This is a genomic window from Ruegeria sp. HKCCD7559, from assembly GCF_013110575.1.
Lineage (GTDB): Bacteria > Pseudomonadota > Alphaproteobacteria > Rhodobacterales > Rhodobacteraceae > Ruegeria.
On sequence record NZ_WVQU01000001.1, the window covers coordinates 56,310 to 111,810 of the forward strand.

At 59.3% G+C, this 55,501-nt stretch carries 60 protein-coding genes (2 of these 60 only partly in view); 32 read left to right on the forward strand and 28 right to left on the reverse strand.

Features of this window, described 5'->3' with window-relative positions:
• Positions 1-972, forward strand: the 3' portion of a protein-coding gene (locus tag GS605_RS00290; protein ID WP_171722732.1) for a peptidoglycan -binding protein. 771 nt of this gene lie to the left of the window's left edge; 972 of the gene's 1,743 nt are visible here — the last part of the coding sequence; its start codon lies off the left edge, out of view; it ends in the stop codon at positions 970-972.
• A gap of 48 nt (positions 973-1,020) precedes the next feature.
• Here GS605_RS00290 and GS605_RS20975 read toward each other — a convergent pair whose 3' ends face one another.
• The 3 genes from GS605_RS20975 to gloB form a co-directional block, all read right to left on the reverse strand.
• Complete coding sequence (locus GS605_RS20975; protein ID WP_171722733.1) at positions 1,021-1,908, reverse strand: YHYH protein; 888 nt, start codon at positions 1,906-1,908, stop codon at positions 1,021-1,023.
• Between the two features lie 138 nt (positions 1,909-2,046).
• Positions 2,047-4,371, reverse strand: coding sequence for an ATP-dependent Clp protease ATP-binding subunit ClpA (gene clpA / locus GS605_RS00300; protein ID WP_171168952.1), 2,325 nt, complete (start codon positions 4,369-4,371; stop codon positions 2,047-2,049).
• 174 nt (positions 4,372-4,545) lie between these two features.
• Positions 4,546-5,313: a hydroxyacylglutathione hydrolase gene (gloB, locus tag GS605_RS00305; protein ID WP_171722734.1), complete on the reverse strand. Its 768-nt coding sequence runs from the start codon at positions 5,311-5,313 to the stop codon at positions 4,546-4,548.
• 61 nt (positions 5,314-5,374) lie between these two features.
• Between gloB and GS605_RS00310 the strand changes: the two genes are divergently transcribed.
• From GS605_RS00310 to GS605_RS00340, 7 genes are all read left to right on the forward strand, one after another.
• On the forward strand, positions 5,375-6,109 hold the full coding sequence (locus GS605_RS00310) for a class I SAM-dependent methyltransferase (RefSeq protein ID WP_171722735.1): 735 nt from the start codon (positions 5,375-5,377) through the stop codon (positions 6,107-6,109).
• A gap of 300 nt (positions 6,110-6,409) precedes the next feature.
• A complete protein-coding gene (locus GS605_RS00315; RefSeq protein WP_171722736.1) occupies positions 6,410-6,970 on the forward strand; it encodes a F0F1 ATP synthase subunit delta in 561 nt (186 codons plus the stop codon).
• Positions 6,971-8,509 carry a F0F1 ATP synthase subunit alpha gene (gene atpA, locus GS605_RS00320; protein WP_152459013.1) on the forward strand — a complete coding sequence of 513 codons (1,539 nt, stop codon included), beginning with the start codon at positions 6,971-6,973 and terminating at the stop codon, positions 8,507-8,509. It abuts the gene before it with no gap.
• Positions 8,510-8,524: 15 nt separating this feature from the next.
• Positions 8,525-9,403 carry a F0F1 ATP synthase subunit gamma gene (locus GS605_RS00325; protein WP_171634503.1) on the forward strand — a complete coding sequence of 293 codons (879 nt, stop codon included), beginning with the start codon at positions 8,525-8,527 and terminating at the stop codon, positions 9,401-9,403.
• Positions 9,404-9,421: 18 nt separating this feature from the next.
• A complete protein-coding gene (gene atpD / locus GS605_RS00330) occupies positions 9,422-10,846 on the forward strand; it encodes a F0F1 ATP synthase subunit beta (RefSeq protein ID WP_152459011.1) in 1,425 nt (474 codons plus the stop codon).
• 12 nt (positions 10,847-10,858) lie between these two features.
• Positions 10,859-11,269 carry a F0F1 ATP synthase subunit epsilon gene (locus GS605_RS00335; RefSeq protein ID WP_171168948.1) on the forward strand — a complete coding sequence of 137 codons (411 nt, stop codon included), beginning with the start codon at positions 10,859-10,861 and terminating at the stop codon, positions 11,267-11,269.
• Between the two features lie 114 nt (positions 11,270-11,383).
• On the forward strand, positions 11,384-11,734 hold the full coding sequence (locus GS605_RS00340) for an H-type lectin domain-containing protein (protein ID WP_171634501.1): 351 nt from the start codon (positions 11,384-11,386) through the stop codon (positions 11,732-11,734).
• Between the two features lie 44 nt (positions 11,735-11,778).
• On the opposite strand, the gene rpiB is transcribed toward GS605_RS00340, so the two are convergent.
• Together rpiB and GS605_RS00350 are read right to left on the reverse strand one after the other, a co-directional pair.
• Positions 11,779-12,228, reverse strand: coding sequence for a ribose 5-phosphate isomerase B (gene rpiB / locus GS605_RS00345; protein WP_171634498.1), 450 nt, complete (start codon positions 12,226-12,228; stop codon positions 11,779-11,781).
• 103 nt (positions 12,229-12,331) lie between these two features.
• Positions 12,332-13,351 (reverse strand): ribose-phosphate pyrophosphokinase, encoded by a 1,020-nt coding sequence (locus GS605_RS00350; protein WP_117872500.1) that lies wholly within the window; start codon positions 13,349-13,351, stop codon positions 12,332-12,334.
• A 107-nt stretch (positions 13,352-13,458) separates the two neighbouring features.
• Between GS605_RS00350 and GS605_RS00355 the strand changes: the two genes are divergently transcribed.
• Positions 13,459-14,061, forward strand: coding sequence for a 2-hydroxychromene-2-carboxylate isomerase (locus tag GS605_RS00355; RefSeq protein WP_171722737.1), 603 nt, complete (start codon positions 13,459-13,461; stop codon positions 14,059-14,061).
• Positions 14,058-14,891, forward strand: coding sequence for an alpha/beta fold hydrolase (locus tag GS605_RS00360; RefSeq protein WP_171722738.1), 834 nt, complete (start codon positions 14,058-14,060; stop codon positions 14,889-14,891). Before GS605_RS00355 ends, GS605_RS00360 begins: the two co-directional genes overlap by 4 nt.
• On the opposite strand, the gene GS605_RS00365 is transcribed toward GS605_RS00360, so the two are convergent.
• The 3 genes from GS605_RS00365 to GS605_RS00375 are packed head-to-tail and all read right to left on the reverse strand — an operon-like array spanning position 14,878 to position 17,314.
• Positions 14,878-15,912 (reverse strand): low specificity L-threonine aldolase, encoded by a 1,035-nt coding sequence (locus tag GS605_RS00365; RefSeq protein ID WP_171722739.1) that lies wholly within the window; start codon positions 15,910-15,912, stop codon positions 14,878-14,880. The two genes, GS605_RS00360 and GS605_RS00365, sit on opposite strands and share 14 nt — an antisense overlap.
• Positions 15,912-16,385, reverse strand: a complete 474-nt coding sequence (locus GS605_RS00370) for a YcgN family cysteine cluster protein (protein WP_171206268.1) — start codon at positions 16,383-16,385, stop codon at positions 15,912-15,914. The genes GS605_RS00365 and GS605_RS00370 overlap by 1 nt, the downstream gene beginning before the upstream one ends.
• Positions 16,382-17,314, reverse strand: a complete 933-nt coding sequence (locus GS605_RS00375) for a bifunctional riboflavin kinase/FAD synthetase (protein ID WP_171722740.1) — start codon at positions 17,312-17,314, stop codon at positions 16,382-16,384. The genes GS605_RS00370 and GS605_RS00375 overlap by 4 nt, the downstream gene beginning before the upstream one ends.
• Before the next feature lie 260 nt (positions 17,315-17,574).
• Between GS605_RS00375 and GS605_RS00380 the strand changes: the two genes are divergently transcribed.
• Positions 17,575-18,156: a methylenetetrahydrofolate reductase C-terminal domain-containing protein gene (locus GS605_RS00380; RefSeq protein ID WP_171634484.1), complete on the forward strand. Its 582-nt coding sequence runs from the start codon at positions 17,575-17,577 to the stop codon at positions 18,154-18,156.
• The gene (locus GS605_RS00385; RefSeq protein WP_152459000.1) at positions 18,153-19,142 is read left to right on the forward strand and encodes a methylenetetrahydrofolate reductase; all 990 of its coding nucleotides are present in this window, start codon (positions 18,153-18,155) and stop codon (positions 19,140-19,142) included. Before GS605_RS00380 ends, GS605_RS00385 begins: the two co-directional genes overlap by 4 nt.
• A 75-nt stretch (positions 19,143-19,217) precedes the next feature.
• Here the strand turns inward: GS605_RS00385 and GS605_RS00390 are convergent, their stop codons facing one another.
• From GS605_RS00390 to GS605_RS00410, 5 genes are all read right to left on the reverse strand, one after another.
• Complete coding sequence (locus GS605_RS00390; protein ID WP_117872517.1) at positions 19,218-19,661, reverse strand: MaoC family dehydratase; 444 nt, start codon at positions 19,659-19,661, stop codon at positions 19,218-19,220.
• 101 nt (positions 19,662-19,762) lie between these two features.
• On the reverse strand, positions 19,763-20,638 hold the full coding sequence (locus GS605_RS00395; RefSeq protein WP_171722741.1) for a TIGR01459 family HAD-type hydrolase: 876 nt from the start codon (positions 20,636-20,638) through the stop codon (positions 19,763-19,765).
• A 102-nt stretch (positions 20,639-20,740) separates the two neighbouring features.
• Positions 20,741-21,817: a DUF389 domain-containing protein gene (locus tag GS605_RS00400; protein ID WP_171634479.1), complete on the reverse strand. Its 1,077-nt coding sequence runs from the start codon at positions 21,815-21,817 to the stop codon at positions 20,741-20,743.
• A 132-nt stretch (positions 21,818-21,949) separates the two neighbouring features.
• Positions 21,950-22,870: a manganese-dependent inorganic pyrophosphatase gene (locus GS605_RS00405; RefSeq protein ID WP_171722742.1), complete on the reverse strand. Its 921-nt coding sequence runs from the start codon at positions 22,868-22,870 to the stop codon at positions 21,950-21,952.
• Positions 22,871-22,980: 110 nt separating this feature from the next.
• Positions 22,981-23,961, reverse strand: a complete 981-nt coding sequence (locus tag GS605_RS00410; RefSeq protein ID WP_171722743.1) for a TraB/GumN family protein — start codon at positions 23,959-23,961, stop codon at positions 22,981-22,983.
• Between the two features lie 110 nt (positions 23,962-24,071).
• Between GS605_RS00410 and GS605_RS00415 the strand changes: the two genes are divergently transcribed.
• The 6 genes from GS605_RS00415 (at position 24,072) to GS605_RS00440 (ending at position 29,929) form a co-directional block, all read left to right on the forward strand.
• Positions 24,072-24,746 carry a DUF2161 domain-containing phosphodiesterase gene (locus GS605_RS00415; RefSeq protein ID WP_171722744.1) on the forward strand — a complete coding sequence of 225 codons (675 nt, stop codon included), beginning with the start codon at positions 24,072-24,074 and terminating at the stop codon, positions 24,744-24,746.
• Positions 24,747-24,898: 152 nt separating this feature from the next.
• Entirely contained in the window at positions 24,899-25,186 is a 288-nt protein-coding gene (gene groES, locus GS605_RS00420) for a co-chaperone GroES (protein ID WP_010441779.1), read from the forward strand.
• 53 nt (positions 25,187-25,239) lie between these two features.
• The gene (gene groL / locus GS605_RS00425) at positions 25,240-26,883 is read left to right on the forward strand and encodes a chaperonin GroEL (protein WP_171634470.1); all 1,644 of its coding nucleotides are present in this window, start codon (positions 25,240-25,242) and stop codon (positions 26,881-26,883) included.
• A 243-nt stretch (positions 26,884-27,126) separates the two neighbouring features.
• The gene (locus GS605_RS00430) at positions 27,127-27,969 is read left to right on the forward strand and encodes a DMT family transporter (protein WP_171722745.1); all 843 of its coding nucleotides are present in this window, start codon (positions 27,127-27,129) and stop codon (positions 27,967-27,969) included.
• Between the two features lie 38 nt (positions 27,970-28,007).
• Entirely contained in the window at positions 28,008-28,781 is a 774-nt protein-coding gene (locus tag GS605_RS00435) for an alpha/beta fold hydrolase (RefSeq protein ID WP_171722746.1), read from the forward strand.
• Complete coding sequence (locus GS605_RS00440) at positions 28,778-29,929, forward strand: alpha-D-ribose 1-methylphosphonate 5-triphosphate diphosphatase (protein ID WP_171722747.1); 1,152 nt, start codon at positions 28,778-28,780, stop codon at positions 29,927-29,929. Before GS605_RS00435 ends, GS605_RS00440 begins: the two co-directional genes overlap by 4 nt.
• 67 nt (positions 29,930-29,996) lie before the next feature.
• Here the strand turns inward: GS605_RS00440 and GS605_RS00445 are convergent, their stop codons facing one another.
• The 4 genes from GS605_RS00445 to GS605_RS00460 form a co-directional block, all read right to left on the reverse strand.
• Positions 29,997-31,064, reverse strand: coding sequence for a 5-(carboxyamino)imidazole ribonucleotide synthase (locus GS605_RS00445; RefSeq protein WP_171722748.1), 1,068 nt, complete (start codon positions 31,062-31,064; stop codon positions 29,997-29,999).
• Between the two features lie 2 nt (positions 31,065-31,066).
• Positions 31,067-31,822 carry an NAD(P)-binding domain-containing protein gene (locus GS605_RS00450; RefSeq protein ID WP_171722749.1) on the reverse strand — a complete coding sequence of 252 codons (756 nt, stop codon included), beginning with the start codon at positions 31,820-31,822 and terminating at the stop codon, positions 31,067-31,069.
• The gene (gene purE, locus GS605_RS00455) at positions 31,819-32,304 is read right to left on the reverse strand and encodes a 5-(carboxyamino)imidazole ribonucleotide mutase (RefSeq protein ID WP_152458987.1); all 486 of its coding nucleotides are present in this window, start codon (positions 32,302-32,304) and stop codon (positions 31,819-31,821) included. The genes GS605_RS00450 and purE overlap by 4 nt, the downstream gene beginning before the upstream one ends.
• A gap of 76 nt (positions 32,305-32,380) precedes the next feature.
• Positions 32,381-32,605: a YdcH family protein gene (locus GS605_RS00460; protein ID WP_152458986.1), complete on the reverse strand. Its 225-nt coding sequence runs from the start codon at positions 32,603-32,605 to the stop codon at positions 32,381-32,383.
• A gap of 163 nt (positions 32,606-32,768) precedes the next feature.
• On the opposite strand from GS605_RS00460, the gene GS605_RS00465 reads away from it, so the two are divergent.
• From GS605_RS00465 to GS605_RS00475, 3 genes are all read left to right on the forward strand, one after another.
• On the forward strand, positions 32,769-33,182 hold the full coding sequence (locus GS605_RS00465; RefSeq protein ID WP_058275530.1) for an Hsp20 family protein: 414 nt from the start codon (positions 32,769-32,771) through the stop codon (positions 33,180-33,182).
• 5 nt (positions 33,183-33,187) lie between these two features.
• Positions 33,188-33,412, forward strand: a complete 225-nt coding sequence (locus GS605_RS00470) for a DUF1150 family protein (protein ID WP_171168916.1) — start codon at positions 33,188-33,190, stop codon at positions 33,410-33,412.
• Between the two features lie 84 nt (positions 33,413-33,496).
• Entirely contained in the window at positions 33,497-34,387 is an 891-nt protein-coding gene (locus GS605_RS00475) for a PhzF family phenazine biosynthesis protein (RefSeq protein WP_171634449.1), read from the forward strand.
• Positions 34,388-34,438: 51 nt separating this feature from the next.
• On the opposite strand, the gene GS605_RS00480 is transcribed toward GS605_RS00475, so the two are convergent.
• The 4 genes from GS605_RS00480 to trxB all read right to left on the reverse strand — a co-directional run bounded on the left by GS605_RS00480 (position 34,439) and on the right by trxB (position 40,170).
• Positions 34,439-35,275: a hypothetical protein gene (locus GS605_RS00480; protein ID WP_171722750.1), complete on the reverse strand. Its 837-nt coding sequence runs from the start codon at positions 35,273-35,275 to the stop codon at positions 34,439-34,441.
• 127 nt (positions 35,276-35,402) lie between these two features.
• Positions 35,403-37,124 (reverse strand): bifunctional sulfate adenylyltransferase/adenylylsulfate kinase, encoded by a 1,722-nt coding sequence (locus tag GS605_RS00485; protein ID WP_171634444.1) that lies wholly within the window; start codon positions 37,122-37,124, stop codon positions 35,403-35,405.
• A gap of 196 nt (positions 37,125-37,320) precedes the next feature.
• Positions 37,321-39,012, reverse strand: a complete 1,692-nt coding sequence (locus GS605_RS00490) for an adenylate/guanylate cyclase domain-containing protein (RefSeq protein ID WP_171722751.1) — start codon at positions 39,010-39,012, stop codon at positions 37,321-37,323.
• A gap of 216 nt (positions 39,013-39,228) precedes the next feature.
• On the reverse strand, positions 39,229-40,170 hold the full coding sequence (gene trxB / locus GS605_RS00495) for a thioredoxin-disulfide reductase (RefSeq protein WP_171634439.1): 942 nt from the start codon (positions 40,168-40,170) through the stop codon (positions 39,229-39,231).
• 227 nt (positions 40,171-40,397) lie between these two features.
• Between trxB and GS605_RS00500 the strand changes: the two genes are divergently transcribed.
• Complete coding sequence (locus GS605_RS00500; RefSeq protein WP_152458979.1) at positions 40,398-40,898, forward strand: Lrp/AsnC family transcriptional regulator; 501 nt, start codon at positions 40,398-40,400, stop codon at positions 40,896-40,898.
• Between the two features lie 119 nt (positions 40,899-41,017).
• On the opposite strand, the gene GS605_RS00505 is transcribed toward GS605_RS00500, so the two are convergent.
• The 5 genes from GS605_RS00505 to lgt form a co-directional block, all read right to left on the reverse strand.
• Positions 41,018-41,800 (reverse strand): Hint domain-containing protein, encoded by a 783-nt coding sequence (locus GS605_RS00505; protein ID WP_171722752.1) that lies wholly within the window; start codon positions 41,798-41,800, stop codon positions 41,018-41,020.
• Between the two features lie 334 nt (positions 41,801-42,134).
• Complete coding sequence (locus tag GS605_RS21160) at positions 42,135-42,263, reverse strand: hypothetical protein (protein WP_256367481.1); 129 nt, start codon at positions 42,261-42,263, stop codon at positions 42,135-42,137.
• A 267-nt stretch (positions 42,264-42,530) separates the two neighbouring features.
• Positions 42,531-43,289, reverse strand: a complete 759-nt coding sequence (pgeF, locus tag GS605_RS00510; protein WP_171722753.1) for a peptidoglycan editing factor PgeF — start codon at positions 43,287-43,289, stop codon at positions 42,531-42,533.
• Positions 43,286-44,353: a class I SAM-dependent methyltransferase gene (locus GS605_RS00515; protein ID WP_171722754.1), complete on the reverse strand. Its 1,068-nt coding sequence runs from the start codon at positions 44,351-44,353 to the stop codon at positions 43,286-43,288. Before GS605_RS00515 ends, pgeF begins: the two co-directional genes overlap by 4 nt.
• Positions 44,350-45,237, reverse strand: coding sequence for a prolipoprotein diacylglyceryl transferase (gene lgt, locus GS605_RS00520; protein WP_171722755.1), 888 nt, complete (start codon positions 45,235-45,237; stop codon positions 44,350-44,352). Before lgt ends, GS605_RS00515 begins: the two co-directional genes overlap by 4 nt.
• A gap of 97 nt (positions 45,238-45,334) precedes the next feature.
• Between lgt and GS605_RS00525 the strand changes: the two genes are divergently transcribed.
• The 5 genes from GS605_RS00525 to GS605_RS00545 all read left to right on the forward strand — a co-directional run bounded on the left by GS605_RS00525 (position 45,335) and on the right by GS605_RS00545 (position 48,541).
• Entirely contained in the window at positions 45,335-45,583 is a 249-nt protein-coding gene (locus GS605_RS00525) for an accessory factor UbiK family protein (RefSeq protein ID WP_152458974.1), read from the forward strand.
• Between the two features lie 321 nt (positions 45,584-45,904).
• Positions 45,905-46,405, forward strand: a complete 501-nt coding sequence (locus GS605_RS00530; protein WP_152458973.1) for a YbjN domain-containing protein — start codon at positions 45,905-45,907, stop codon at positions 46,403-46,405.
• 39 nt (positions 46,406-46,444) lie between these two features.
• On the forward strand, positions 46,445-47,260 hold the full coding sequence (gene proC / locus GS605_RS00535; protein WP_171722756.1) for a pyrroline-5-carboxylate reductase: 816 nt from the start codon (positions 46,445-46,447) through the stop codon (positions 47,258-47,260).
• Positions 47,253-47,591 carry a tRNA-binding protein gene (locus GS605_RS00540; RefSeq protein WP_171634415.1) on the forward strand — a complete coding sequence of 113 codons (339 nt, stop codon included), beginning with the start codon at positions 47,253-47,255 and terminating at the stop codon, positions 47,589-47,591. Before proC ends, GS605_RS00540 begins: the two co-directional genes overlap by 8 nt.
• Positions 47,591-48,541: a D-glycerate dehydrogenase gene (locus tag GS605_RS00545; RefSeq protein ID WP_171722757.1), complete on the forward strand. Its 951-nt coding sequence runs from the start codon at positions 47,591-47,593 to the stop codon at positions 48,539-48,541. Before GS605_RS00540 ends, GS605_RS00545 begins: the two co-directional genes overlap by 1 nt.
• Here GS605_RS00545 and GS605_RS00550 read toward each other — a convergent pair.
• Positions 48,538-49,116 carry a thymidine kinase gene (locus tag GS605_RS00550; protein ID WP_171722758.1) on the reverse strand — a complete coding sequence of 193 codons (579 nt, stop codon included), beginning with the start codon at positions 49,114-49,116 and terminating at the stop codon, positions 48,538-48,540. The two genes, GS605_RS00545 and GS605_RS00550, sit on opposite strands and share 4 nt — an antisense overlap.
• A gap of 354 nt (positions 49,117-49,470) precedes the next feature.
• Here GS605_RS00550 and GS605_RS00555 point away from each other — a divergent pair, with 354 nt between their 5' ends.
• Both GS605_RS00555 and GS605_RS00560 read left to right on the forward strand, forming a co-directional pair.
• A complete protein-coding gene (locus GS605_RS00555) occupies positions 49,471-49,932 on the forward strand; it encodes a hypothetical protein (protein WP_152458969.1) in 462 nt (153 codons plus the stop codon).
• Positions 49,933-50,098: 166 nt separating this feature from the next.
• The gene (locus tag GS605_RS00560; RefSeq protein WP_171722759.1) at positions 50,099-51,901 is read left to right on the forward strand and encodes a hypothetical protein; all 1,803 of its coding nucleotides are present in this window, start codon (positions 50,099-50,101) and stop codon (positions 51,899-51,901) included.
• Positions 51,902-51,919: 18 nt separating this feature from the next.
• Here the strand turns inward: GS605_RS00560 and GS605_RS00565 are convergent, their stop codons facing one another.
• Positions 51,920-53,044 carry a beta-ketoacyl-ACP synthase III gene (locus GS605_RS00565; RefSeq protein ID WP_171722760.1) on the reverse strand — a complete coding sequence of 375 codons (1,125 nt, stop codon included), beginning with the start codon at positions 53,042-53,044 and terminating at the stop codon, positions 51,920-51,922.
• Between the two features lie 159 nt (positions 53,045-53,203).
• On the opposite strand from GS605_RS00565, the gene GS605_RS00570 reads away from it, so the two are divergent.
• The 3 genes in view from GS605_RS00570 to GS605_RS00580 are tightly spaced (at most 11 nt apart) and all read left to right on the forward strand, a layout consistent with a single transcriptional unit that may run on beyond the window.
• Positions 53,204-53,671, forward strand: a complete 468-nt coding sequence (locus tag GS605_RS00570) for a MarR family winged helix-turn-helix transcriptional regulator (protein ID WP_171634400.1) — start codon at positions 53,204-53,206, stop codon at positions 53,669-53,671.
• Complete coding sequence (locus GS605_RS00575) at positions 53,668-54,705, forward strand: efflux RND transporter periplasmic adaptor subunit (protein ID WP_171722761.1); 1,038 nt, start codon at positions 53,668-53,670, stop codon at positions 54,703-54,705. Before GS605_RS00570 ends, GS605_RS00575 begins: the two co-directional genes overlap by 4 nt.
• Positions 54,706-54,716: 11 nt before the next feature.
• On the forward strand, positions 54,717-55,501 hold the start of the coding sequence (locus GS605_RS00580) for an efflux RND transporter permease subunit (RefSeq protein ID WP_171722762.1). Its footprint extends 2,257 nt past the window's final position; the window shows 785 of its 3,042 coding nt (coding positions 1-785); it begins with the start codon at positions 54,717-54,719; its stop codon lies off the right edge, out of view.

Genomic DNA, 55,501 nt, shown 5'->3' on the forward strand with positions numbered 1-55,501 from the left:
GCCGAAGATACGCTGACCCTTCTGGCCGCCGCGCAAGCCGCGCGGGCCGAGCTTGAGCGACAATTCGGCGACGTGAATCCTGATGAATTGCGCGCCGAACTTGAAGCCGCCCTGGAGGCGCAAACGCAAGCGCAGGCGGATGCTGATGAACAACGCACCCTGGCCGAACAAAGGCAGGCTTTGCTGGCTCTGGCAGAATCGACATTGTCGGAAGAGAAAGAAATCTCAGCCGAGGCCCAGCGTGAGGCGGCTCTTCTCAACCAGCAGATTGCCGCGCTGCGCGGGCAGTTGGGGTCCTTGCAGGCCCTGCTGGACGATTTCGAAGAGCGCAACGAGGCCGCCGAGATCCAAATCCAGACTTTGGGTCAGGACCTGAATGCCGCGCTGGCCCGTGCCGCTTCGGAAGAACGCCGCCGCCGCCTGCTGGAAGAAGCCGAGCGCCTGCGTCTCGAGGCCGAGGCCGAAGCACTGGCCGGTCAAAATGAGGAACTGGCAGCGCAGGCGGAAGATCTGCAACGCTATCGTTCGGAATTTTTTGGACGTCTCCGGGATGTCCTTGGCGATCAGGAAGGTGTGCGGATTGAAGGTGACCGCTTTGTCTTTTCATCCGAGGTTTTGTTTCCGACAGGATCAGCCGTGCTGTCCGCGGAAGGGCAGCAGGAGGTTGCGAAAGTTGCGAACATCCTGCGCAGTGTCGCCGCTGAAATTCCGCCCGGTCTGAACTGGGTGATCCGGGTCGACGGCCATACCGACAACGTTCCGCTGGCCGGTTCGGGCCGATACCGGGACAACTGGGAACTCAGCCAGGGTCGCGCGTTGTCTGTTGTGCGCTATATGGTCGACGCGCTGGGCATCCCACCCAATCGTCTGGCGGCAAACGGGTTTGGTGAATTCCAGCCGGTCAATCCGGCTGACACGCCCGAGGCGCGGGCACAGAACCGCCGGATCGAGCTGAAACTCACGGAAAGATAGCAAACCTTGCCTCTTGCCTCGGTAATCTGCGTGATGGGGTCAAACCGATTACCGTCTGCCAAAGCGAAAGCTTTGATCCGGAGTGCCCATGAAGCAGCGGGGTACCACGGGGTAATCTTCGGTCAGAAAATACGCATAGGTTCCTGAAGGGTATTCTGCTGAAACGGTGAAGGCGCCGTTGCATTGGTCCAAATTGCCGTGACCCTGAACAAAAACGTAGTCCTCGTTGAAGGTGCCGTCATGCCGCCCGCCCGGCGCAGCGCCACCCGGCCGGTTGCCGGGTTTCAGACGATAGGACGACGTCATTTCGGTCACTTTGCCCCCTACGACGCCAGTGACGGCATATATCGGGAAACCATCTGCGGCATAGCCGATCAAGGGTGAATGCTCGGACGGTGACCATCCCAGCAGCTTGACCAACCCTGTCGGTACACCGTGATAGTGATACTTTCCACTCGGCTGTACATGGGCATAATTGGCGTCCAACCCCAAGGAAACAGCGCCACCCAAGGCATTGTAGGACCACCCGGACCTGGGGTCGCCATGCCAGAACTCGGCCGCCTGCGGGTCGAACACAACCCCGTTGAGTGACACGCCAAAGTTCCACCCCATTTGCAGCGGCGTGATTGCACCTTTGGTCGTTGGATTTGCAGGCAATTTCAACTTGACCTTCTGCTGTTCGATCTGGTGCGGATTGCCTTGGTTTGGAAACCGGCCAACCAGATGATCAGGAATGCCGTTGCCCGTCACTTTGATTTTTCCGCCTTTTTCTTTCACCGAGGCGCTGCTTTTCCCGGGGTTTTCGGTTGCGGGCACCAACCTCAGCGTTTCTGCGGTCGTTTCGTCGTGATAGCGAAACCTGTGCTGTGCAGTTGCCACAGCGGCAACGGCGGATAGGGCAAAGGCGGCGCCCCAGAGAATTGAAATTTTGCTCACGTGTCGATCCCTGTCTTGCGTTCATCATTGAAGATGACACGCGGCAGAAGTCTTTTTCCGTCGCACTTTATGCTGCCAGCAGAGAAAAAGCCCGGCGATGGGGATCGTCGGGCTTTGAAGGAGTTGTCTGTTTTCCGGTCAGTCTGCCGTCAACAGAGGTGGTTTGTCTCCTGAAATGCGCCGTTGGTCCGGGCCAAGAATTTCAAGATCCAGTTCGCCCTTCTTGACCGAGACACGAACCACGCCGCCCTTGGCCAGCTTGCCGAACAACAGCTCTTCGGCCAGCGGCTTCTTGATGTGCTCCTGAATGACACGACCCAGCGGGCGTGCACCCATCTTGTCGTCATATCCCTTGTCGGCCAGCCACTCGGCAGCTTTTGGGGTCAGGTCGATGGTCACGCCACGATCCAGCAGTTGTGCCTCAAGCTGTAGGACGAATTTCTCGACCACCTGCAAAATGACCTCTTTCGGCAGCGGTGCGAAGGAGATCACGGCATCCAGACGGTTGCGGAATTCCGGTGTGAACATGCGTTCGATCGCGGCCGTGTCTTCGCCTTCGCGCCGATCGCGACCGAAGCCGATGGCGGCTTTGGCCTGTTCCTGCGCGCCCGCGTTCGAGGTCATGATCAGCACCACGTTGCGGAAATTCACCGTGCGGCCGTTGTGATCGGTCAACTCGCCATGGTCCATCACCTGCAGCAGGATGTTGAACACGTCCGGGTGGGCCTTTTCGATCTCATCCAGCAGCAACACGCAGTGCGGATGCTGGTCAACACCGTCGGTCAGCAAACCACCCTGATCAAACCCGACATAGCCCGGAGGGGCACCGATCAGGCGGCTGACGGCATGTTTCTCCATGTATTCCGACATGTCGAAACGCAGCAGTTCCACACCCAGGGTATCTGCAAGCTGTTTCGCCACCTCGGTCTTGCCAACCCCCGTCGGACCGGCAAACAGATAGTTGCCGATGGGTTTTTCAGGTTCGCGCAGACCGGCGCGGGCCAGTTTGATCGCGCTGGACAGCGCCTCGATTGCCAGATCCTGACCAAACACCACCCGTTTCAGCGATGCTTCGAGGTCTTTCAGCACCAACGCATCATCCTTGGTGACGTTCTTGGGCGGAATGCGCGCGATCTTGGCGACAACCGCCTCGATCTCTTTGACGCCAATGGTCTTGCGCCGCTTGCTTTCCGCGACCAGATGCTGCGCCGCGCCGGCCTCGTCGATCACATCGATGGCCTTGTCGGGCAGCTTGCGGTCGTTGATGTAACGCGCCGACAGTTCGACCGCCGTCTTGATCGCATCGGCGGTGTATTTGATGTCATGATGCTCTTCGAAATAAGGCTTCAGCCCGCGCAAGATCTTTACGCTGTCTTCTACCGAAGGCTCGTTCACGTCGATCTTCTGGAACCGGCGGCTCAGCGCACGGTCCTTCTCGAAGTGCTGACGGAACTCTTTGTAGGTGGTCGAGCCCATGGTGCGCAGTTTGCCGCCCTGAAGCGCAGGCTTCAGCAGGTTCGAGGCATCCATAGCCCCACCCGAGGTCGCCCCGGCACCGATCACGGTATGGATTTCGTCGATGAACAACACCGCGTCCGGGTGATCCTCCAGTTCGGTCACAACCGCTTTCAGACGTTCTTCGAAATCACCGCGATAGCGGGTTCCGGCCAGCAGCGCGCCCATGTCCAAGGAATAGATCGTGGTATTGGCCAGCACATCGGGGGCCTCGCCACCGACGATCTTGTGCGCAAGGCCTTCTGCGATGGCGGTCTTGCCCACACCTGGATCCCCCACCAGCAGCGGGTTGTTCTTGCGGCGGCGGCACAGCACCTGGATGCAGCGTTCCACCTCATCCGAGCGTCCGATCAGCGGATCGACATCGCCAGCTCGAGCCTTGGCGTTCAGATCCACGCAGTATTTTCCCAGCGCGCTTTCTTTCTGTTCGGCTTCGCCGGATGTGGTCTGGGCGTCTTCTTCCACCTGATCCGCACCGGATACCGAGCGGCTTTCGCCATAGGCAGGATCCTTGGCGACGCCATGCGCGATGAAATTGACCGCGTCGTAACGGGTCATGTCCTGCTCTTGCAGGAAATAGGCGGCATTGCTTTCGCGTTCGGCGAATATGGCGACCAGAACGTTGGCGCCGGTCACTTCGGTCCGGCCCGAGCTTTGAACGTGGATCGCGGCGCGCTGAATGACGCGCTGGAATGCTGCGGTGGGTACGGCTTCGGATCCGTCGATATCCGTGACCAGATTCGAAAGATCCTCGTCGATGAACTCCACCAAAGTGCTGCGCAGCTCGTCCAGATCGACACTGCACGCTTTCATGACGCGCACGGCATCGGGTTCTTCCAGAAGGGCCAGCAGCAAATGCTCCAGCGTTGCGAATTCATGGCGCCGTTCATTCGCAGCCGCCAGGGCCGCGTGTATGGCTTGTTCCAGTGTGCTCGAGAATGAAGGCACGCGGGTGCTCCTCTGTCTTGGGTCAGAAGGGGGCGGTTTCTTGGCCGGAACCCCATCCCAACCATGTCCTCATACTATTAGAGTTTGGTTGATCGTGGCCCGGCTTCAAGGGTTTTCTTTCACTTGACAGTCACATTTGTTGTGACCGTGGCCCTGAAGAGGAGCAAATAGGCATCAGAACCGGTCTTTTCTAGCCCGAATTTCGGCAAAAACGGCCTCGGGGTCAGCGCCCACCATACCCAATTTCGCCTGAATCGCCGGATCGGTGGCCCTCAGGAACGGATTTGTGGCCTTTTCAAGGGCCAGAGTCGAAGGAACAGTGGCTTTCCCGGCCGCACGCGCGCGGTCGATATCCGCAATGCGATCTTTCAAGGCTTGGTTTTCGGGATCGACTGTAATCGCGAATTTGGCGTTGGATTGTGTGTATTCATGCCCTGAACAGACCAAAGTGTCGTCCGGCAGGGCGGCCAGCTTGTTCAAAGAGGCCCACATTTGCGCGGGTGTGCCCTCGAACAGGCGCCCACAACCCAGCGCCATCAGGCTGTCGGCGGTGAACACGGCGGAACTCTGCGGCATGTAAAACGCGATATGGCCATCCGTATGCCCGGAAACGTCCAGAACCTGCGCCGGTTCGCCGCCTATCTCGAAACTGTCGCCCTCTTTGACCTGCTGATCCATCGGTGGCAGGCGGTTTGCGTCAGCGGCGGCTCCGATGACCTTTGCCGGTTGTTTGGCCAATATCCCCGCAAGCCCGTCCACGTGATCCCAGTGATGATGGGTCAACAGCACATGTGACAGCGTCCACCCCCGGTCATCCAACGCCTTCAGGACCGGTGCGGTCTCGGGCGCGTCGATCAGGGCGGTCTGGCCAGTGACGGCGTCATGCGTCAGAAAGGCGTAATTGTCGCTCAGGCACGGGATTGTAACGATTTCAAGAGGCATGGCCTTTTGCCCTTTCATTGCTAGACTGCGCCCAGCTAAGCCGATTGACCGGATGTCCGCAATGCATCTTGATGTACAGGATCTGAGGAACTTCTATTACCGCAGCACGTTGGGGCGTGCGGCGCAGGCGGCTATTCGCGGGCGTCTGATCGAGCTTTGGCCGGAAGCAAAAGGCCAGACAGTGGCGGGATTCGGTTTCGCGGTGCCTTTGCTGCGCCCTTACCTGTCGGATGCGCGCCGGGTCATCGGGTTGATGCCGGGACCACAGGGCGTGATGCCATGGCCGGCAGGCATGCCCAACGTTTCGGTCCTGACCGAAGAAACCCTCTGGCCGATCGAGACCGGCCATGTGGACAAGCTTGTGGTGATGCATGGGCTGGAAACGTCGGAACGGCCAAACCAGTTGCTTGACGAATGTTGGCGCGTGCTGGGCCCCGGTGGCCGGGCCGTCTTCATCGTTCCAAACCGGGCGGGTCTGTGGTCACGGTCGGACAAGACCCCGTTCGGGTACGGGCGCCCGTACTCTGCAACTCAGCTGGAAAACCAGCTTAAGGCGCATCACTTCCTGCCCGAGGTGCATTGCTCGGCCTTGTATATGCCTCCGTCGTTCCGGCGATTCTGGTTGAAATCCGGCAACCTGATCGAAAAGACCGGCCAGCGGATTCCGACGGTGATGGCGGGTGGGGTGCTGATGGTGGAAGTCAGCAAACATATCCGCCCGCCAAGCGGCAGCGTGACCAAAGACGCGGTCAAAAGACCGATCAAAGCGCTGGACGGCTTGCTGAAGCCCGCCTGAGACCCCGGGCAATTCCACGCGAAAAATTGAGGAAAAAAAGTCACAGGAATCGCAAAAACCTGCATATTCGTAACATTTTTCAACTGGGCCAATGTGTTCAAACCGTCGCACTTGCCGTAAGTTAATGAAAAATAACAATTTGTGGATAAATCCGTTACCGCTATAGCGTATTGCTTGGTTGGTTCGGCTCTGCTACATCCCCGGTGATTTTGATCCCCGACCGTCTGGCCGGGGTTTCTTCACGCCCCCGGGGTAGCTGCCGCACGCGAATTCGGGGCCCAAAATATCGGAAGGGTGGACGTGTCCGAACCAGCTTCGATTTCCACTGGCATCGCCGAGCGCTATGCCACCGCGGTCTTCGAGATCGCAAAAGAGAACAACGACCTTGCAGGTCTGGAATCCGGCATCAATGATCTGGCAGCCGCGCTGGACGACAGTGCAGAGCTGCGCGACCTGATCGCATCGCCGCTGGTTTCCCGCGCTGAACAGGAAGGCGCGATCACTGCGATCGCAGACAAGATGGGTCTGAACGCCATCCTGCGCAACACGCTGGGTCTGATGGCGCAGAAGCGTCGCCTGTTCGTCGTGCCGCAACTGCTGAAGGTTCTGCGCGACATGCTGGCTGATGAGCGTGGCGAAGTGACCGCGGATGTCGCCTCGGCCAAGGCGCTGACCAAGACGCAAATGGAAAAACTGTCCAAGACGCTGTCCGAGCGTGTGGGCAAGACCGTAACTATCAATGCGACCGTGGATGAAAGCCTCATCGGCGGTCTTGTCGTTAAAGTGGGCTCGAAAATGATCGACAGTTCGATCCGTTCGAAGCTGAACTCCCTACAGAATGCAATGAAAGAGGTCGGATAAATGGGAATCCAAGCTGCAGAGATTTCTGCAATCCTGAAGGACCAGATCAAGAATTTTGGTCAGGAAGCCGAAGTGGCCGAGATCGGTCGCGTGCTGAGCGTCGGTGACGGGATTGCCCGTGTATACGGTCTGGACAATGTGCAAGCCGGTGAGATGGTCGAATTCCCCGGCGGCATCATGGGCATGGCGCTGAACCTGGAAAGCGACAATGTCGGTGTCGTTATCTTCGGTTCCGACCGTGACATCAAAGAAGGTGACACCGTCAAGCGTACCAACTCGATCGTGGACGTTCCGATCGGTGACGAGCTGCTGGGCCGCGTTGTGGACGGTCTGGGCAACCCGCTGGACGGCAAAGGCCCGATCAACGCAACCAAGCGTGGCGTTGCAGACGTAAAAGCGCCCGGCATCATCCCGCGTAAATCGGTTCACGAGCCGATGGCAACCGGCCTGAAATCGGTTGACGCGATGATCCCGATCGGCCGTGGCCAGCGTGAGCTGATCATTGGTGACCGTCAGACCGGCAAAACCGCCGTTGCTCTGGACGCCATCCTGAACCAGAAAACCTACAACGACGCAGCAGGCGACGACGAGTCGAAGAAACTGTACTGCGTTTACGTAGCGATCGGTCAAAAGCGTTCGACCGTTGCGCAGCTGGTGAAGAAACTGGAAGAGTCCGGTGCGATTGAATACTCGATCGTTGTGGCCGCAACCGCTTCGGACCCGGCACCGATGCAGTTCCTGGCACCCTACGCCGCAACTGCGATGGCTGAATACTTCCGCGACAACGGCCGCCATGCGCTGATCATCTATGATGACCTGTCGAAACAGGCTGTGTCTTATCGTCAGATGTCGCTGCTGCTGCGTCGTCCGCCCGGACGTGAAGCCTATCCTGGCGACGTTTTCTACCTCCACTCCCGTCTGCTGGAACGTTCGGCGAAGCTGAACGAAGACTTCGGCGCGGGTTCGCTGACCGCTCTGCCGGTTATCGAAACTCAGGGTGGTGACGTTTCGGCGTTTATTCCAACCAACGTGATCTCGATCACCGACGGCCAGATCTTCCTGGAAACCGAACTGTTCTATCAGGGCATCCGTCCTGCCGTGAACACCGGTCTGTCGGTTTCGCGTGTGGGCTCTTCGGCCCAGACCAACTCGATGAAGTCGGTTGCGGGTCCGGTTAAACTGGAACTGGCTCAGTACCGCGAAATGGCGGCCTTTGCGCAGTTCGGTTCAGACCTCGACGCCGCAACCCAGCAGCTGCTGAACCGTGGTGCGCGTCTGACCGAGCTGATGAAACAGCCGCAGTACTCGCCGCTGACCAACGCTGAAATCGTCTGCGTCATCTTCGCAGGTACCAATGGTTACCTCGACAAGATCGATGTGTCCGACGTTGGCCGTTACGAAGCTGGCCTGCTGGCGCACCTGCGTGGCAAGCACGCGGATCTGCTTCAGTGGATCACGGACGAAGACCCCAAGATCAAGGGTGACGCTTCCGACAAGATCAAGGCTGCGCTGGACGAATACGCCGCAACCTTCGCTTAAGGGAGAGGCGGGCATATGCCAAATCTTAAGGACCTTAAAAACAGGATCGAGTCGGTCAAATCGACCCGCAAGATCACCAAGGCCATGCAGATGGTCGCGGCTGCAAAACTGCGCCGCGCCCAGGAATCTGCCGAAGCGTCGCGCCCCTATGCCGAGCGGTTCAATGCCGTGATGGCAGGGCTGGCGGCTTCGGTCGGGGGCAGCGACAGCGCCCCCAAGCTGCTCCGTGGTACGGGCAGTGACGATGTCCATCTGCTGGTTGTCATGACAGCTGAACGCGGCCTCTGCGGCGGCTTCAACTCGAACATCGCCAAGCTGGCCCGCCAAAAGGCGGAAGAGCTGCGCCTGAAAGGCAAGACGGTCAAGGTTCTGACTGTCGGCAAGAAGGGCCGCGACGCGCTCAAGCGTGATTTTGGCGATCTGTTCGTTGGACATATCGACCTGAGCGAGGTCAAGCGCATTGGGTACAACAACGCGCAAGACATCGCCAAGGACGTCCTGTCTCGCTTTGACGCGGGTGAGTTCGACGTTGCCACGATCTTCTACTCGAAGTTCGTCAACGTCGTGACCCAGATCCCGACGGCGCAGCAGGTCATCCCCGCCTCGTTCGAGGGCGAAGCGGCGGGTGACGACAGCGGTGCCATCTTCGATTACGAGCCCAGCGAAGAAGCCATTCTGGCCGACCTGCTGCCCAAGGGGGTTGCGACTGCGATCTTCTCGGCTCTGCTCGAAAACGGAGCGTCTGAACAGGGTGCACGGATGTCCGCGATGGACAACGCGACACGCAACGCGGGTGAGATGATCGACAAGCTGACGATCCAGTTCAACCGCTCGCGTCAGGCCGTGATCACCAACGAGCTGATTGAAATTATTTCCGGCGCCGAAGCGCTGTAAGAAAACCGGAGACGAAACATGGCGAATGCAAAAGGCAAAGTCACACAGATCATCGGGGCCGTCGTCGACGTGCACTTCGAAGATCAGCTGCCTGAAATTCTGAACGCGCTGGAAACCACCAACAACGGCAAGCGCCTGGTGTTGGAAGTTGCTCAGCACCTGGGTGAAAACACTGTCCGCACCATTGCGATGGACGCGACCGAAGGTCTGGTCCGCGGCGAGGCCGTGACCGACACCGGCGCACCGATCTCGGTTCCGGTCGGCAACGCCACCCTGGGCCGCATCCTGAACGTGGTCGGCGAACCGATCGACGAAAAGGGCCCGGTCGAAGCCACCGAAACCCGCGCCATCCACCAGCCCGCGCCCGAGTTCGACGAACAGTCGACCGAGTCGGAAATTTTGGTGACAGGCATCAAGGTCGTTGACCTGCTGGCCCCCTACGCCAAAGGCGGTAAGATCGGCCTGTTCGGCGGTGCCGGCGTTGGTAAAACCGTTCTGATCATGGAACTGATCAACAACATCGCAAAAGTGCACTCGGGCTTCTCGGTGTTCGCGGGTGTTGGTGAACGGACCCGTGAAGGGAACGACCTGTACCACGAGATGATCGAATCGAACGTGATCAAGCCCGACAACCTGTCGGAAAGCCAAGTGGCCCTGGTGTACGGTCAGATGAACGAGCCTCCGGGTGCGCGTGCACGTGTCGCTCTGACCGGTCTGACCCTGGCGGAACAGTTCCGTGACCAGTCCGGTACCGACGTTCTGTTCTTCGTCGACAACATCTTCCGCTTTACGCAGGCGGGTTCCGAGGTGTCGGCTCTGCTAGGTCGTATTCCTTCGGCCGTGGGCTACCAGCCAACACTGGCCACCGACATGGGCGCTCTGCAGGAACGCATCACCTCGACCAAGTCGGGCTCGATCACGTCTGTTCAGGCGATCTACGTGCCCGCGGACGACCTGACCGACCCTGCGCCGGCAACCTCGTTTGCCCACCTTGACGCGACCACCGTTCTCAACCGTGCGATCTCGGAAAAGGGTATCTACCCGGCGGTTGACCCGCTCGACTCGACCTCGCGTCTGCTTGACCCGGCCATCGTTGGTGAAGAGCACTACAAGGTTGCGACGGACGTTCAGCAGATCCTCCAGCGCTACAAGTCGCTACAGGACATCATCGCCATCCTTGGCATGGACGAACTGTCGGAAGAGGACAAACTGACCGTGGCCCGTGCCCGTAAGATCGAACGCTTCCTGTCGCAGCCGTTCGACGTGGCCGAAGTCTTCACCGGTTCGCCCGGCGTTCAGGTTCCTCTGGATGTGACCATCGCGTCGTTCAAGGCCGTTGTGGCCGGCGAATACGATCACCTGCCCGAAGCGGCCTTCCTGATGGTTGGTGGCATCGACGAAGTGATCGCCAAAGCGGAGAAGATGGCCGCAGAAGCCGCCTAAGGAGTATCCCTGATGGCAAACACGATGCAATTCGACCTCGTCAGCCCCGAGCGGAGCCTTGCTTCGCTTCAGGCGAGCGCGGTCCAGATTCCCGGCGCGGACGGGGACATGACGGCGATGCCCGATCATGCCCCCACCATCACCACGCTGCGCCCCGGTCTGCTCAAGGTCGAGGCACCCGAAGGGTCCAGCGAATACCTGGTCACCGGCGGGTTTGCCCAGATCAACGGCGACAGCCTGTCAGTTCTGGCCGAAAAGGCCATCCCGGTGGCGGAAGTAACCCGCGCGCATCTGGACGAGCTGATCGCCGAGGCACGCGCCTCGCACGAGGTGGCGAAGGAAAACGGCGAACAGACCATTGTCGACGATGCAGCCAAGCTGCTGGCCGACATGGAAGCGCTTGGAACGCATATGAGCCTGTAACGGGCCCACTAGTGAAAAATTTGAGCGGCCTCGCAATTGCGGGGCCGTTTTTTTGTCGTGCTTTTGCCGAAATGCCGGGGTAAGTTGCGGGAATTCAAGAATAATGATGATAAGATGAAAAAGTTTCTAACCCATCCCATTGGAATTGAGCAGGGTGAAAATGTCCTGTTCTCGGAGTTTGCCGAAGGCGGCGATATGTGGACCGGGCAGGGGCCGCGTGAACGCCGCGCAAACATTCGGTTCAAAGAAGCATTTCGGACCCCGCCTATGGTGCAGATCGGGATCTCGCTGTGGGATGTCGACACGTCCTCGGCGCTGCGCGCAGAGGTTCAGGCCGAACATATCACTGCCGAGGGTTTTGACGCAGTATTCCGGACCTGGTCCGACACTCGGATTGCTCGCATCCGGGCAAGCTGGACCGCGATAGGAGAGGTGGCACACCCGGACGACTGGAATATATCCTGATCCGGGTTCGCCATGTTTTCAGGCGTTTGAACGACTGATTGGGTTCAGTCGTCCTGCGCTTCGATCATGTCCACGCGTGTGGCGTGGCGGCCGCCTTCGAATTCGGCATTCAGAAACGCGTCAACGATGTCCAGCGCCAGACCCTCACCGACAACCCGCGCGCCAATCGACAGCATGTTGGCGTTGTTGTGCTGGCGGATCATGCGGGCCGAGAATGCGTCGGAACAAACGCCACAGCGAATGCCGGGCACTTTGTTCGCAGCCATCATGATACCCTGCCCAGTGCCGCAGAGGACGATACCCAAGCTGCAATCGCCCGAGGCAACGGCCTGCGCTGCGGCCTTGCCGTGCTTGGGGTAATGGGTGCTTTCCGGGGTTGTCGGGCCGATATCAACCACGTCCCAACCTTGCTGTGCGATGTGGTTGGCCACGGACTGGCGCAGCTCGATCGCCGCGTGATCGCTGGAAAGAACAATACGTTTGTTGGCAGTCATGGAGGTGATTCCACTTGTGTCGCCGATCGCGCCCCATGGTCAGATATCCGCGCAATCGGTATTTCAGATATCAGGGGGCGACATGTTTGGCCGCCCCTGTTGCTCAATCCATCTGATACATGGATTCGTAGATTGGGGTCAGCGTCTTGTCTTCGAACAGCGAAGACACACTGGTTCCGTTCCAGATGTTCAGGATCGCCTGGGTGAAGATCGGCGCAGTCGGAACGATGCGGATGTTCTTTGCCTTCAAAATCTCTTTGGTCGGCTGGATCGTGTCGGTCAACACCAGCGACTTCATAACCGAGTTCGTCACCCGCTCGACCGCGGGGCCGCTCATGACACCATGCGTGATGTACGAATGAACTTCCTTGGCGCCATTGTCCAACAGGACCTGCGCGGCCTTGCAAAGTGTTCCGGCGGTGTCACACATATCGTCGACGATCAGGCAGATCTTGTCCTTCACATCTCCGATAACGGTCATTTCAGCGACTTCGCCTGCTTTCTCGCGCCGCTTGTCAACGATCGACAAGGGGGCGTTGATGCGCTTGGCCAGTTCACGCGCGCGCGCCACGCCGCCCACGTCGGGTGAAACCACCATGATCTCATCCAGATTGTCCTTGAACTGGTTTTTGACATCCAGCGCAAAGATCGGCGAGGCGTACAGATTGTCGACGGGCATATCGAAAAACCCCTGAATCTGCGCGGCATGAAGATCCATCGTCAGAATCCGCTCGATCCCTGCGCCGGTCAGCATATTGGCCACCAGCTTGGCGCTGATGGGCGTGCGGGCCTTGGTGCGGCGATCCTGGCGGGCATAGCCGAAATAGGGGATCACGGCCGTGATCCGTTGCGCCGACGAGCGGCGCAGTGCGTCGGCGATGATCAGCAGCTCCATCAGGTTGTCGTTGGCCGGGTTCGAGGTCGGCTGGATAATGAACATATCCTCGCCGCGTACGTTCTCGAACACTTCGACGAAGATCTCGCCATCGTTGAACCGTTCGACGCGTGCATCGACCAATCCCTGGTCGACACCGCGATACAGGCTCATGCGACGGGCGATGGTTTTGGCAAGTGGAAGGTTGGCGTTCCCAGCGATAAGCTTGGGTTCGTGAAGTGTCGGCATCGGCTGAGGTCCCCGGGCAGCAATGGCAATGTGACAGATTCGTGATGTTGACACCGCTTAGCATGGCCTTACCGTCCCGCAAAGGTAACGCAGCGGAGAAAGTGAACATGACCCGGATTGACTACTTTTTTGCGACAATTTCGCCCTACAGCTATCTTGCGGGGAACCGGCTGGAAGAGATTGCGGCGAAACACGACGCAACGATTAACTACAAGCCGCTGGACATCATGGCCCTGTTCGCACGTACCGGGGGCACGCCGCCGAAAGACCGTCATGTATCGCGCATCGAATACCGCGCTCAAGAGTTGCTGCGCCAATCGAAGAATCTGGGGATGGAGTTCAACCTGCAACCGGCGCACTGGCCGACCAACATGGCGCCGTCCTCCTATGCGATCATCGCCGCGATCAAGGATGGTTCGGGCGACGTGGGCAAGTTGTGCCAGTTGATACTGCGCGCCTGCTGGGCCGAAGAAAAGGACGTCGCTCAGGATGATGTGATCCGGGACTGCCTGGCAAATGCCGGGTTTGACCCGGAACTGGCCAACAGCGGTCTGCTGGTCGGGGCCGAAACCTATGCCGCCAATCTGGAAGAAGCCGTGGATCGCGGCGTGTTCGGCGCGCCGTTCTACATCACGCCGGATGGTCAACGCTTCTGGGGGCAGGATCGCCTGGATGATCTGGATCGGCATCTGTCCGAGATCGATGGATGACAGCCCCGACGGCGATGCAATCCGGTTTCGTGAGACGATTGGGTGACGGAGGGCGCAATTTGCTTGCCCTTCATTGCACCATTGCACATTCCGGCGCGTGGTCCGGCCTGGCCAAGGCATTGGATGGCAGCGTGTGTCTTGTTGCACCGGACATGCTGTCTCATGGGCGCAGTCCGGATTGGGACGGTCAAAGCGATTTCTTTGACGCTGTGACAGGGCTGGCGGCGGTCGAATTGACCGAGCCCACGGATCTGGTCGGCCATTCCTTTGGGGCGATCGTTGCGCTCAGACTGGCCATCGAGCACCCGGACCGTATTCGAAGTTTGACCCTGATTGAGCCTGTGTTCTTTGCGGTGGCAAAACAGGACGCGCCCGGTTTCTACGATCAGCACCTGCGAGAGTCCCAGCCGATTGAAGCAGCGTTCCAAGCAGGCGACGAAGCGCTGGCCGCGCGGTTGTTCAACCGGATGTGGAGCTCTGGCATCAGCCCCAAATGGCCTGACCTGCCAGAGCGGACGCGCGCCAGCATGGTACGTGGGATTCATGTTGTTCCCGCGTCTTATCCCGTTCTGTACGATGACCGGGAAGGGTTGCTTGACCCCGACAGATGTAAGCGCGTATCGATGCCAACCCTGTTGCTGAGCGGATCAAAGACCCACCCGACGATCCCCGCAATCTGTAAAGGATTGCAGCGCCGTCTGCCGAACGCACGCCATGAAGTCGTTCAAGGTGCGGGGCATATGCTGCCCATTTCGCACCCCCTTGAAACCGCCGTGCTGCTTCAGGAGTTCTGGAAAGCTGGCCACGGGGCGGGTGTTACAACAGGCTGAGAAACTGATCGATCTCGGCTGTTCCGATCGACCAGTCGCAGACCAGTCTGCACGCAAGGCTTTCATCGTCATCGTCACCTTCCAGCTCGGCCCCCCAAAGGTGGTAGATTGCCCCGGCCTCATGCAGCTGTTTGTGCTTCGCGCGTGAAAAAGCGGCAAAGACCATATTGGCCTGCGGTTCGTGCAGGAACTCGGCCCCTTTTGCACGCAAGCCATCGGCCAGCCGGGCACAGTTTGCATTGGCCTGACGCGCCAGCTTCAGCCACAGATCATCATCAAGATAGGCCGCCATCTGAGCGGACAGGTAGCGATGCTTGGAAAACAGATGCGCCCCGCGTTTGCGCCGCAGCTCGAATTCCCAGGCCTTGCTCTCGTCAAAGAACACCACGGCCTCGACGCCCATCAGGCCGTTTTTGGTACCACCGAAGCTGACTGCATCCACCCCGGCTTTCCATGTCATGTCAGCCGGAGAGCAATTCAGGGCCACCAGGGCATTGCTGAACCGGGCCCCATCCAGATGGACGGGCAAGCCATATTCCTTTGCGACCCCGCACAGCGCCTGCAACTCCTCCAGCGAATAGACCGATCCGCGCTCGGTGACCTGGGTGATCGACACCGGCCCGCGCTGCGGCCCGTGAACACCACGGGTTTCTTCGCCCAAGATGGACCCGCGCAGCGCGTCCGGCGCCATCTTGTCACCGCCGGGAACAAGGGTCAGCTTGGCCCCGGTGTAAAACTCGGGCGCGTTGCACTCGTCTTCGTGAATATGGGCAACCGGAGAGCAGAAGATCGTTTCCCAAGGGTTGGACAATGTGGCAAGAGCCAGAGAATTTGCCGCTGTCCCCGTCGCCACCAGATAGACGGCCGCCCCCGGAGCTTCAAAGATGCTGCGAATGCGGTCACGCACCTCGTTCATCATCGTGTCGGCGCCATAGGCCATCTGATAGCCCTGATTGGCCTCGGCCAGTTTGGCCATGACCTGCGGGTGAACCGGCCCGGAATTGTCAGATGCGAAATACATCAGCTAGGCTCCTCGATAATGTAGTCTTCCCACTCTTCCATGGGGGTTTCGAACTCGGACACCGTGCGCCCTCGGACCGACACGCCTGCGGCGTGCACGGTTTCCGGCGTACCAGACAACAATGGGTGCCAGTCGTAAAGCGGTTTGCCCTCCCACAGCAGCCGATAGGCGCAGGTTTGCGGCAACCAATAGGCGTGTTCGTCGATATTGTCGGGCGTCATGACGATGCATTCAGGGACGAATTGATGCCGGATGTCGTATTGCGTGCAGCGGCAGCTTTCATCGTCCAGCAGGCGGCAGGCGACGCAGGTCAGGGCAACTTCGCCCGAGTCTTCATCTTCCAGCTTGTTGAGGCAGCACTTGCCGCAGCCGTCACACAGGGCCTCCCACTCGCGCTGGTTCATCTTGCGCAGCGGTTTGCGTTCCCAGAACCGGGCGGGCAGGCCGGTGCGTTCAATCGGATCGGCGCTCATAGGGCGGCCAGAATGCCCCGGGCCTGTTCACAATCGGCATTCATCTGCGCGATCAGACCATCCAGCCCGTCAAATGTCATTTCAGGGCGCAGGAATTCGATCAGCCCCACCGACAAGGTCGCCCCGTACAGGTCGCCGGAAAAGTCGAACAGGAAGGTTTCAATATTTGGCACTTCGCCATGGAACATCGGGCGCACCCCAACCGAGGCCGCGCCGTTATAACTGCCCTGATGAGGGCCATCCAGCACGTCGACCAATACGGCGTAGACACCGAACCTGGGCGGGTGGAGCCCTTCGATGGACATGTTCGCGGTTGGGAAACCCAGCTCCCTCCCGCGCTGCTCGCCCCCGATCACCTCGCCTTCGATCCTGTGCCAATGGCCCAGCATCGCGGCGGCATCCTTTGGGCGACCCTCGCTCAACGCGGTTCGGATGGCGGTTGACGAGACCACGTTTTCCGACCGCTGCATCAAAGGGGCGATCGTCACGCCAAATCCCATCTCTTGCCCGAACCGAACCAGATCGTCAGCCGTCCCGCTGCGGCCCTTGCCAAAGCAGAAATCGGCCCCGACCACGACATGGGACAGGCCCAGCCCGTCACAAATCACGTTGCGCGCGAATTCATCGGGGGAAAGCCCGGCCAGCGCCGCGTTGAACGGCAGTTCATACAGTTTCTTCACACCCAGTTTCTCAAGCCGATGCGCCCGCGCATTGCCGCGCATCAGGCGGAACGGAGGAGAGTCCGGCGCAAAGTATTCACGCGGATGCGGCTCGAAGGTCATGACCCCCAGTGGCGCATCCGGGGCCGCGTCGCGGGCCAGTTCGATCACCGACTGGTGCCCCACATGAACGCCATCAAAATTCCCGATCGCAACGCTGGCGCCGCGATCTTCTGGCTCGACAAACTGGAAATCCCGGATGATGTGCATAGGCGATTGCGTAGCGTTGCGTTGCGATTTGTTCAAGCGGCAGTTTGAATTCAAGGCACCGGTCCTGCCGAAACACACCAAAACCATTTGCCGGACATGATTGCACACGGGGCATCCCTGGAATGCTGTACAACATTCGGTCAACTGCTTGATCCAAAAAAAATACTGAGTGTAGACTGGGTTTCCGGCCCTCGGACCACGCTGGGCGGCGGACGATGGCCCGGCCAGGTTCAAATGAACCCAGCACAGGAGGCAGACCCATGTATCGATTGCGACTGTTCGCGATTCGCAACGCCCGTGCGTTCGAGTGGATTTACAAATGTGTCGAACGGGGCATGGTCGCGATGGATCCGGTCTTTGCAAAGATCGGCTACAACCGCGTTGAACGCCCCATCGCGCTGGTCGAAAAAGGCGTCAAAAGTCTTTTGTTTGATTGCAAGATGTGCGGACAATGCGTTTTGTCTTCGACGGGTATGTCTTGCCCGATGAACTGCCCCAAGCAACTGCGCAACGGCCCGTGCGGCGGTGTACGTCCCGGTGAGTTCTGCGAGGTGAAGCCCGATATGAAATGCGTCTGGGCTTTGGCCTGGGACGGCGCCAGCCGCATGCAACACGGGGGCAACAAGATAAAAGAGGTTCTTCCGCCCGTGGAACACACGTTGAAGGGATCATCATCCTGGCTGCGGGTCAGCCGCGAGATCGCCGCACGGGAACGCGAGGCCCGGGACGCTGCCCGCGAAACGCTTGCGCAGGCGTTCCCGGAGGCGCGTGAAAACGAACCCTCTGCGGCACCTCTGGCTGCAGAACCCCCCAACGCGGTGAACCGGGAGCTGAAGAAATGAATGATGCCCATCGCAGCGAGGTCGAGCCGATCGGCTATGTGCCTGTTCCCGAAGGCTATGTCTCGCACAGTCGATTGGAAAGAGTTCTGCGTTCGGGTCGCTTTGCGGTGACTGCTGAACTTAACCCGCCAGACAGTGCTGACCCCGAGGATGTGTTTCAGGCGGCGCAGCCGCTGGGTGAAGTGGCGGATGCGATCAATGCAACCGATGCGTCTGGTGCCAACTGCCACATGTCTTCGATAGGGATCTGTGCGTTGTTGACCCGCGCAGGGTATTCTCCGGTCTATCAGATTTCCTGCCGAGACCGGAACCGGATCGCCATTCAGGGGGATGTTCTGGGGGCTGCTGCGCTGGGCGTCAGCAACGTGCTGTGCCTGACGGGCGACGGTGTCGGGGTTGGGGATCAACCGGGCGCAAAACCTGTGTTTGACTTTGATTCCCTGACCTTGCTGCGGACGATCCGAACGATGCGCGATCAGGGAAAGTTTCTTTCCGGCCGCAAGATCACGCGCCCCCCTCAACTGTTTTTGGGTGCAGCGGAAAACCCCTGTATACCGCCCTATGACTGGCGCCCGGAACGTCTTGCAAAGAAGGTCGAGGCGGGGGCCGAGTTTATTCAGACCAACTATATCTACGACATTCCGCTCTTTGAAAGGTTCATGGACCGGGTTCGGGATGCCGGTCTGGACGAAAAAGTATTCATCATCGCGGGTGTCGGCCCAATCGCTTCGGCACGCGCGGCACGCTGGATGCGCAGCAATGTGCCCGGAATTCACATCCCGGATCATGTCATCGAGCGGATGGAAAAGGCCGAAAAGCCCGCGGAAGAGGGCAAGAAGATCTGTATCGAACTGATCCAGCAGATCCGGGACATCGCCGGTGTTTCCGGGGTTCACGTGATGGCCTACAGACGTGAACACGTAGTGTCGGAAATCATTCTGGAATCAGGTGCGCTGAAAGGGCGAAAAAGAACCCGTTCTTCCTGACGACCTTGTGTGCATTTGAGTGCCCAAACAATAAAGGCGCCGGTCCGGCGCCTTTTGCGAGACTGTGTTTGCCAGTCAGTCGAACTTGCGCGACGGGGCAAGCACCATCGCTTCGCCGATCAGGACCTTCTTGCCCTCGACCGAACAATGGCAGTCCAGCTTGACGCGGCGCTTGGCAAAATCGATGTCGATCACTTTCACCTCGGCATAGACCATGTCACCCGGACGCACAGGTGCCAGGAACTTCAGTGACTGACCCATGTAAACGGTGCCATGACCCGGCAGTTGTTCACCAATCACGGCCGAGATCAGACCCGCCGTCAGCATTCCGTGGGCAATACGGCCTTCGAAGATCGTATCGCGGGCATAGTCGTCGTCCAGATGCACCGGATTCCGGTCGGTCGAGACCTGCGCGAACATTTCGATATCTTCATCCGTCACCACTTTGCGCAGGTGGCGGGACATGCCCATTTCGATGTCTTCGATACAGATCGTTCCGCGCGGAAGATTGTCCAACATGTTGCCCTCACTCGAAATCGGCCGTGAAAGAAAAAACCATCATTTGGCCAAGGTTGGCAACTTTATTACTTCGCAGTTGCAGAAAATCAAGTCTTTTCTTATTACCTCAAGCGCCCGATCGTGTAGGTTGGATTGATCTTTTCCCTTTCAATATAGGTGGTTAGAGATTCGTGGTGCGGATGATGCGACGTTTTTGTTTCTGCCGCGGCCAATCCGCCCGAGATGAACAGAGAATCAATGCCCTCTCCCATGCCGCCCAGAATATCCGTGTGGGGGCCGTCGCCGATCACCAGAATGTCGCTGTCGGGGATGTCGTGCCCCAGTTCCTGCAACCTGCGGCGGGCCAGATCATAGATCGGGGGATGCGGTTTGCCGAAATACAGGCTCTCGCCGCCCATTTCGGTGTACAGCCTGGCCAAAGCACCGGCGCACCATTCGCGCACCTCGCCGCGGTCCACGACAATATCAGGGTTCGCACAAAGCAGTTTCATCCCCATCTGCTTGGCGTACAGGAAATCCGGCCGGTTCACATCCGGGTCGGCCATCGGGTCGAACGGACCGCAGCAGACAATACCCTCGGCTTCCTTCAGCGGCACACGCTCGATATGGATGGGGTGATCCAACAGTTTCAGCGGTTCGAAAAAGCCCGCATCGCGCTGCCACTCGCCCATGAAGTAAACCTTGTGCCCCACAGCACCCCGGAACATCGCAGATCGCGCGGAATCCCCGCTGGTGGCGATGGTGTCATACGCGTCGGCAGGGACGTTGAATTGCACGAGCTGCTCTGCCACCCCGGCGCGAGGTTTGGGAGAGTTCGTGACCAAGACCACCAGTCCACCCTTGGCGCGATAGGCCTTCAGCGCTTCGACCGCCTCGGGGTAGGCCGTGATGCCGTTGTGAACACAGCCCCAAAGGTCGACGAACAATGCCTTGTAACGGTCCGAGATCTCGGAAAGCGAGGAAACGATCTGGGTCATGGGTGCCTCTGGGTCTGATATCGCGCTGGCGACAGCTATGGCAAAGCTTGGGCCCGAACACCATCCCGCATTCCCGTTTGCGCCAAGGAATGGGTGAATCTGCTACTCGTCTTCGGTAATTTTCGTGACATCCGGGGCCTGCTGAACGTTTTCCGTTCCCAGGATGATCTGGGCCCCGATACGCGGCTGATACCGGATAATGGCCAAGTATCCGGGTCCTAGTTCCTCCTCCAACACCCCGACCAGAGGGGTCTCACGCAGCTTGGGTGGCAGCAAACCGGCAATGGAAGAAACCTTGAACTGCGCTTCGGCCGGCAGATCGACGATCAGCCAAACCTCGGCCCGCTTGCGCTGAGCGTTGACGTCGATGCGGATGATTTCCACGGAAACCGGATCGGCCCATGCACGAATGGACTCGGCCAGTTGCGCCTCGGTCCGCGTTTCCAGATAACGGTTGTAGGTGGACTTCCCAAGCTGCAGGACGACGACGACCAGAAACGCGATCGCGACAAAGACGCTGGCGGTAAAGTTCAGTTTGCGCTTTCCCTTGCTGAAAACCACGGAGCGCGCGGCATAGACAAGATAAACCGCGCAGGCTGACAGAATGATCGCGCCAAGGTTCGTTGCGAAAAGCAGCCCTGCCTCATAGGCCTCGGCGGGTTCGTCAAAATATAAAAGAATGCCCGAGGCCGACAGCGGGGGAACAAGCGAAACACCGATGGCCGCGCCGGGTAGAAGGCTCAATTCGGACTTGTTGATCTGAACATAGGCCCCGGCCACACCGGCAGCGAGCGCGACGATCAGGTCTTCGGTGCCGGGATCGGTGCGCGCCAGGACCTGGTCGGGGATCAAAATGCCACGGGGAACATCTGCGACATAAACCAGAAACCATGCCATCATCACGCAGACAATGGCAGCCAGGCAAACCGTAAGCGCCAGCGTCACCGCGCGTTTCAACCATCCCATGACCATCGCGGCGGCCACCCCGAGGATCGGGGTCATCAGCGGCGCCACAAGCATGGCCGCGATCACGACAGCGCCTGAGTTGCGCAGCAAACCCATGGTGGCAATCACGACCGACAGCGTCAGCAACATTGCAAAACGTCGCCAATACGCCGCCTTGTCGGCACCTTCAAAAAGAAGGATGCTGCGGGTGGTGCTCAGTTTTCGTACGACCATTGCATTTACCTGACCTGGGATAGGCTTTTGACCCCCGGTCAGACTAACAACCGGCAACGCCTCCGCAAATGGCTGTCAGCAAAGAAAAAAGGCGCCCGAATTGGACGCCTTCATATTTGGGTCGCTTGAGGATCAGACCTTCAGGTTCGGAATGATCTGCTTTTTACGGCTCATGATACCGGGCAGAACTACGGCGTCGCCGTCCACGGTTGCGCCAAAGCTTTTCTCGGCCACGGTTTTGACCAGATCATTGGGGACCAGCAGCGTGGCCTCTTCGTTCAGGATATCAACCACGAACAGCAGCACCTGCTCGACGCCGTCTTCCTTGGCAACGGCCACCATCGAGTCCGCCAGGCTGGCCTTGCGGTCCAGAACGACGCCGGGAGCGGTGGTTTCCAGAACCGAGACCCGGAATTTGGTGCCGTCGACCTCGTATTCTTTACTGTCCATGCGGATCAACTCGGCGTCCGAAAAGGACGAGACATCCGATTTCGCCGCGAACATTTCTGCGGCATATGCCGAAATGTCCAGCTCGAGCTCGGCCGCCAGACGTTCTGCAACCTCGCGGTCATGCGCCGTGGTGGTGGGTGAGCGGAATTCCAGAGTATCCGACAGAATGCAGGTAAGCGCGGCGCCCTTGATGGCGTCGGGCATCTTGGCCGCATCTTCGCCCATCAGATCAACCATGATGGTGGCGGTGCAGGCCAGGGGGCGCACTGTGATGTCGATCGGGCCTTTGGTTTCCAGGCCACCGACCAGCTTGTGATGGTCGATGATGGCGCGGATGTCCGCGTCGTTGATGTTGGCCGGCAGTTCGGCGGGGTTGTTGGTGTCGACGATAACCACCGGCGTTTCCGCGGGCAGGTCCTCAAGGATCCGCGGCTTGGGCAGGTCCCAGTTTTCCAGCATGAATGTTGCTTCTGTGTTGGGTTCACCCAGCAGTACGGGTTCGGTCTGCTCACCCTTGACCTCGTTCAGGTACCACGACCACAGGATCGGCGAGCCTGTGGAATCTGTGTCGGGGGATTTGTGGCCAAATACTAGCGTCGTCATGTCAGTGTCCTGCGGAATGGAAATTTGCGCGCCTTATAGGGCGGCTAAAGGCCGTTGTCACGCCGCTGAGCACTGTCTGCGACGCTTGGTCTGAAAACCACTGGGTCCGTTCAGAACTCGGCGCGTGTCAGAACGTATCCAGCTTCTTCCAGCTGATTCAGCAGGCCGTAATCATCGCTCAGGTGTCCCGCGCCGACCGCAATCACAACCGTCTGATCCCTGATGTCCAGAATCTGCGCCATCCAGTTGGCATTTCGCTGCACCAGCAATTGCTGCTCGAAATCCTGCCATTCCGCATCGAAGGCTTCGGGGCTCATGCCCGACTGCTCCAGCCCCTGTAAACGGGCAAGCTGTAAGATCTCGGCGTGCTTTTCTTCAAGATACGCGTTGGCCATGGTGGCCAACTGGTCTGCATTGCCCTGCATCGCCCCGGACAGGCGCACAAGCGACTCGACCTGTTTCTCAAGCGGATAACTGTCGAACATGGCCATCAGGTCTTCGATTCGTTCCAGCGAGTGCTGCGGGATACCTTTTTCAACGGCCAGATCGTTCAGGCGGGCGTCCATTCCATAAGTTGAATTCGGGTCTTCGATCATGCAGGGCGGAATGCTCAGCATCATGGTCAGGAACCACGGACGCATTTTCGCAGCCATCCAGCCGGGGATGCCGCGCTGGGCCAGGGCTGCGGACAGCGCATCCCAGTCGTCTTCCTCCATCAGATCGATCAACGTAGGGCCCGAGGTAATCATTACCGCACTCAGGTCGTTGGCCATCGTCTTTTCGAAGGCGTCCATGTCGTGCTGAGTGACTTCGAAATAGAAGGCGTCCGCTTTGCTGAGTTCGGGCGACAGGCGGTCAATCACGTCTTCCATGCGCGGATCGTAACTGTGCAACGTGCCGATGATGTGCAAAACCGTGTCGCCCTTGCGTGCAATCCAGTGATTGCCTTCGGGATAAGCGATCTGGCCCACTGCACTTTGCAATTTTGTCCGGGTTTCCTCGGGCAGTTGTGGCCGCAGGTCCACCCCCTCGCACGCGGCCTGAGCCGAGATCGGAAACAGAAGGAACGCAAGAAACGTGAGCAAACGCATGGGGCCAGCCTGAATGGTGTCAAGAAGTTGAACCCAGACTTAGCCACGCCACCTGCCGATGTTCAAGCCGCCCGTCTGGTATTCCCTGGCAATCTGCGTAGCATGGCCACATGAACCGCGAGCAGGATCTCTATCCCCCGGTCAAGGCGCTGCTGGAGCGTCAGGGATACACCGTCAAGGGTGAAATCGGCGCAGCCGACATCGTGGCAGTGCGCGATGGGGATGCGCCGGTGATCGTCGAACTGAAACTGCGGTTCACGCTGTCCCTGTTTCATCAGGCGATCACCCGGCTGAAACTCACCGATCTGGTCTATGTTGCCGTCTGCAAACCCACCGGCCGAACGGCCCGGCGGGCGCTGAAAGATAATCTGGCACTGTGTCGTAGGCTCGGCCTGGGCCTGATCACCGTGCGGGCTGATGGTACGGTCGAGGTTCAGTGCGATCCCGGCCCCTACGCGCCCCGAAAGAACAAAGCCAGGGCCGCACGGTTGCTGCGCGAATTCGACCGGCTGCAAGGCGACCCGAACGCTGGGGGCGCGACGCGCCATGGTATCGTGACGGCGTATCGGCAGGATGCGCTGAAATGTGCGGCCTATCTGGCCGAGAATGGCCCGTCCAAGGGGGCGGACGTCGCCAGATCGGTCGCGGTCCCGGTCGCGACCCGGCTGATGCGGGAAAACCACTACGGGTGGTTCGAGAAGGTTGAAAAGGGCATCTATGGGCTTACGTCAGAGGGCGCAGAAGGGTTGAAGCATTGGGCCTATAGCTGGGAACAGGCTGACTGATCCAAGTTGCAAAAAAATCTCTCACAAATTGTTGACTCGGACTTTTAGACTCCCTAGCTATGCGTCGTTATCACTCACACACCCCGAGTGCTAACGCCTCGTCGAAAGGCGGGGGGAGGATAGATAAACTTTGAGCCCAAGGAGCTACAAAGATGGCATTGAAACCGCTTCATGACCGTGTGCTGGTTCGCCGCGTAGAGAGCGAAGAGAAAACCGCAGGCGGCCTGATCATTCCTGACAGCGCAAAAGAAAAGCCAAGCGAAGGCGAAGTCGTCGCAACCGGCGAAGGTGCGCGCAAGGACAGCGGCGAACTGATCGCAATGGCTGTCAAGGCTGGCGACAAGATCCTGTTCGGCAAATGGTCGGGCACCGAGGTTCAGGTCAACGGCGAAGAGCTGCTGATGATGAAAGAAAGCGACATCATGGGGATCATCGAGTAAGCGCGCGCTTTCTCTGATCTTCATTTCAAATCAATTTCTCAAGGAGAAACGACATGGCTGCAAAGGACGTCAAATTCGACACCGATGCCCGCAACCGTATGCTGAAGGGTGTGAACATCCTGGCCGACGCGGTTAAAGTGACCCTGGGCCCCAAAGGCCGCAACGTGGTTCTGGACAAATCCTTCGGCGCGCCGCGCATCACCAAAGACGGTGTTTCGGTTGCCAAGGAAATCGAACTGGAAGACAAGTTCGAAAACATGGGCGCGCAGATGGTGAAAGAAGTCGCCAGCCGCACCAATGACGAAGCCGGCGACGGCACCACCACCGCAACCGTTCTGGCACAGGCGATCGTAAAAGAAGGCCTGAAGCAGGTTGCAGCTGGCCTGAACCCGATGGACCTGAAGCGCGGCATCGACCTGGCAACTGCCAAGGTTGTTGAAGGCATTAAAGCTGCTTCGCGCGAAGTCAAAGACTCGGCAGAAGTCGCTCAGGTTGGCACAATCTCGGCCAACGGCGAAGCGGAAATCGGCCAGCAGATCGCAGACGCGATGCAGAAGGTTGGCAACGAAGGCGTTATCACCGTCGAAGAAAACAAAGGTCTGGAAACCGAGACCGACGTTGTCGAAGGTATGCAGTTCGACCGTGGCTACCTGTCGCCTTACTTCGTCACCAACGCAGACAAGATGATCGCAGAGCTCGACGACTGCATGATCCTGCTGCACGAAAAGAAACTGTCCTCGTTGCAGCCGATGGTTCCGCTGCTGGAGCAAGTGATCCAGTCGCAGAAACCGCTGCTGATCATTGCCGAGGATGTTGAAGGCGAAGCGCTGGCAACTCTGGTTGTCAACAAACTGCGCGGCGGCCTGAAAATTGCTGCTGTCAAAGCACCTGGCTTCGGCGATCGCCGTAAGGCCATGTTGCAGGATATCGCAATCCTGACCGGCGGTCAGGTTATCAGCGAAGATCTGGGCATGAAGCTCGAGTCCGTGACCATGGACATGCTGGGCACCGCCAAGAAAATCGAAATCACCAAAGACGAAACCACCATCGTCGACGGTGCTGGCGAGAAAGCCGAGATCGAAGCACGTGTTGCTCAGATCCGCACCCAGATCGAAGAAACCACCAGCGACTACGACCGCGAGAAGCTGCAAGAGCGCGTTGCCAAACTGGCAGGCGGTGTTGCCGTTATCCGCGTCGGCGGCATGACCGAAGTCGAAGTGAAAGAGCGCAAAGACCGTGTGGACGATGCTCTGAACGCAACACGCGCTGCCGTTCAGGAAGGCGTTGTTGTGGGCGGTGGTGTTGCTCTGGTCCAGGCCGGTAAAGCACTGGAAGCTCTGAAAGGTGCAAACGCCGATCAGGACGCAGGTATCAACATCGTTCGCAAGGCAATCGAAGCGCCGCTGCGTCAGATCGCCGAGAACGCAGGTGTCGACGGCGCGGTTGTAGCCGGCAAGGTCCGCGAATCATCGGACGCAGCATTCGGCTTCAACGCGCAGACCGAAGAATATGGCGACATGTTCTCGTTCGGTGTGATTGACCCGGCCAAAGTGGTTCGGACTGCTCTGGAAGACGCTGCATCGGTTGCTGGCCTGCTGGTCACCACCGAAGCAATGGTTGCCGACAAGCCGGCCAAGGAAGGCGCGGCACCTGCCGGCGGCATGCCCGACATGGGCGGTATGGGCGGCATGATGTAAGCACGTCGAATTCGCCCCGGCGAATTCTGACGACCCGACAGGCGCTTGGCGATATCGCCAAGCTGCCGATAGGGAAGCCGTATAGCTTAAGAACGGGGTCGCCTTCGGGCGGCCCCGTTTTGTGTTGACAGTTCTGTTTTCAAGGCGTGTTTAGACGCTGCTTTGTCAGGCGCCGGATGTCTGTTCCCACAACCTTCGCGAAAGTGAGTGTGCAAATCCCGCCCAAACGGCTATGCGGATGGCATGAGATTGTTTTTGCTCACCGCCCTGACCATGTGTGCCTTTGCGGCGAACTCCATTCTGAACCGGTTGGCCATCGACAGCGGAGCCAGCGATCCGACCGGATTTGCCATCGTTCGGGTTTTGGCGGGGGCCGTGGTCCTGGCCGCTCTTGTGCTGGCACGCGGAGGGCGCCTTCCGCTGCGCAATCGAAGGCGGATCATTGGCGCGGGGTCGTTGACGCTCTACATGATCGGATTTTCAATCGCCTACCTGACGCTGGATGCAGGCTTGGGTGCATTGATTTTGTTCGGCGTGGTGCAAATTACGATGTTTTCTGTCGGCGCATTGACGGGTGCTACTCCGACCGCCCGGCAGGTGGCAGGGGCAGGGGTTGCGCTTGCAGGTCTTGCCTATGTGCTGTGGCCGAATGGCGCCGTTCAGGTCGACTTGGCTGGCGCGGCTTTGATGGCCGCCGCCGGTATTGGTTGGGCCCTTTACTCGATAGCGGGTCGATCAGAAACAAACCCGCTGGAGGGAACGGCCGCCAATTTCATCGTCGCATTGCCGTTGACTGCCCTGGCGATGCTTGCCGGCGGCAGCGTCTGGCAGATGAGCGGGGCGGGATATCTGCTGGCCGTCCTGTCCGGCGCGGTAACATCCGGGCTTGGCTATGCTTTGTGGTATCGTGTTTTGCCTCAATTGGCCCCGTCCGTGGCGGCTGTCGTTCAACTCAGCGTGCCGGTGATCGCAATTCTCGGCGGTGTCGTCTTTCTGGGCGAGATTGCCGGAGCACGGCTGATCATCGGCGCCACGCTTGTTTTGGGCGGTATCGCGCTGGCCGTGCTGCGACGTCATCGGGGCTAGGGCTTTTATCAAAGGCTGATAGGCTTTATCTGGCGGTTATGAAACTTTTGATTGCCTTGCTCTTCTGCCTCGTTCCTGCCGCAGCCAGTGCGAAATGTGTGATTCTTCTGCACGGCCTTGCGCGCACCGAGGCCTCGTTCACCGTGATGGAGCAGCTGTTCAAGGCGCATGACTATACCGTAGTGCGCCACGGGTATCCATCGACCGAAATCGGTATTCCGGAACTGGCAAGGCAAACCATACCGGACGCGCTTGCGGCATGTGGAGATGACAAAGCCAATGTCGTTGCGCATTCCATGGGCGGTATCCTGTTGCGCTATTGGCTCAAGGACCATCGGCCCGAAAACCTGGGTCGTGTCGTCATGCTCGGCCCGCCCAATCAGGGCAGCCAGTTGGTCGATGAGCTGAGCGCATGGGAAGTGTTTGGGTATCTGAACGGCCCGGCGGGCCTGCAATTGGGCACAGGTCCCGAAGGCATTCCGCGCCGCCTGCCGCCGGTGGATTTTGAACTGGGGGTGATCGCGGGTGAGAATTCGCTCAACCCGCTGTTTTCATCGCTGATCGACGGGCCGGATGACGGTAAGGTTTCGGTTGAAACCACCAAGGTCGAAGGGATGAAGGATCATCTTGTTCTTCCGGTGACCCACACGTTCATGATGAACAACCCGCGCGTTATGGCACAGGCGCTGCATTTCATCGAATTTGGCCAATTCGATCGGCAGATCACCTGGCTGGACGGCGTGATGGAGATAATCGACGAGATCTGCATCGGGCAGGATTGCTCGGAACCTGACTCGGAGCCCACACAATGACTTTTCTGGATCTGACGTTGACCGGCGCAGAGGTTCTGTTGCCGGAGGATGGGCTGTTGCGCTGCGATCTCTCGATGGCGGAGGGCGTTATTCAGCAAGATCGGACCGGGCGCAGGGTTGACCTGACCGGTTATCTTGTCCTGCCCGGTATCGTCGATCTGCACGGGGACGGGTTCGAACGCCACATCGCCCCGCGCCGGGGCGCAATGAAGCAAATGAACGAAGGTATTCTGGCAGCCGAAGCCGAACTGGCCGCCAATGGCATCACCACCGCGGTGCTGGCGCAGTTCTACAGCTGGGAAGGTGGCGTGCGCGGCCCCGAGTTTGCCGCGCAGGTATTTCGGGCCATCGCTGCGGTCAAAAACAGCACCGTCACGGATCTGATCCCGCAATTGCGGTTCGAGACCAACATGCTGGAGGACTACGAAGGTCTGGCCCATCGTATCGCCGAATGGCAGGTGCCCTATGTGGTGTTCAATGATCACCTGCCGCATGATCGTTTGGCGCAGGGCAAAAAGCCGCCGCGCCTGACCGGGCAGGCGTTGAAGGCCGGACGCAATCCGGATGCGCATTTTGAGATGCTGCTCAATATGCATGCCCGCAGGAACGAGGTTCCCGCTGCCGTCGAAGCACTCAGCGCCGAACTTGTCTCAATGAGGGTGCGTTTGGGCAGCCATGATGACGCGACCGCCGAGACTAGGGCATGGTGGCGCGACCGGGGCGTGCGCATTGCCGAATTCCCAGAAACGCTTGAAGCCGCCGAAGCCGCGCGTTCTGCCGGGGATCACGTTATCCTCGGCTCTCCCAACGTTGTGCGGGGGGGATCACACAAGGGGAACGCAAGCGCCGTCGAACTGATCGCCATGGGGCTCTGTGATGCGTTGGCCTCGGATTATCACTATCCCAGCCCGCGCCGCGCGGCGCTGATGCTAGCCAAAACCGGTCTGCTGGATCTGGCCGGTGCCTGGGCGCTGGTCTCGTCCGGCCCCGCGCGGGTGCTGGACATGCAGGACAGGGGCACGCTCGTGCCGGGAAAACGCGCGGATCTGGTCATCCTGGATGCGGACACCCATCGCGTTGCAGCCACCCTGGCCGGTGGGCGCGTCAGTTACATGTCAGGCGACATCGCCGCCCGGTTTCTGGGTTAGGCCCCGCAAAACCTTCACCTTTTCCCAAATACTCTCGCCGAAGGTGTCGCGCGCAGGCGCGATAGCCTCAACGTTTGATGCGGTTGAAGTGCCCCATCTTGCGCCCGGCCTTTACCTCGGCCTTGCCATAGAGATGTAGCGCAACATCCCGCTCGCGCGCCAGCTCAGGCACGCGGTCCATATCGTCGCCGATCAGGTTCTCCATCACGACGTCGGAATGGCGCTGCCCGTCCCCCAAAGGCCAGCCCGCCACCGCGCGGATGTGCTGTTCGAACTGATCGACAGCACAGCCGTTCTGCGTCCAGTGGCCCGAGTTATGCACGCGCGGAGCGATCTCGTTCACGATCAGTCCGCCGGGTGTCACGAACAGCTCAACGCCCATCACGCCGACATATTCGAGAGCGTTCAGAATATTGGCCGCCAGCAGGATGGCATCGGTGCGCTGGGCGGGGGACAGGCGGGCAGGGATGGTGGTGGTGTGCAGGATACCGTCGCGATGCACATTCTCACCCGGATCGAAACAGGCGACCTGACCGTCCAGACCGCGGGCCGCGATGATCGACACCTCGTGCGAGAAATCCACGAACCCTTCCAGAATGGCCGGTGCCCCGGCCATATCGGCCAGAGCGGCCTCGGCATCCTCAGGCTTGCGTAGCCGGGCCTGCCCCTTGCCGTCATAGCCAAAGCGACGGGTTTTCAGGATGGCGGGTGTCCCGATCTGTTCGATCGCCGCATTCAGGCTGTTCAGGTCGGCGATATCCGCAAATGGGGCCGTCTTCAGGCCCAGCTCTTGCAGAAATGTCTTCTCGGTCAACCTGTCCTGGCTGACCCGCAAGGCCTCGCGCCCGGGGCGGATCGGGCGGTGCGCTTCCAGAATGTCCAGCGCTTCGGTCGGGATGTTCTCGAACTCGTAAGTGATGACATCGACCGCATCGGCAAAGGCTTTCAGCGCGTCTGCATCGTCATAAGCCGCGATGGTGACGCGATCCGCAACCTGCCCCGCAGGTGGGTTTGCACCCGGCTCATAGATATGGCTGACAAAACCCAGCCTGGCGGCTGCCACGGACAGCATCCGGCCCAGCTGACCACCCCCCAGAATCCCGATCACTGCACCTTGGGCGAGCATTTCCGCCATCTTCAACTCTCCAAACGTTTGCCAATTGCCCCAAGCGCGGAACGCAGCGCCTCGTGCGCGCCCCCGTCTTTCAGGGCGTCCGTCATTTGCAGGCTCAGCGTGCCCTCCGTCGCCAGCGCGTCGCGTCCCTGCGCCAGCCGCCCTGCGGTGCCTTTTTCCATCGAGGCCAGAAAACCCGCCATCAACTGCGTTGTATAGAACTCGGCCCCGTCCGCATCACCGGTTGCGTCACCCAGCCATTCGGCACCCGTTGCCATCAGGTCCAGAATGCCGGGAACCATGGCACAAATGGCGAAATGCGCGTTCAGCGCGGCTTCATCCGCAACCTTGATCACCGGGTTCTCGGGCTCGAACAGGTCCGCCAGCAGGCGATCATTGCCAAAAGCCGCCATCGGGCAGCCGCCGGTTTCCAGAAAGCCCAGCGGGATGGTCTGCACGAAATCCGATGCCGGGGCGCAAAGCGTGGCCAGATGCTCGGCCGAAACCGCCGCCATGACCGACACGATCTGCTGATCGGCGCGGAATGTCAGCGGGTCCAGAACCTCGGCCGCGATATGCGGGCGCAGGCACAGGAACACAATGTCCGAGGTGTCAATCACGGCCTGAGGCGCAGCTACGGTTGCACCCAGTTCCGTCTTCAAGGCGGCTGAAACCTTGGCGTTGCGCTCGGTCACGCTGATCTGGTGCCCCTTGGCGGCCATCAGCCGCGCAATCGGCGCGGCGATATGGCCGGTGCCGATAAAGCCGATCCGGCTCATCCCTGCGGTTCCTGAGGGATCGAGGCTGACAACGCGTCACGCCAGCTGTCCAGCCGTTCGGCCAAAGCATCATCCTGCAATGCAAGAATGCCCGCCGCCATAAGGCCGGCATTGGCCCCGCCGGCGGACCCGATCGCCATGGTCGCCACCGGAAATCCCTTGGGCATCTGCACGATGGAATACAGCGAATCCACGCCCGACAAGGCACGGGTCTGCACCGGGACGCCAATCACAGGCACCCGCGTTTTCGACGCCATCATGCCCGGAAGATGCGCAGCCCCACCTGCACCTGCAATGATCACCTGCAACCCACGCGAAACAGCGGTTTTGCCATAGTCCCACAGCCGGTCCGGCGTGCGGTGGGCCGATACGATGCGTGCTTCGTAGGCGACGCCCAGTTCGTCCAGAATATCCGCGGCCTCCTTCATCGTGGGCCAGTCCGACTGGCTGCCCATGATGATCCCTACTTTCACATCGCTCATCCGCATACGTCCCCGCGCTCAGAAAGAGCGCGCACTATATCCAAATCCGGTTGGCTGGCAATGCGGTACAGGGCGTTCAGGCGATGATATCGGGCGTCAGGCGGTCTTCGATCAGGCGAATGATGTCTTTCAGGCGCAGTTTCTCTTTTTTCAGGCGCCGCAAGGTCAGTTGGTCGGCCGTTCCCTTGTCATGCAATGCCTGAATCGCCTCGTCCAGATCGCGGTGCTGTCGGCGGAAGACCTCAAGCTCAACACGCAATACTTCATCTGTTTTCATCGAAAGATCGGTGGGCGCATTCATTGGCGACTCGAGTTGGTTGTGGTGCTTGGCCAACAAGATAGTGTGTCAGACGTTATCGCGCCAGACCTTGTGGACATCCTGGTTTCTTCCCATATTCTATTGCAGGCGGTTGCCAGAACGGGGCCGCACACCACGTCGCTTTTACAAAGAAGGACGAAAATACGTGTCGAAACTTACTCTAGGCTCATACCCGCATCTTTTGGGGTTCGAGCAGTTGGAACGCCTTCTGGAACGGTCTGCAAAGGCCGGAAATGAAGGATACCCGCCCTATAACATCGAACAGACCTCGGATTTTTCCTATCGCATCACTCTTGCGGTGGCCGGGTTTGCCGAGGAGGATCTGTCAATCACGATCGAGGATCGCCAGTTGGTGATCCGGGGCCGTCAGCGCGACGACAGCGAGGGGCGCATCTTCCTGCATCGCGGCATTGCGGCGCGTCAGTTCCAGCGCATGTTCGTGCTGGCCGATGGCGTCGAAGTGGGCGAGGCGATCATGGAAAACGGTCTGCTGCATGTGGATCTGACCCGCGCCGTGCCGGAAACAGTGGTTCAGACGATCAACATACGGAAGGGGTAAGAGCAATGAATACACCGATTGAAATCAACGCCCAGGGCAACCGTATTGTCTATGTCAAAACGGTTGAAGTATCTGAATTGCCTCGGGAAGTTCGTGAACAGGCCGGCGATCTGGATCAGCTTTACGCCGTCCACGATTCCGACGGGCAGCAACTGGCGCTGGTCGCTGACCGCAAGCTGGCCTTCGTGCTGGCGCGCGAACATGACCTGTCTCCGGTGGCGGTTCACTAGGCGGCCTGAAACACTGCTGAAAAAACGTGACATTCTCCGCCTATGCAGTGATCGTGCCACAAATGCTAAAGCAGGAGTGGCTTCATGGGCTGGTTTGACTTTGACTGGGTGGACGCCTTCAGTGATCGCGCCTTCGGTGGCAACGGATGTGCCGTCGTCCATGAAGGTGCGCGCCTGACACAAGAGGTCTGCATGGCCTATGTGCGCGAAACCTCTCTGGTCGAATGCACCTTTACCGGGCCGTCCGACGTGGCCGACATCCGCGTCCGCTACTTTCTGGCCAGCCGCGAAATTCCCTTTGCGGGGCATCCGACTATCGCCACCGTCGCGGCGATGCGATCCCGCGGCATGATCTCGGGCGATGGTCTGACGCTGGAAACCGGTGCCGGCCTGGTGTCGATCCGGTTGCAGGGGGATCAGATCGAAATGACTCAGGTCGCACCGCAATTCGGTACGCGCGTTCCCGCGGAACTGGTGGCGGCAGCGGTCAGTCTGCCAACGGGAGCCATCATTTCTCCGCCTCAAATGGTTTCGACCGGCTTGCCGTTCTGCATCACTGTTCTGCGGGATCATGCGGCCTTGCGGGCCGCTCAACTGGTTGAAGGCCCGTTGCGCAAAGTGGCTGAAACTGCTGGGTATTCCGGCTCGGACATGGCCGAGCCGTTTCTTGTCACGCTGCAAGGGGCAACCGATGAGGGGGATACGTTTTCGCGCCTTCTCATGGCACCGCCCAGCCCGCCCGAAGATCCGTTTACCGGGTCTGCCACCGGTGCGATGGCCGCCTATTTGTGGAAACATGGCTTGATGCAAAAGGAAAGCTTCATCGCCCAGCAGGGTCACGATATGGGCCGCCCCGGGAAGGCCATCGTCACGCGTGTCGGCCCGCCTGATGCGATGACGGGCATCAGGGTTTCTGGTCAGGGGCATATCCTGATGCGCGGGCAGGTCGACCTGCCGGAAACGCCGACACACTAGGCGGGCGTTTACCAAGGGCTGACCCGCGAAACCCTGGCCGGATGCGACGGGCTACATCCAGGCCAATCGCAGAATCGGGGCCGTACTTGGTTCGATCCCATGTCGTTTGCACAACCTGTCCAGATATGACCCTGAAACCGGCAGTCCGCCCATCCGGTTGGCCATCAGTTTCTTCTGATGGCCGTAGATGTGTACCGAATGCACGGTTTCGGTTTCGATTTCGTTCGTCGCGATGCGCGGATCGTGTAGCTTCCACAATTCCTCCTGCGCCAGCGGATAAAAGGTTTCAGCAGTCATGGCATGGCGGTCCTCTGCCGTCTGGCGCAGGAAATGGCCAAAGGCTTTGGGCCCCGAACTGGCCCAGGGCAGGGCTTCGATGCCCCAGCGTTCCCCTCTTGCGGTTCGTTCCCGATTGTGGCGCTGCAATCTGCGTCCACGCCAGGATTGGGACGGGTTAGACGACATGACAAATTTCAGCATCTGTTCCAGGGTCGCCGATCTTGTGGGCAGGCGCAGCACACCCGTCGGGAAGTCGCCCCGCCTGGAGCGACCGAACACGAAATCCGTCGAAAAGTCGAACGCCCGTACGCAATAGGCATCCAGATCGACCCAGATCACCTCGCTTTGCCGCATCAAGTGCAGCCGGAAAATATCCGAGAAGACGGCAACGCCCTGCCTATCTTCGGCATCGACCACAAAAGGTGGCGGCCAGAAAACGTCGCTGGCAGGGCGGGTTTCGACACCTGCCGGAATGCCTTTTACCTCGTGCGCGACATAAAGGACGAAGCGGTGGCCATGATCCAGAAAGGACTGAAGGCAGAGTTGCTCCAACCAACTCAGATCGGATCCAAACCAGAAACTGGCAATGGTCGGAGACTTGTTCGTCATCTCAGTTTCACACCCGCCTTGAGGTCCTGAAAAGCATCAGGACCAGCGGCAATTGTCAATTGGTGACCAAAAAAGGAACGGCCCCCGGAATGACCGGGGACCGCCAAAACAAAGTCTGATGAGACTGTTATCCGTTTGCTGCGATCAGGCCCATGCTTTCCAGTTTCAGCAGCACCTGATGGGCGCAGTTGTCGACCTCGACATTTTCGGTCTCGACCCGCAGCTCGGGGTTCTCCGGAACATCGTAAGGGTCCGAGATGCCGGTGAACTCTTTGATCTTGCCCTCGCGCGCCAGCTTGTACAGACCCTTGCGGTCGCGGCGTTCGCATTCCTCGATGCTGGTGGCCACATGCACCTCGCAGAAGGCACCGAACTGTTCGATCTCTTCCCGCACGGCACGGCGCGTGGTGGCATAGGGCGCGATCGGGGCGCAGATGGCGATGCCGCCGTTCTTGGTGATCTCGGACGCCACATATCCGATGCGGCGGATGTTCAGGTCGCGGTGTTCCTTCGAGAAGCCCAGTTCCGAGCTGAGATTCTTGCGCACGATGTCGCCATCCAGCAGCGTCACCGGGCGGTCGCCCATCTCCATCAGCTTGACCATCAGCGCGTTTGCGATGGTCGACTTGCCCGAGCCCGAAAAGCCGGTGAAGAACACGGTGAAACCCTGCTTGGAGCGCGGCGGGAAGCGGCGGCGCAGTTCCTCGACCACTTCGGGGAACGAGAACCACTCGGGGATTTCCAGCCCTTCACGCAGGCGGCGGCGCAGTTCGGTGCCCGAGATGTTCAGGATCGTGACGTTGTCCTTGTCGAGAATCTCGTCATTCGGTTCGTACTGGGCGCGTTCCTGCACATAGACCATGTGCTTGAAGTCTACCATTTCAACGCCGATTTCGTCCTGGAACTGTCGGAACAGATCCTGCGCGTCATAGGGGCCGTAGAAATCCTCACCTTTGCTGTTCTTGCCGGGGCCCGCGTGGTCGCGGCCGACGATGAAGTGGGTGCAGCCGTGGTTGGCGCGGATCAGCCCGTGCCAGACGGCTTCGCGCGGGCCAGCCATGCGCATGGCCAGGTTCAACAAGCTCATAGAGGTGGTCGAAGCGGGGTACTTGTCCAGCACCGCCTCGTAACAGCGCACGCGGGTGAAATGATCGACGTCGCCCGGTTTGGTCATGCCCACGACCGGGTGGATCAGCAGGTTGGCCTGTGCCTCTTTGGCGGCGCGGAAGGTCAGCTCCTGATGCGCGCGGTGCAGCGGGTTGCGGGTCTGGAAGGCCACGATGCGGCGCCAGCCCAGCTTGCGGAAATAGGCGCGCAATTCGTTCGGGGTGTCGCGGCGCCCACGAAAATCGTAGTGCACGGGTTGTTGGATTCCGACCACCGGTCCGCCCAGATAGACCTTGCCGGCCACGTTGTGCAGATAGTTCACTGCCGGGTGGGCATCGTCATCGGCGCCAAAGACCTTCTCGGCCTCGCGGGACTTGTCCGGAGTCCAGCGGTCGGTCACGGTCATGGTGCCCAAGATCACGCCTTCCTGATCACGCAGAGCGATATCCTGCCCAAGTTCGATCAGATCCGCGAAGTCTTCGCTGACATCCAATGTGATGGGCATTGGCCAAAGCGTTCCATCGGCCAGGCGCATATTCTCGACCACATTGTCGTAATCCGCTTCGCTCAGAAATCCCTTGAGTGGGTTGAACCCGCCATTCATCAGCAGTTCCAGGTCGCAGATCTGACGCGGGCTCAGATCCCAGCTGGTCAGGTCGGCCGCTTCCACCTTCAGCTTCTGCGCCGAATCGTATGACACATACAGTTCGGGGATCGGGGCCAGATTGCTTAACATCGTCATTGGAATTCTCTTGTCGCAGTGTTGATTTGCCAGTGGATATCAGGCGGTTTGGAGGCGTTTGCACCGACTGACAGGCGAAGTCCACAGGCGGGAATGTAACAAAGGAGGATATGCGCCGAATATTTTTGAATTGGAAGGAATTTCTAATTCACAAGTCAAATCGATGATCTGATCCTAACGATCAGAGGTTATTGCTTCATGCAGAGAATTCCTGTTCCTGTTTTGTGGCGTTCTGCTCAAGTGTGGATGCACGGGTGACGGGCAGGGCGGGAATCGGTTCAGACACGCCGCGCAGCTGGAACAATCTGATATCGTCCTGGGGCACGACTACACCGGCGGCCTCCAGCATCTCTTGCGAGACCAGCAGTTCGACCTTCAGCGCCTTGGTTTCGCTTTCCAGACGACTGGCGACATTGACGGCGTCGCCGATTATGGTTTTCGACGCATGGCCCGCGGCGCCGATCTCACCCACCACCAGATCCCCAAGATGCAGACCCATCCCGATGCGAATGCCGGGGCTGCCTTCGGCGTCGAGCTGTGCGTTGAATTCATCAAGGGCGTGACTGATGTCGATGGCGGCTTGCAACCCGGCACGGGCGGACGCCGCCGCATTCGGCTTTTCAAAAACGGCAAGCAGCCCGTCTCCCATATATTTGTCCACGACACCGCCTTCCTTGGTGATGGCAGGCACGACCGCATCGAAAAACCGGTTCAGCAGGAACACGATGTCATAAGGCAATTGGCCGGTCGTACGCGCAGTAAAGCTGCGCATGTCCAGAAACAAAACAGCCAACTGACGTTCCTGACCCTGGCTGGCATGCCCGCGTATGCGCCCGCCATCTGGCCTGAAAACCCGAAAAACGGTGGTGGGTTCCGTAGGGCGTATCTGGCAGGCCAGTCGCGTCTGCGGCGAGGCGCCCACAGCAGCAAGGCTGCGTGCTTCGACGTCGCCGGGCGGGGGCAGGGCGTCGTTGCCATCCTCTACGATGACTCGGCATGTGGTGCAGCGCCCCTTTCCACCGCACAGGGCGGCGTGCGGCACGCCGTTTACCTGCGAAATCTCAAGCAAAGTCATGCCTTTTTCCGCGACCACCTCGGGGCCTTTGGCGTAATTCACGCGCACCGAATGCCTGCGCCGCCACAGTTTGCGCCCGATGTAAACCAGACCCGTCGCCCCCAGAGCCAGCCAGAAGATCAAAAGGCCATAGTCTTTTACACTGAACAGGGTCTGGAAGGTCTCGGGCGATGGCCAATTGTAGTGCTCGATATATTGCTCGCGCAGGAATTCATCAGCAAAGTCGGCCCATATGCGTCGACCTTCGGTCAGCAATCCGGCCAACGCGAATAATGGCACGAAAACCGCAACGCCGATCAGATAGGGCACGACCCGCGGCCACCACCGGGTCAGCCGCAACCACATATGCAAACCGATGCAGCCGTGTATCCAAACGATCAGCAGCAAGGCGCTTTGCATCCATACGGCGATACTGGGCCACATCAGGATGATGATATATCCCATCTCGTCATTGACGTCATAGACTTCGTGCGCGACCCGCGTCTGAACGATGTGCGAGATCAGTTGCAGCGGAATCAGCAAACCCAGAACGACCTGCAACGCCGTGCTGAATGGCATGCGCAGGGTTCTGCGTTGCGCGATCGATGTCAGGGCCAGACCTGCATGCGTGAACAGGGCAGCATAGAAAAGCACGCTCATGACATCGTGGCGTGTGACGGCCTTTCGACCGTCCTGCATCCCGTGCAGGTAATCCGTGTGAAACAGGCCCAAGCCAATATTTATGAAATGAAAGAATGCGAAAACAAACAACACAAGACCACTGACGATCCTGAGTCGGGTTGACCACCCGCCGCGCCAAAGAGCGTTGTTCAAATGTTCACCTGTTTTTCGCTTTTCCCTCAGCAATCCTGATACGCCGCTGGCTGGGGGTCAAGGGATTGGCAGGTGGCATAGGCTGCCGATCAGTGATTGCAGCGCAGCGTATGCTTTGCAGTGCCCCCTTAAACCCCGGGGGCACTGTACTAAAAAGGCTGACGGCCTTCGGATCTGAATTCACCGGGGCAGCCCTGCAAAAATTCAGAATTCGCGTTATTCGGTTTCCGCCAGGAACCGTTCGGCATCCAGTGCCGCCATGCAGCCCATACCGGCGCTTGTGACCGCCTGACGATAGACGTGATCGGTCAGATCGCCCGCTGCGAACACGCCCGGAACCGAGGTTTCCGTGCTGCCCGGTTTGGTGACGACATAGCCACCCATATGCGTTTCAAGCGTGTCCTTGACCAGCTCGTTCGCGGGTGCGTGGCCGATGGCAACAAACACGCCTTTACAGGGGATTTCAGTGATCTCTCCGGTTTTGACATGCTTGACGCGAACGCCCTCGACGCCCAGCGGCGCGTCGGTGCCGATCACTTCTTCCAACTCGTGGAACCACAGTGGCTCGATTTTGTCGTTCTTCATCAGCCGGTCTTGCAGGATCTTTTCCGCGCGCAGCTCATCGCGGCGATGGATCAGAGTCACCTTGCTGGCGAAATTGGTCAGGAACAGGGCCTCTTCCACGGCCGTATTGCCGCCGCCGATCACCACGATTTCCTGTCCACGATAGAAGAACCCGTCGCAGGTGGCGCAGGCTGAAACGCCAAAGCCCTTGAACTTCTCTTCCGACGGCAGGCCCAGCCACTTGGCGCGCGCGCCGGTCGCCAGAATGACGGCGTCCGCCGTATAGGTGGTGCCGCTGTCGCCCTTGGCGGTGAAGGGGCGCTGGCTGAGGTCCAGATCGTTGATGATGTCTCCGATCACTTCGCAACCCATGGCCTTGGCATGATCCTGCATCCGGACCATCAGGTCGGGGCCCTGTACCTCGGTGTCGCCGGGCCAGTTCTCGACCTCGGTCGTTGTCGTCAGCTGGCCGCCGGGCTCGATACCCTGCACCAGGATGGGTTCCAGCATGGCGCGGCTTGCGTAAACGCCCGCAGTGTATCCTGCTGGCCCCGATCCGATGATCAGAACCTTGGTGTGTCGTGTGTCGGCCATGGTAACTCCGCTCGAATTGCCTGAATTGGGCTTTTGGCCCGTCGCCCCGATATAGCGACCGACAGACCCGGCTTAAAGCCCCTTACTGTTCAAGCCCATTCAAGCCACCTTGCGCAGGGTGAGGGCGAAATGAGAGATTTGAAAACAAAGAAAATTGCGCATGTACGAAACATTATTGCGCGCACGTGGGGGGCTGATATAAGAACCGCAAAAATCAGGAGCATTTGATGGTCACGACTCGGCTGGATGATATCGACCGCAAGATTCTGGCGGAACTACAGGCAGACGGTCGGATGACCAATGTGGAACTTGCCAAACGGGTCGGAATTTCGGCGCCGCCCTGTCTGCGCCGGGTGCGCACCCTGGAAGAATCCGGTTATATCACCGGTTACCACGCCGAGGTGAATTCCCGCGAGCTGGGATTTGAAGTGCAGGTGTTCGCCATGGTCGGTCTTGACAGTCAGGCCGAGACCGAGCTGCGCGCGTTCGAAGAACGCTGCCGCGAATGGCCTCTGGTCCGTGAATGCCACATGCTGAACGGCGAGGTGGACTTCATCCTGAAATGCGTCGCACCCGATCTCAGCAGTTTTCAGCAGTTCTTGACCGGTGAACTGCTGACCACGCCAAATGTGGCCAGCGTCAAGACATCGCTTGTTATCCGCGGCGCAAAAGACGAGCCAGGCGTGCCGTTCGACGTTCTGGAAGAACGAATGAACCGGACGGCGTAACCCCCAGACGTTTTGCAGGTGCGGTGTTCGGTGGCAGCATGGCAGCCACCGCCAAGGATAGAATCCAACTTAGTAACAGCTGCATGATGCCCCCCATAATGCAGTAATCGCTATCGTACTCAGGCTGTCATCGCGTCGATTTCTCCGTCCCCGGCGCGCGGCATCAGCAGCGGACCAAAATCGTTGAGCGACTCGATATGCGCAAACAGGTTCAGATAAACCGACCGCAAAGAGTGGCTGATCATCCGGACCGCGTTCACACCTGGGTGATACGTTTCGAACTGTAAACCATCTACCCGAATAACGGAATGCCGTTTCAGACAAATGTGAAACAGTTCAACTGGCGTCGGCGGCATTGTTTCAATCACACCCGTTCCATCCTGAAATTCGGACACAGGTGTCAGAATCGGGTCATTTCCATACAAATGCCGTAAATGCGTCGGTGTGCCCACGATCCGTGCCGCAGGCCCGGCGATTACACCCGACATCGGCTTTTGGATCCCGAATGTATCTGCCGTGACGCGCGTAAGCGGCCGCGTGCGGCCCCGCGAATCCGGACGTCCCGGGATCAGAGTGACAGATCCCTTCCACAGCACGGTTTCCGACGCGCCATCCTGAGTAAGGACAGTATCCCCCGGCATCAGGTCTTCGATGGCCATGGGCCCATGTTCCGTTTCAACCAGCGATCCGCGCGTGAAGGCACAAAAGGCGTCTTCGAACATTGGCAGGGCAGGCGCTATGTGTCTGGTCTGAACCACGTTTCCGTTTTTCAACAGGGTGCTGACTTCATACCGGCGCAGCTGGGCCTTTGGTTTCGCAACCGGTCGCGGTGCGTCCCGCAGCATGGCTGTCGTTTCGATCGCATTTCTGGCCGCACGGGCCAGTGAACTAGGAATAGTCATAAATATTCCTTCCCCTCAAATTGTCCGGTCAGGCGCGGCGTAACCCCGTACAGGCCAACCTGGCGAACTGGTTCTTTGTCTTGAAACAAATGGGTGACCCTTGGGCGGCGGTCGGTCGGACCCCGCATTGCGACAAAATCTCGCTTTCCAATGGTCAACACATTGACCCCCCAGACAAACTCGTACTTCACGGGCGAAAATTGCCCGCACACACACAACTCCTGAATCCGTCTCGACCCCCTCAGATCGCGACGCATCACACATCGGGCAGGAGCAAGCCCGAAGCGCGTTCACCCAATCGAGACCGGCAGCTTGGCCTCGGGGTGTTTCTGTCTCAGCGTCGTGCCGCGATGCGGCTGGCGACCCTGACAGAATGGCTTGATACCCGCTTCCACGGCATTTCCAGCTTCTGGCTCCGCGTGGCGGCAACCATGGCTTTGAGAAAGCGAGATTTGGTTTTCATTTTCTGGTCCTGCTCCGAACGGGTTTGTTTCCCGCATCCGTTATGAACCTTTTGTGACGCACGTTTGCGGCATGGATAAGGCTTATCCGGGATGTTTTGCAGACAAGAAATTTATACTCGGTCCATCCTTCCACTCAACACGCCAGCGTCCGAAACAAGGACGTCAGAAGACCATCTGATAGCTGGCAAAACTCGTTACGATTCTGAGTCCGGTAAACACAACAAATGTGGCGGAAAAGTGGCGCAGCGCCTAAATCTGGGCCAAAATCACAATCTTATGACCGAGATCAACCGCCCGTAATCGGCCTCGTTTGCATGTGTTGTGCGGCGATACGAATAGAACCGGTCCGGGTCGGAATATGTGCAGTGCCGGGTCCATTCCGCCTGCCCGACACCGGCCTGCCGCAATCGGTGCAAACCAAAGGCGGGCAGGTCGAATTGCAGCCGGTCATCCTGTCCGTTCGCAAAGAACCGGGTGTTGTCTGGAGAATCGGCGATAAATGCGTCCAGAAACTCGGGGCCCACTTCGTAGGCGCGTTGTGAAATGCTGGGGCCGATGACGGCGTTGATATTCCGGCGTGCTGCGCCAAGCGCTTCCATGGCGTCCAGAGTCGCCTCAAGCACACCGTCGAGTGCGCCGCGCCAGCCCGCATGCGCTGCTCCGATCACATTGGCTGCGGGATCGGCAAACAGAACTGGCTGGCAATCTGCCGTCAAAATTGTCAGCGCCAGACCAGGTGTCGCCGTCACGACCGCGTCCGCGCGTGGTTTTTCACCTTCCAAGGGCTGTTCAACCGTCAGAACTGTTGGGGAATGAACTTGATGCACGCCGATCATCGCCTCGGGCGCGACGCCCATCGCATCGGCAACCCGCCGACGGTTCAGTGCGACAATTTCGGTTTGATCAGACGATCCATAACCGCAATTCAACCCGTTGAAGATACCAGAGGACGCCCCGCCGCGACGGGTGAAGAACCCGTGACGAAATGGGGAAAGCAAGTCCGAAGTCAGAATTTCCAGTGTCATGGCTCTAATCCCGGCGGTGGTGCAGCATAGGCCGGATAGAGGCCCATCACCTTGAACAGATTTCCCATTTCGGCCGGATGCGTCAACCGGCGATGCGCGGCAGCCAGCGCGTCCAGCTCGGAACCGCTCAGCGACCGGGACAAAGCCTGCGCCCTGGCGGTTATGCCAAGCCGTTCCAGAAACACGCCCTGCGGTGTCAGGCGTGTGTGCCTGGCTCCACAGGCGCGGGTCGCAATGGCCAGAGGCTCAAAATCCACATGTGCCGTCAGGTCGGCCTGACCGGGTGACGCCAGCGGATCGGCGGGCTTGTGGTTTTGCAGGGCTTGCAGTGTATCGCCCAAAGAATGCCAGTCGCCATAATCGACGATCAGCGCGGCACCTCCGTGGCTGGCGATCCGACCGGCAATCAAGGTCAGAATGGGGATCGCAGCCGCGCACAGCTCGACCAGATCACCATCCTTGGTGTCCGAAAGCCTGTCCGCCAGCGCCACTTGTGGCCCATTGGACCCTCGCCCAAACAGCAATTCGCCGTCGCGCTCGCCGACCAGGCGTTCACTCCAGCCGTCACCGTCGCGCAGGAACTGCCGGACAGGCAGCGCGTCGAAGAACTCATTCGCCACCAGCAGCAGTGGCTGGTCCGGCAACTCTGCGACACTGTCAGCCCAGTTCGGTGTGTAACCCTTCAGGGTGTCCGCCTGCACCTGCTTCAGGGCAGGCGAGGCCTCGACCAGCAAAATCCGGGCAGCATCGTGAAATCCCTGCACGGTTCGGGTGGCACGCAATATGTCACTCATCAGAGTGCCGCGCCCGGGCCCCAATTCGCACAGGGTGAATGGCGCGGGACGGCCCTGATCCATCCAGCATTGCGCAAGGCACAGCCCGATCAGTTCGCCAAACATCTGGCTGATTTCCGGTGCCGTGGTGAAATCCCCGTCAGCCCCCAACGGATCACGCGTCGTGTAATAGCCCAGCGTGGGATGCAGAAGGCATTCGGCCATGTAGTCGGCCACGCTCATCGGGCCATCCTGTCGGATGCGGGCGATCAGGTGATCGGTCAGGCTCATTTTGCCCGCCCTGCGCGCAAGACAAACCACAGGCCAAGCGCGATCATGGGCAATGACAGGATCTGGCCCATGGTCAGGCCATATCCGCCCACATGCCAGGCCAATCCCAGCGGATTGCCGGGCGACACGAACTGCGCATCCGGCTGGCGGAAGAATTCAACAATAAAGCGCGATGCGCCGTAGCCGACCAGAAACGTGCCCATGATCAGCCCGGGTTTCTGAAAGGCTCCCCGGCGATAGACCAGCCACAGCAACAACGCGCCCAGCAACACGCCTTCCAACGCCGCTTCGTACAGCTGCGAGGGGTGCCGGGCACACATTCCCGCAACCACGCCGGGGCAGTCCTGCGCGGCAAAACCGGGAAAGATGACGGCCCAGGGCAGCTCGCTCGGGCGGCCCCACAGCTCGGCATTGACGAAATTGGCAAGCCGCCCCAACAGCAGGCCGGGTGGCACGGTGTAGGCAACCAGGTCGCCCAGCGACAGGGCCGGAATCCGATGGCGCCGGGCAAACAGATACGAGGCCAGAATCACGCCCAGCAGCCCCCCATGAAACGCCATACCGCCCTGCCAGACCTTCACGATCTCAAGCGGATGCGACAGGTAATAGCCGGGTTGGTAAAACAGCACAAAGCCCAGCCGCCCGCCAAGGATCACGCCCAGAATGATCCAGGTGACCAGATCCTCCAGTTGGTCCGGTTTCATCGGCGGGCTGTCCGCAGGCCACAGGGCAGGGCGGCGCAACGCTACGACTGCCAGCCGCCACGCAATCAGGATGCCCGCGATATAGGCCAGCGCATACCACCTCAACGCGAACTCTATCCCGAACAGCGAGATCGAGAACAATTCGGGCGACAGATCGGGGAAATTCAGAACAGCCTGCATGTGCGTCTCATTGCCCGGGGTTTGCAGGGCAAGTCAACCTTGAGCCTGCGGCAATCTTTCCCCATATAGAGATCAACCGCGATACCGGAGTAAAGATATGCAAACCCGCAACAAGATACTGGACGACATGTCCCAGCTGATGACCAACGCCATGGGTGTCGCGCAGGGCGCGCGGGAAGAGGCCGAGAACGCGATGAAGTCGATGATCGACCGCTGGCTGGCCGACCGTGATTTCGTCACCCGCGAAGAATTCGATGCCGTCCGCGCCATGGCCCAGAAAGCGCGCGAAGAAAACGCCGCACTCGAAGCCCGCATTGCCGCACTCGAGGCGAAACTGGACAAGTAACGCCGCGGGCGTTCCCTGATTTCACAGTTTTGGACAAACTCTGCCGCCGCGCAATCCGACCGGGATTGTGCGGTGTCGTGCATTCTGACGTATTGCGGGATTTAATCAAGACAAAGCTGACCCGACAGCCAATATTTTGATCCACGTTGCCTTCTGTCCACAACTTATTGCTGTTATCCCCAACAAATAGGGTTGCCAGAACCCACGCCACATCGCACCATATTTAGTACAGGCCTATGGGGGAAGCCCGGTTTGTAGAGCAGGCAACTAGCGCTGGGGCGCTGCCAGCCCCAAGATGCTAGAGATTAGTGAGGTGGCATTATGGCCCTTTCCGAGCAGTATCTCGAAGAAGACATTCATCCGATCGACATTGTTGAACATCTGGCCGAACACCACGACTGGGATTTTGACCGCATTGGGGACGATCAGATCGCCATGGCTGTCGAGGGCCAGTGGCGGACGTATTCGATCACCCTCGCCTGGTCCAACTATGACGAAACGCTGCGGATGGTGTGTTCGTTCGAAATGGAACCACCGGCCGAGCGGGAAATGCAGCTCTATGAGCTGCTCAACAAGATGAATGATCAGTGCTGGGCAGGTGCCTTTACCTATTGGGCGAACCAGAAGCTGATGGTGTACCGGTATGGGTTGGTCCTTGCCGGGGGGCAGACAGCCAGCGCCGAACAGATCGACACGATGATCACCGCTGCCGTCATGAGCGCGGAACGGTACTATCCGGCGATTCAACTGGTCACCTGGGGCAATCGAGAGCCAGAAGAAGCCATGCAAGTGGCCATTGCAGAGGCCTACGGCCGGGCGTAAAGCTTTGCCCCGAACCGACATGTAACGCGGGAGGGGCAAATGGACATGACGCGTGTGGCCGAACAGGGGCTTGTGCTTCTGGGGTGCGGAAAGATGGGGTCCGCAATGCTGGCGGGGTGGCTGGAACACGGCCTCCCGCCAGCGTCCGTTTGGGTGATCGATCCGCACCCGTCCGACTGGCTGAAGGCGCAGGGCGTCAACATCAACACACCCTTGCCCGAAGCCCCTGCCGTGGTTTTGGTCGCGGTCAAGCCGCAGATGATGGGCGAGGCCTTGCCCGCCATTCAGGCGCTGGGCGGAGGCAGCACGCTGTTTGTTTCGGTGGCGGCGGGCACCTCGATTGCCACGTTCGAATCCGTTCTGGGCAGCGATACGCCGATCATTCGCGCCATGCCCAACACCCCCGCCGCCATCCGTCAGGGCATCACCGCGCTGATCGGCAACAGCCACGCCTCGGCCGAGGATCTGGCTCTGGCCGAAAACCTGCTGTCGGCGGTGGGTGAAACGGTTCGTCTTGAAGATGAGACGCAGATGGATGCGGTCACCGGCCTCAGCGGATCCGGTCCTGCCTATGTGTTCCATCTGATTGAAACACTTGCCAATGCCGGCGAGGCGCAGGGCCTGCCGCATGACCTTGCGATGAAGCTGGCCAAATCGACGGTGGCCGGGGCCGGCGCACTGGCGATGGCCGCTGACGAGGATCCGTCTCAACTGCGGATCAATGTAACGTCGCCGAACGGCACGACCCAGGCCGCGCTTGAGGTGCTGATGCATGAAGAACGCGGCTTCCCTGACCTGCTGCACCGTGCCGTCAAGGCCGCAACCGACCGATCCAAGGAGCTGTCACGTGAGTGAGATTTCTTTCGACGATTTTCTCAAGGTAGATATTCGTGTGGGCGAGGTGATCCGCGCCGAACCCTATCCCGAAGCCCGCAAACCCGCGATCAAGATGTGGATAGACTTTGGTGATGAGATTGGCGAACGCAAGACCTCGGCCCAGATCACCGCGCATTATGATCCGTCGACCTTGGTGGGCAAACAGGTCATGGCAGTGGTCAATTTCCCCCCTCGCCAGATCGGCAAGTTCATGTCCGAGGTTCTGGTGCTTGGCCTGCCCGATGACAGCGGCGAGATCGTTTTGATCGGCCCTGACGGTAAGGTTCCTACAGGCGGGCGGATGCACTGATGAAATTGCTGATCACGCGCCCGATGACGCCGGCAGTCGAGGCCCGCGCCCGCGCTGCGTTCGACGTAGAGATTCGCAAAGATACGGCGCCCATGTCGCGACAGGAAATGCTGTCGGCTCTGACGGATTTCGACGTGGTCGTGCCCACGCTGGGCGATCAGTTTTCGGCTCGGATATTTACGGATGCAGGCGCGCCTCGGTGCAAGCTCCTGGCCAATTTCGGCGTCGGCTACAACCACATCGATGTCGAGGCCGCGCGCGCAGCAGGCGTCGAAGTGACCAACACGCCCGGCGCAGTCACCGACGCCACGGCGGATATCGCCATGACCCTGCTGTTGAGCACGGCCCGGCGTGCGGGCGAAGGCGAACGGCTGGTCCGCGCAGGCCAATGGCAGGGTTGGCATCCCACACAGATGCTGGGCCATCATGTCACGGGCAAACGCGTCGGTATCGTCGGGATGGGCCGTATCGGGCAGGCCGTCGCGCGCCGGTGCCATTTCGGTTTCGAAATGCAGGTGGCCTATCAATCCCGAAGCGGCAAGCAACTGGACTTTCCGGCCGAGTTCACACCTGACCTTGAAACACTCGCCGCGTTGGTCGATTTCCTTGTGCTCGCCGTTCCCGGCGGTGCAGAAACCCGACACCTGATCGATGCGCAGGTTCTTGAGACGATGAAACCTTCGGCCATTCTGGTCAATGTCGCGCGGGGCGAGGTCGTGGACGAAGCGGCCCTGATCGCGGCGCTGCAATCGGGTCAGATTGCCGGGGCCGGGCTGGATGTCTACGAGTTCGAACCCGAAGTACCCCAGGCCCTTTGTGAAATGGAAAACGTCACCCTGCTGCCCCATCTGGGCACGGCCACCGAAGAGGTGCGCAGCAGCATGGGACACATGGCCCTGGATAACGTGGCGGCCGTTGTGGCGGGCGAGGCGTTGCCTAACCCGGTCTAGTCGCCCACCGCCTCGCGCCAGTGTTTGCGGCAAAGCGAAACATAGGTCTCGTTGCCACCGATCTGCACCTGGGCACCTTCGGTGATGGCGTTGCCGTTTTCGTCCTGACGTATCACCATCGTGGCCTTGCGCCCGCATTTGCAAATGGTGCGGACTTCACGCATCTCATCGGCCAGCGCCAGCAGCGCCGCTGATCCCGGAAACAGCTTGCCCTGAAAATCCACCCGCAGCCCGTAGGCCAGCACCGGTACTTCCAGATCGTCGACGGCGCGCGCCAATTGCCAGACCTGCGCTTCGGACAGGAACTGGGCCTCGTCGATGAACACGCAGGTTACGGGACCTTCGTTCAGACGATTTCGGATCATCGCAAAGACGTCGTCGCCGGGCGTGAAGGTATCGGCCTCCTCCGAGATGCCGATGCGCGATGCGATCCGTCCGGCACCCGCCCTTCCGTCAATGGCTGCGGTCATCAGGTAGGTCTGCATCCCGCGCTCGCGATAGTTGTGCGAGGCTTGCAGCAACACGGTCGATTTCCCCGCGTTCATGGTTGAATAGTTGAAGTACAGCTTTGCCATGACGCGGGTCTAAAACGCTTGGGGAAAAGGAACAAGATATCAATCGTTTTGATGGAGCGACGTCGCCGTTGCGTTCGCAGAGGCCGAGCTACGCTCTAGGGGATGGAACCCCCACATCTGCAACAGCGACGCCGTCGGCCAACATGTGGCCAAAACGCAGCAAGGTTTAACAATATCACCCTGCAATCACTCATTACCGGCTTGAACTGCCGCCACTCACTCACAAAATCCCCCGCATATCTGAGGGATAGCCAATGTATGACATTTCAATTATGACTTGGTTATGGGAAATTTACCCACGCTTTCCCCCGTTTGGACATCGGGCAGGCGTTTGCAGGTAACAAAGGTAAAACAATGGCAGATATCGGGGCCTATCTGAAAAAACACACAGAAGCGCTGGTCAAAGATGTTGGAATCGAAGCCGCGTGTGAAATTACGGGGAAATCCAAGGCCACTTTGGGACGATACTATTCCGACAATGCTGAGCACGAGGACAGGTTCATGCCTGTGGACGCGGTGGCCCGCCTTGAAAACGCGGCGACTTACCCGCACGTGACGTCGGCTTTGGCGGATCTGAAGAACATCACCTTGTCCTATAGCGACCGCAACACCTCTACCCCCCGCACCGGTGGCGTCAATTCGGATGTCATTGCGCTGAGCCAGCGGTTTGCGATGTTGATGACCGAGTATCAGGCCGCAATCGAAGACGGAATCATCACCGTCAACGAAGCCAAACGGTTGCTGAAAGAAACCAGTTTGCTGCAACAGGTTCTGATCGAGATGAAGCTGCATCTGGAAGAAGAAAGCGTCAGCTAGCCGGGGTCAGGAACCGTTGCGCTCATGACCGGCCAGTTTTCGCCTGTGCGGCTTACCTGTTTTCATGCTCGAAAAGTCAGAAACGCTGACTGTGCCTGTTGCCTCAATTCAGTCACGTCTGTCTTGTAAGGTCCGTCGCGGGCAAGATCGTCAAGGGCAGAGAACCATGCAGAAATCGCAGGGAACATACAGGATTTTCGCAGACCGGGTGGTTCTGCGATTTTTTGTATGCGCCTATGTGGCACTTCTGGTTCTGATGACCCTGAGTGGTCATCAGGATGGCTCTGACGACGTGATGCGCTGGGTGGTCGTGCAGGATCTGTTGCAGGGGCAGGGCTGGTTCGACAACCATCAGTATCGGCTGGGTCCCGAGGGCGGTACATTGATGCATTGGTCCCGATTGATCGACGCGCCGATCGCCTTGCTCTACGGAACATTTGGTTTGGTTTTGCCGCCCGATACGGCCCTTCAGGTGACGGCATTCGCCTGGCCCTCACTTTTGGCCGGCCTGGCCTTGTGGGCCTTTGCGGTGACAGGCAGCGTTTTGGGCGCGCGGGAAGGCGCTGTTTCGGCACTGGTTGTGGGTGTGCTGGCGCTCGAACACTCCAGGAAGTTCGACTATTTTTCGTTCGATCACCACAATGCTCAGATTCTTCTGTTCACCACGGCCCTGATGCTGTTTGCGTTGCGCAGGGACAAACCATATGCCGGATGGCTGCTGGGTGCCTGCCTGGCGCTTTCGGTGTCGATAGGCACCGAATCGATATTGCAGATCGCACTTGTCGCCGTGTTTTTTGCCATTGACTGGATCGTCAACGGTGAACCGACCCGTCGCCGGACCATGGCATTCGGTATCGGGCTGGTCGTGACGCTTGTACTGACCAGCCTTGCAACAACGGGACACGAGGCCTTTCTGTTTCCAAGCTGTGACGCCCTGACTCTCAGCGTGGCGTTGCCGGCGAGCGTTGCCGCGGCAGGGCTTTGCATTGTGGCCTGGATCGGGTCTGGCTGGTCACTTTGGGGCCGGGTCGGCGCATGTGTTGCAATTGGCGTGGTGACATTGGCCTGCGCTTACGATTTCGCCCCGCATTGTCTCAGCAATCCGATCGAAGCCCTGCCTCAGGACATGCGCGACTATTGGCTGAGCCAGGTGGCGGAAGCCCAGAAAATCAACGTCACTCTGCAACGGCACCGGGGCGAAGCGCTGGCCCTGATCGCGATGTCGATCCTGTGCGTGGCAGCCGCCCTGATCTTTGCAGTCAGATCGCCCTTCAGACTGGAATACGCCCTGTTTCTGGCCCTGATCGTAACCGGCCTGGTGGTGTTCCTCTATCAGTCCAGAATGATGACATTCCTGGGCGTTTCGCTGGTGGCTGTCCAGGCGCAGATCCTGCGTGTCCTGTACACCTCTTATGCAAGCAGTCGCCGCGCGATGTCAGGGCTTGCGATGGTTGCTTTCATCCTCTGCATCTCGCCGAAAACCGGCGCCAGCATCGATGAGCAGTTGGGGCGCTTTGCCGAGCCGTCCTTTGCCGCATCCGCGATGCCGGCCCGACAGTCACAGCAAAATTCGGGGGCATCCTGCAAAACGCCCGAAGCCTATGCAGCCCTGCATGGCCTGCCAGCCGGCAGAGTTCTTGTTGATTTCGACTTTGCCGCGAACGTGCTGCGCCATACCGACCATTCCGTATTGGCGGGCAATTATCACCGGAATCAGGCTGGAATTCTGGCGCAGATCGAACTGTTCCGATCGGACGCCGACCAGATCGGATCACGCCTGACCGAGCTGGACGTGGATTACGTCATGCTCTGCACGTCCGCACCGCGCGCCGAATTCTGGTCCTGGGCGTCACAGGGCCGTGGTTTGCAACCGCGATTGATTGCGGGTGAAATCCCGGCCTATCTCAGACGGATACAAGCTGCGGAAGGTACAGCCTTTCAGGTCTTTCAGGTGAGTGGGGCAGGCTAGGCCACACAAGATCAACCGTCAGGCGTGGCGCTTCACGATCACCGAACCGACGGAATACCCGGCGCCGAAGGAACAGATCAGGCCCAGATCACCTTCCTGCAAGTCGTCGGAATACTTAGAAAACGCGATGATCGACCCCGCAGAAGACGTGTTGGCATAATCCTGAAGGATGTTGGGTTGCTCGCCCGGCTCGGGTTCGCGGCCCAGAACTTTCTTGCCGATGAAGTCGTTCATCGTCTTGTTGGCCTGATGCAGCCACAGGCGTTTCAGATCAGAGTTTCTGACCCCTTCGGCATCCATGTGGTCGCTGATATGCTTGCTGACCATCGGCAGTACTTCCTTGAATACTTTCCGACCGTTCTGCATGAACTGCATGTCGCGCCGATCGGTCAGCCCGTCAGGGCGCGAGCGGCGCAGAAAGCCGTTGTTGTTGCGGATATTGTTGGAAAACGCAGTAGCACAGCGGGTCGACAGGATTTCGAAATGCGGGCCTTTGGCGTCTTCGATCCGCTCGATCAGCGTTGCCGTCGCCACATCGCCAAAGATGAAATGACAATCCCGGTCGCGCCATTCCAGATGGCCCGAGCAGATCTCGGGGTTGACCACCAGCGCCGCTCGCACCGATCCAGACCTCACCATATCCGCCGCGGCCTGAATGCCGAACGTGGCCGAAGAACAGGCGACGTTCATGTCAAAGCCGAACCCGTTGATCCCCAGTTCCTGCTGAATTTCGATCGCAATCGCCGGATAGGCGCGCTCGTGGTTCGAGGCCGCGCAGATTACCAGATCGACATCCGCCGCTGTGCGCCCCGCCTGCGCCAGCGCCTTCCTGCAGGCATCCACTGCCATCTCGGTCATGATCCCGGGCTCGTCATCACTGCGCTGGCGCAGCGTCGGGTGCATCACGTCCGGGTTCAGCACCCCGGCCTTGTCCATCACGTAGCGGTTTTCGATCCCCGACGCCTTGACGATGAACTCTTCCGAGGAATGCTGCATCGCCTCCATCTGCCCGGCGGCGATGGCTTCGGCATTCTTCGCGTTCTGTTTGTCGGCATAAGCGTTGAATGCTTCGACAAGCTCGGCATTGGTGATGACGTTTTCCGGCGTGAAGACACCGGTACCGGTGATGGCGGGGGTATACATGGCTAGCCCTGAGTGTTTCGGATTTGCCCAAAATGCAGTCACGGTGTGATTTGATCAAGGTATGTTGACCTAAGGGAATGTGCATAAAGCTGTAGCTTCATATCTTGAATAGTTCAGAAACTGAAGTATATGACCGCTCCAAACGCGCGGAGATCCCCGATGCCCGACGATATCAGCACCAGGCTTGGCCGCCTCAGCCCCGAGATTCAGGCGATCATGGGCGTCTATGCCCTGTACTGGAAACTGGAAGAGACCTTCGACTGTATCGAAACAGACCTGAGCCACCCCGAATGCCATATGCTGATCAAGCTGGATCAGCCGAAACGCATGGGGGTTCTGGCTGCGGATATGCTGAGTGTACCGTCCACAATCACCGCCACCGCGGATTCGCTGGAAAAAGCCGGCTATCTCATGCGCGAGCGTGACCCCGAAGACCGCCGCGCCTGGTTGCTGGTGCTGACCGAGCGTGGCGAAGAAGCCCGCAACATGTTGGTGGCCGAGGCCGGAGACCTGTTTCACAGGGCCTCGGGCCTGAACGACGAAGAAACAGCCGAATTCGCGCGACTGGCGCGCAAAATCCGTGACAACGTTTTGAAAACGGGAATTCCCGAGGGACTGAAGAAATGAAACTCCTGACCTCTCTGGGCCTTGCACTGGCCGTTCTGGCAACTCCGATTACCGCTCAAGATACTCCGAAACCGGTCAAGCTGATGCAGGTGCACGAAACAACGCCCGGCTTCACCCGCCAGTTCTTCGGTCGTGTTGCCGCGCGGCAGACGGTCGATCTTGCCTTTCAGGTTGCCGGTCAGATCGTCGAAATGCCGGTCAACGAAGGGTTTGTCATCCCCAAAGGCGGCCTGATTGCGCGACTGGATCAGGAGCCGTTCGAACTCCGGCTTGAGCGGGCGCAGCTGCAAAAGGAACAGGCCGACCGAACCGTCGCACGCCTGTCGCGTTTGCGGGGCACCACGGCCAGCCAGGTGGCGGTCGATGACGCAGAGACCGAAGCGCAACTGGCCGCGATCGCACTGCGCGATGCCGAATACGAACTGGAACACGCGACTTTGACCGCACCATTTGACGCGCTGGTCTCCAGCCGCGCGGTCGAGGCTTTCACCACCGTATCGGCAGGCACGCCGATCGTCCGCATCCACGACATGTCCGAACTGCGCATCGAGGTGGATGTGCCCGAGATCCTGTTTCAACGCTCGGGCCAGAACGACGATATCACCATCACCGCCAAATTCCCCGTAAGTGATGAAGTCTTCCCGCTGGAAATCCGTGAATTCGACGCTGAAACCTCAAGTGTCGGGCAGACCTTCCGCATTCAGTTCGGCCTGACCCCGCCCGAGGGGCTGCAAATTCTTCCCGGCTCGTCCGTCACCGTCAACGTAAAGGTCCGGGATGAGCGCACAGGCATCGTCGTGCCGGCGACAACCGTCATCGCGGATGCAACAGGTGAGCTGGGCGTCATGGTGTTCTCGCCGGCCGGTGCGGATGAAGGCACGGTCCGCCGCGTTCCGGTGACAATCGAACCCACGCAGTCGGGCGATGTTCGGGTGTTGAAAGGCTTGTCCGACGGTGACGAAGTTGTTGTGGCTGGCGGTGCTGTGCTGACAGACGGTCAGTCCGTGCGCCGGTTCACCGGCTTCGCGAACTGAGGGGCAGACAGATGAACATCGCGCGCGCCTCGATTGATCGACCGCTTTACACATGGCTGATCATCCTCATTGCCCTCTTTGGTGGCATCTGGGGATTCACGTCGCTTGGTCGCTTGGAAGACCCGGCTTTCACCATCAAGAACGCGGTCATCGCCACGCAATATCCCGGTGCCACGGCGGAACAGGTGGCGCTTGAAGTGTCCGAACCCCTTGAATCCGCAATCCAGCAGATGGGCGAGGTGGATGTCATAACCTCGGTCAACCAACCCGGACAATCGCTGATCGAAGTAGAGATCAAGTCGACCTACGACGGCACGGAACTGCCCGATATCTGGACCCGCCTGCGGGCCAAGGTGCGCGATGCCGCCCGCGGGCTTCCGTCGGGTGTCAGCCAACCCTATGTGAATGACGGGTTCGGTGATGTGTTCGGCCTGTTCTATGCGGTGACTGCCGAAGGGTTTTCGGACGCCGAAAAGCATGAACTGGCAACGTTTCTGCGTCGCGAACTGCTGACCGTGGACGGCGTCGCCGATGTCGAGGTTCAGGGCCTGCCGGACGAGGCGATTTTTGTAGAGCCCGATCTGGCGATCTCGGTGAACCAGAACGTCCCGCTGCAAGCGATCAACGAAGCCATAGCCAACGCGGATTCGGTGAATTCCTCGGGGTCTTTGCGGTCTGAAGATGCCCGCACCACCATTCTGACGGCCGAGGGTTCGGACAGTGTCTCGGCCATTGCGGGCCTGTCTGTCGGTTCGCAAGGGCAGGTGATCAACCTGTTCGACATGTCCGATGTCTA

Bases quoted from the DNA above. Each gene is read 5' to 3' on its own strand.
- gloB (WP_171722734.1), bottom strand. From the start codon at position 5,313: ATGCCTCTTGAAATCGTTACAATCCCGTGCCTGAGCGACAATTACGCC.
- GS605_RS00310 (WP_171722735.1), top strand. From the start codon at position 5,375: ATGCATCTTGATGTACAGGATCTGAGGAACTTCTATTACCGCAGCACG.
- atpA (WP_152459013.1), top strand. From the start codon at position 6,971: ATGGGAATCCAAGCTGCAGAGATTTCTGCAATCCTGAAGGACCAGATC.
- GS605_RS00325 (WP_171634503.1), top strand. From the start codon at position 8,525: ATGCCAAATCTTAAGGACCTTAAAAACAGGATCGAGTCGGTCAAATCG.
- atpD (WP_152459011.1), top strand. From the start codon at position 9,422: ATGGCGAATGCAAAAGGCAAAGTCACACAGATCATCGGGGCCGTCGTC.
- GS605_RS00335 (WP_171168948.1), top strand. From the start codon at position 10,859: ATGGCAAACACGATGCAATTCGACCTCGTCAGCCCCGAGCGGAGCCTT.
- GS605_RS00340 (WP_171634501.1), top strand. From the start codon at position 11,384: ATGAAAAAGTTTCTAACCCATCCCATTGGAATTGAGCAGGGTGAAAAT.
- rpiB (WP_171634498.1), bottom strand. From the start codon at position 12,228: ATGACTGCCAACAAACGTATTGTTCTTTCCAGCGATCACGCGGCGATC.
- GS605_RS00350 (WP_117872500.1), bottom strand. From the start codon at position 13,351: ATGCCGACACTTCACGAACCCAAGCTTATCGCTGGGAACGCCAACCTT.
- GS605_RS00355 (WP_171722737.1), top strand. From the start codon at position 13,459: ATGACCCGGATTGACTACTTTTTTGCGACAATTTCGCCCTACAGCTAT.
- GS605_RS00360 (WP_171722738.1), top strand. From the start codon at position 14,058: ATGACAGCCCCGACGGCGATGCAATCCGGTTTCGTGAGACGATTGGGT.
- GS605_RS00365 (WP_171722739.1), bottom strand. From the start codon at position 15,912: ATGTATTTCGCATCTGACAATTCCGGGCCGGTTCACCCGCAGGTCATG.
- GS605_RS00370 (WP_171206268.1), bottom strand. From the start codon at position 16,385: ATGAGCGCCGATCCGATTGAACGCACCGGCCTGCCCGCCCGGTTCTGG.
- GS605_RS00375 (WP_171722740.1), bottom strand. From the start codon at position 17,314: ATGCACATCATCCGGGATTTCCAGTTTGTCGAGCCAGAAGATCGCGGC.
- GS605_RS00380 (WP_171634484.1), top strand. From the start codon at position 17,575: ATGTATCGATTGCGACTGTTCGCGATTCGCAACGCCCGTGCGTTCGAG.
- GS605_RS00385 (WP_152459000.1), top strand. From the start codon at position 18,153: ATGAATGATGCCCATCGCAGCGAGGTCGAGCCGATCGGCTATGTGCCT.
- GS605_RS00390 (WP_117872517.1), bottom strand. From the start codon at position 19,661: ATGTTGGACAATCTTCCGCGCGGAACGATCTGTATCGAAGACATCGAA.
- GS605_RS00395 (WP_171722741.1), bottom strand. From the start codon at position 20,638: ATGACCCAGATCGTTTCCTCGCTTTCCGAGATCTCGGACCGTTACAAG.
- GS605_RS00400 (WP_171634479.1), bottom strand. From the start codon at position 21,817: ATGGTCGTACGAAAACTGAGCACCACCCGCAGCATCCTTCTTTTTGAA.
- GS605_RS00405 (WP_171722742.1), bottom strand. From the start codon at position 22,870: ATGACGACGCTAGTATTTGGCCACAAATCCCCCGACACAGATTCCACA.
- GS605_RS00410 (WP_171722743.1), bottom strand. From the start codon at position 23,961: ATGCGTTTGCTCACGTTTCTTGCGTTCCTTCTGTTTCCGATCTCGGCT.
- GS605_RS00415 (WP_171722744.1), top strand. From the start codon at position 24,072: ATGAACCGCGAGCAGGATCTCTATCCCCCGGTCAAGGCGCTGCTGGAG.
- groES (WP_010441779.1), top strand. From the start codon at position 24,899: ATGGCATTGAAACCGCTTCATGACCGTGTGCTGGTTCGCCGCGTAGAG.
- groL (WP_171634470.1), top strand. From the start codon at position 25,240: ATGGCTGCAAAGGACGTCAAATTCGACACCGATGCCCGCAACCGTATG.
- GS605_RS00430 (WP_171722745.1), top strand. From the start codon at position 27,127: ATGAGATTGTTTTTGCTCACCGCCCTGACCATGTGTGCCTTTGCGGCG.
- GS605_RS00435 (WP_171722746.1), top strand. From the start codon at position 28,008: ATGAAACTTTTGATTGCCTTGCTCTTCTGCCTCGTTCCTGCCGCAGCC.
- GS605_RS00440 (WP_171722747.1), top strand. From the start codon at position 28,778: ATGACTTTTCTGGATCTGACGTTGACCGGCGCAGAGGTTCTGTTGCCG.
- GS605_RS00445 (WP_171722748.1), bottom strand. From the start codon at position 31,064: ATGGCGGAAATGCTCGCCCAAGGTGCAGTGATCGGGATTCTGGGGGGT.
- GS605_RS00450 (WP_171722749.1), bottom strand. From the start codon at position 31,822: ATGAGCCGGATCGGCTTTATCGGCACCGGCCATATCGCCGCGCCGATT.
- purE (WP_152458987.1), bottom strand. From the start codon at position 32,304: ATGAGCGATGTGAAAGTAGGGATCATCATGGGCAGCCAGTCGGACTGG.
- GS605_RS00460 (WP_152458986.1), bottom strand. From the start codon at position 32,605: ATGAATGCGCCCACCGATCTTTCGATGAAAACAGATGAAGTATTGCGT.
- GS605_RS00470 (WP_171168916.1), top strand. From the start codon at position 33,188: ATGAATACACCGATTGAAATCAACGCCCAGGGCAACCGTATTGTCTAT.
- GS605_RS00475 (WP_171634449.1), top strand. From the start codon at position 33,497: ATGGGCTGGTTTGACTTTGACTGGGTGGACGCCTTCAGTGATCGCGCC.
- GS605_RS00480 (WP_171722750.1), bottom strand. From the start codon at position 35,275: ATGACGAACAAGTCTCCGACCATTGCCAGTTTCTGGTTTGGATCCGAT.
- GS605_RS00485 (WP_171634444.1), bottom strand. From the start codon at position 37,124: ATGACGATGTTAAGCAATCTGGCCCCGATCCCCGAACTGTATGTGTCA.
- trxB (WP_171634439.1), bottom strand. From the start codon at position 40,170: ATGGCCGACACACGACACACCAAGGTTCTGATCATCGGATCGGGGCCA.
- GS605_RS00500 (WP_152458979.1), top strand. From the start codon at position 40,398: ATGGTCACGACTCGGCTGGATGATATCGACCGCAAGATTCTGGCGGAA.
- GS605_RS00505 (WP_171722752.1), bottom strand. From the start codon at position 41,800: ATGACTATTCCTAGTTCACTGGCCCGTGCGGCCAGAAATGCGATCGAA.
- GS605_RS21160 (WP_256367481.1), bottom strand. From the start codon at position 42,263: ATGAAAACCAAATCTCGCTTTCTCAAAGCCATGGTTGCCGCCACGCGG.
- pgeF (WP_171722753.1), bottom strand. From the start codon at position 43,289: ATGACACTGGAAATTCTGACTTCGGACTTGCTTTCCCCATTTCGTCAC.
- GS605_RS00515 (WP_171722754.1), bottom strand. From the start codon at position 44,353: ATGAGCCTGACCGATCACCTGATCGCCCGCATCCGACAGGATGGCCCG.
- lgt (WP_171722755.1), bottom strand. From the start codon at position 45,237: ATGCAGGCTGTTCTGAATTTCCCCGATCTGTCGCCCGAATTGTTCTCG.
- GS605_RS00525 (WP_152458974.1), top strand. From the start codon at position 45,335: ATGCAAACCCGCAACAAGATACTGGACGACATGTCCCAGCTGATGACC.
- GS605_RS00530 (WP_152458973.1), top strand. From the start codon at position 45,905: ATGGCCCTTTCCGAGCAGTATCTCGAAGAAGACATTCATCCGATCGAC.
- proC (WP_171722756.1), top strand. From the start codon at position 46,445: ATGGACATGACGCGTGTGGCCGAACAGGGGCTTGTGCTTCTGGGGTGC.
- GS605_RS00545 (WP_171722757.1), top strand. From the start codon at position 47,591: ATGAAATTGCTGATCACGCGCCCGATGACGCCGGCAGTCGAGGCCCGC.
- GS605_RS00550 (WP_171722758.1), bottom strand. From the start codon at position 49,116: ATGGCAAAGCTGTACTTCAACTATTCAACCATGAACGCGGGGAAATCG.
- GS605_RS00555 (WP_152458969.1), top strand. From the start codon at position 49,471: ATGGCAGATATCGGGGCCTATCTGAAAAAACACACAGAAGCGCTGGTC.
- GS605_RS00560 (WP_171722759.1), top strand. From the start codon at position 50,099: ATGCAGAAATCGCAGGGAACATACAGGATTTTCGCAGACCGGGTGGTT.
- GS605_RS00565 (WP_171722760.1), bottom strand. From the start codon at position 53,044: ATGTATACCCCCGCCATCACCGGTACCGGTGTCTTCACGCCGGAAAAC.
- GS605_RS00570 (WP_171634400.1), top strand. From the start codon at position 53,204: ATGCCCGACGATATCAGCACCAGGCTTGGCCGCCTCAGCCCCGAGATT.
- GS605_RS00575 (WP_171722761.1), top strand. From the start codon at position 53,668: ATGAAACTCCTGACCTCTCTGGGCCTTGCACTGGCCGTTCTGGCAACT.